Genomic DNA, 45,160 nt, shown 5'->3' with positions numbered 1-45,160 from the left:
CACCCCCCCCACGACGGCGTACCCGTCGGCGGCCAGCCGGGCGACGGTCCGGCGGCCGATGCCGCGCGAGCCGCCGGTGACGATCGCGACGCGGAGCGAGGCGGAGGGTTCGGGGGAGGGGAGGGCGGGCACGTCTGACTCCTGTCGGTAGATGCGGTCAAGGCCGCGGTCTCGCCGTGGCCCTGCTGCGTCCTCGACGATCGGCCGGTCCCGGAGCCCTTGCCAGGGTTGCCTTTACCCGGGGGGCGCCGTCCCCTGGTTACGTCCGGGAGCGCAAGCGACCATGGAGGGGTGAACCTCCCAGAACTCGGCGCCTTCCTCAGGACACGCCGTGACCGCATCCGCCCCGCCGACGTCGGTCTCGCCCCGGGCCCGCGCCGACGCGTCCCCGGGCTGCGCCGTGAGGAAGTCGCCCAGCTGGCAGGGCTGTCAGCCGATTACTACACCGAGCTGGAGCGCGCCCGTGGAAAGCACGGCGTGCAGCCCTCGGCCCAGACCCTGGCCGCCCTCGCCCGAGCCCTGCGCCTGAACGGCGACGAGCGCGACCACCTGTTCCACCTGGCCGAACGGCCGGTCCCGCCGTCAGCACACGGACCGTCGGCACATGTGCAGCCCGCGCTCCTCGGGCTGCTGGACCGGCTGTCCAACACACCGGCGCGGGTCATCACCGACCTGCACGAAACCCTGGTGGAGAACGACCTGGCCCGGAACCTGCTCGGCAGGTCCCCGGCACACCGTGGCCCGGCGGCGAGCTTCGTGTACCGCTGGTTCACCGACCCGGGGGCGCGCGAGAGGTACCCGGCCGAGGACCACCCCCACCACTCCCGGGTGTTCGCGGCCGACCTCCACGCGGCCGCCGCCCGGCGCGGCGGGGACGCGGAGGTCACGAGGATGGTCGCCGTGCTGCGCCGCCGCAGCCAGGAGTTCGCAGCTCTCTGGGACACCTACGACGTCGCGGTGCGCCGCATGGACCACAAGAAGATCGTCCACCCCACGCTCGGCGTCATCGAACTCGACTGCCACAACCTGCTCAGCGAGGACGGGCGCCAACGCCTGCTCTGGTTCACGGCGCCGCCCGGGAGCCGGGGAGCCGAGCAGCTGGAGCTGCTGTCCGTCATAGGAACCCAGGACCTGGGCGTCTCCGACGGCACGGCACCGGAGAGGGCCCCCGGGCGTGATCTGACTCCTCCGTGAGCAACCAGAGAACCTCCGGCCGCCCGGTCCCCGGTGCGTCAGGTCATCGCGTCCGGAGCGTACGTGTCCGGCGGAAGGCCGAAGGTCCATCCGATGGCGTCGCGGGGCACCGTCTGGTCGGGCGGGACCCGCAGCGCGTACCGTCGGTACGACCCGTCCGGCTCGGCAGTCGAGTTCTCCACGAGGACGAGCACGATGTCCTCCTCCGGCTCGCTGCCGTCCGGGTAGTACCAGCGGCCGTCCCCGACCGGCGGACCGTAGTCCTGCCGCAGGGTGCTCGGATCGCGTGGGTCGGGGATACGCCACAGGGAGCCGTAGTCGTCCGTGGCGAACCGCCTCGCCCCGCAGTGCTCCAGCAGCCAGTCGTAGCCCATCCGGTCGGCGATGGCCCGGCGGACTTCGCCGTTGGCCTCGTTCAGCCAGTCCTGGCCGGTCAGCTCGCCGGTGATGACGTACGGCGGGACGCGCACGCCGTGCCAGGCGTGCACGGCGGTGCCGTCGGGGTACAGCAGGGCGGGACCGTCGCTGTGGTGCAGCCGGGACGTGTTTGCCTCCGGGCCCGGTTCCAGATGTACCTCCGTGGGCCGCTCCGACACGACGCACACGTCCTCGAAGGGCCACCACGAGCCGCACGAGCGGACGGTTTCCAGCCATGCGTCCAGCCGTCGCGTCGAGCGGGACGAGTAGCACTTGATGCCGAGTCGGCGCGGGACCTCGTACAACGCCGGGCGGTAGGCGGCGCGTATCGGTGCGGTGTGCAGGCCCAGGGGGTCGGTGGGGCTGGTGCGGGAGAGGGACCGGAGCATCGGCCGCGACAGCCCGGACAGCCACCCCGCCACGGACTGCTCCTCCCGGTGGGGCACCGGCACTCGGAGTTGGCGCTTCCCGGCCGTGGGCAGCCAGGCGCCGACGGGGCCCACGGGGGACCTGCCGGGCTCGCTGCCCGTGGCCGCGCGGATCAGCGCGTCGGCCTCCTTCGGCGAGGCGACCCACGCGAACCGTGGGGCGGAGCGGCCCGCGGTCCGGTACAGCTCGCTGATCGCCGCCTCAGAGGTGGTCCGGTCGGCGGGCCCGGTGGCCTGCTCGTGTGCCTGCCACTCCGTGCGGATCCGGTCGACCTCGGCCCACTGCTCAGGGGTCAGGTAACGGGTGTCCGAGAGGGACGGGCGGCGCTCGCGGAGGCGTTCCCGACGCAGACCGGCCATCAGCCGGCGATCTCCGGGTACCGGGCCCACCGAAGTGCGTCGCCCCGCCGGTTATGAACTGCCATACCCGGGCTCCCTGCGTCATGGTCAATAACCAGCAGGATCAGACCGGTTGAACAGACCTGTCAACGGCCGGGGCAACACCTCTGGCCGTTGCCGGATGCCCGGCCGCCGAGTCGGAGCCGAGTTCCGCGCCGGTCCCCGTACGTCCGCCACCGGCCCCCGTCCCCAGAAGTCACCCTGCCCGACAGGTGTTTGTGGGCTGAACGTTTCACGGCCCCTTCAGCTCCGTTCACCTGCACTGCCCAGGATCCGCCATGGGCATGCCGTGCACCGTCCGGTATCGCCCCTTCCTCTTGCGGCACATCAGAAGGGACGGCTGCCGATGCGGCCAGGACTGGGGCGAAGACGCCCGGGCGGCAGACCACGGGGACAGCGGTTCGTGGGCGCGGCGCTCACCGCGCTGCTCCTCGTCGGCGCGAGCGTCACCAGCGCGCACGCCGAGACCACCACCGGGGAGGGCGACCGGAGGACCAGAGGGGCGGCGGCCGACACCAGCCTGCCCCTCCTCACCCCCGAGCACGGCGCCTACCTCGAAGGCACCGAGGAGGTCGCCGCCACACCCGCCTCGGCCGGTGACTCCGTCACCGGGCTCGCCGTCGACGGCGAGGAGATCCCCGCCGAGCGGACGACCGGGGTCTCCCGGCTCCACTTCGACGTCGGCTCCAACTCGACGGAGGCCCGCTACGGCAACCACATCCTGGTCAACGGGGACTACCGCGTCGCCATCGGTGACCTGGTCAACGAGCGTGCCACCGTCGAGATCCCCAACGAGCGGCTGCGCGAGGGCGAGAACGCCATCGAGATCGTCTCGGGTGCCATCGACAGCTCCTGCGGCCTGAACCACGACGACTTCGTGCTGTCCGACATCACCCTGGAACTGCTGGGCGAGGTCGCCGACGGCGAGGAGAACGAGTACACCTACTCCTTCGGCGACGGCAGCTGCGGCACCAACACCACGCTGCTGAAGAAGGCGACGCTCACCTTCTTCACCCTGTCCGACCCCCAGGGCACCACCGGCCTGCGCGCCGACCTGGACACCACGGAGCTGACCAACGGCAAGCACGCCCTCACCGCCACCACCAGCTCCGGCCGGACCGTCACCAACTCGGTCACCGTCAACAACGCCCCGCCCGGCGCCCCCCGCCTGCTGCCCGTCGACGGCACCCTCGTCAAGGGCGAGCAGCCGGTCCTCGCGAGCCTGCCCGCGGGCAGCTCCGGCGGTGTGAAGTCGCTGACCGTCGACGGCGGGCCGCCGGTCACCGACGCCCACCTCGGCAACGGCGCGGCGACGTTCTCCTTCGACGTCGGCTCCAACTCCCTCGACGACCGCTACGACAACCACCTGCTCGTCAACGGCAAGCGGATCGACCTCGGCGGCACCTGGGTCAGCCAACGCGTCGACATCGCGGTCCCGGCGCGCTTCCTGAAGCCGGGTGACAACGTCGTCACCGTCGTCACCAGCCCCTACCAGGAGAGCTGCGGCCCCAACCGCGACGACTTCGACATCTCGAACATCGCCCTCGCCCTCGACGGCGCCACCGTCACCGGCCACGACATCGCCGACTCCTACGCCATGGGCGACGGAAGCTGCGGCAGCAGCACCATCCGGCTGCGCGAGGTGGACCTGCGCTTCACCGTCGACGCCCCCGCCGTGCACGTCTCCGAGACCCTCGGCTCGGGCAACGCCAGCCTCGGCTTCACCGTCGGCAGCAATTCCATCGAGGCCCGCTACGGCAACCACCTTCTGGTCAACGGGCACAAGCACGTCCTCGACAGCGACCTCGTCAGCGAGCGCGTCGAGGTGACCTTCCCCGACGAGTGGCTGGTCCCCGGCTGGAACACCATCGACTTCGTCGCCGGGACCTTCCCCACCTCCTGCGGTGACAACCGGGACGACTTCGCGATCTCCGACATCGCCCTCACCCCGGCGGAGGGCACCGCCGAGGGCCGGATGCTCAAGGGCTCCTACAGCCTCGGCGACGGCAACTGCGGCAGCAACGTCAACCCGCTCACCGAGATCGACCTGGAGTTCTACGTCGACGGCCCGGCCCGCGGACTGCGCGCCGACCTCGACACCGCCCGGCTCGACGACGGCGGGCACACCCTCGCCGCCACCTCCACGACCGGCAGCACCGCGACCCGGCTGCTGGTCACCGACAACTCGGCGCCCCGGATCGCCACCAGCACCCCCGCACCCGGGCAGAAGCTCACCGCGTCGGTCGTCCTCGACCTGCGCCTCGCTGACCCCTCCGGAGTGGTCGACGGCCCCCACGTCGAACTCGACGGCAAACCCGTCGACCTCGGTACCCCCGTGGGCCCCGGCCTGTCCGCCGGTCCGCACACCCTGACGGTCTCCGCCACCGACGGACTCGGCAACACCGGCACCCGCGAAGTCCGGTTCACCTCCGCCGGCATCCCCGACACCCCCGCCGACCTCACCCCCAAGTCCGGCACCCGGGACGCGGACCGCAAGGTCACCCTCTCGGCGAAGGTCGCCGAACCCGACGGCGGCACCGTCACCGCCACCTTCTCCGAGGCCGAGATCCTCACCCCGAACCAGATGTACCAGGGGACGGCCCCGGCCCTGCCGACCACCCTCAGGGTGCCCGGCGAGAAGAAGGTGAAGCCGCGCGGCCTCGCCCCCGCCGACGGCACCTCGCTCACCGCGCCCGCCGCCGAGGACGTCACCTACCAGCGCTACGACATCCAGGTGAAGGGCCACGTCGACACCCCCGTGCTGCGCTGGGAGGGCGTCGCCGACCCCGAGCGGCTGGTCGCGCTGCGGGCGTGGAACACCGCCACCGGGCAGTGGGACGTGCTCACCAGCGCCCGTGGCGCCGCCGAGGGTGCGACCGTGCTCGACTCCGTGGTCGACCGACTGTACGTCGACGGACAGCAGGTCCACGTCATGCTCACCGGCGAGGACCCGTTCGCCGACGACATCGACGCCGGCGACCCCAACAGCTTCGCCGACCCCGACTCGTACGACTTCTCCCTGGTGCACTTCACCGACACCCAGTACCTCTCCGAGGGCGCGGTGGAGCAGGAGACCGCCGAGGAGCGGGCCGTGTGGGAGCGGGCGTACGGCGACACCACCCGCTGGATCGCCGCCAACAAGGACGAGCGGAAGATCGCCTACGTCGCCCACACCGGCGACATCATCGAGAACAACATCCGCAGGCCCGCCGACGAGGCCGCGCGGCGCCAGGCCGTCGGCGAGATGGAAGTGTCCTCCCGGCAGCAGCGGATCCTCGACGACGCGGGCGTGCCCAACGGGGTCATCGCGGGCAACCACGACAACCAGTCCGGCACCGAGACCGGCCCGGACGCCCTCTACAACCAGTACTACGGACCCGACCGCTACCAGGCCCTCTCCCAGGGCTGGCAGCACGCCGAGTACGGCGGACCCTGGCGCCCGGGCGACAACCAGAACCACTACGACCTGTTCTCCGCGGGCGGCGCCGACTTCGTCGTCGTAGGACTCTCGTACGGTGTCACCCGCGAGGAGGCCGAATGGGCCGACTCGGTCTTCAAGCGGTTCTCCGACCGCAACGGCATCCTGCTCTCGCACGACTACCTCGCGCCGAGCGGCAGCCCCGACGGACGCGGCGCCCCGTTCTCCGCGCCCGACGGGTCGATGCTGTACAAGACGGTGGTCCAGGACAACCCGAACGTGTTCCTGATCCTCGCCGGTCATGAACACGGCGTCGGCACCAATGTGAAGCCCAGGGTCGGCGAGATCGAGCACGACGTCGTCGAACTCCTCGCGGACTACCAGTTCTACACGGTCTCCGCGGACCGGCTCGGCCTCACCGAGATCGGCGGCTACCAGCCCGAGGACCAGCTCCGCTTCGGCGCCGGCTTCTTCCGGATGCTCCAGTTCGACGTCGACCGGGCCGAGCTGACGGTGGACACCTACTCACCGTTCCTCGACGAGTTCGGCGCCACCGAGTACGACACCGACCACCGCTACGACGGCACCGAGGACAACATGGTCCTCCCCGTCGACCTCACCACCCGCCGGACCACCTTCAGCACCGACTCGCTGGCCCTGTACGACCCGGTCCGCGTCATCGGCCGGGACAAGGTGGCCTCCGGCGAGACGGCGAAGGTCACCTGGAGGGACCTGAAGCCGGACACCGCGCACGCCTGGTTCGTCACGGCCCGTTCCCCGGGCGGCGGCGTCACCGCCTCCCCGCCGAGCGTGTTCGTGACCAAGGACGCCCACGGGCGCCCCGGCACCTGGGCGCCGGACCACCCCGTCCGCCCCTGGTTCGGCACGGTCGCCGGCCCGCGCTGACCGGCCGTCCACCCGCCCGCCGACCCGGACCCGACCGGCCCGGGGCGGCGGGCGCCGCCCTTCCCCACCCCAAGCGAACGGGACCGACACCTGATGCCCACCCTCCGCGCGCGCCGTCCGCCCGCAGCCCTCCTCGCCCTGCTCGCCGCGCTGGCGGCCGTCCTGGCGCTGCCCGCCCCCGCCGCCGCGCACGACGCCACCTCGACCGCCTACGCCGAGGTGCGGGGCACCGGGCGGCAGCTGGAGGCGACCCTCGACCTGGAGTACGACCTGCTGATGAAGTCGGCCTGGCTCTACGCCGAGGCCTACGAGGCGAAGGACCGCGCCGAACAGCTGCGCCAGCTCGGGGCCAACGCCGAAGCGGTCACCGGGTACGTCACCGAACGGTTCGCGATCACCCGCGGCGGCGCCGACTGCATCCCCCGCCGGGTCGGCGACGCCGACGTCCGCGAGCGCGGCGGCCGGCCCTTCGCCGTCCTCACCCTGACCTACGACTGCCCCGGCTCCGGCGACGGCCCGTACCGCGTCTCCAGCGCGCTGTTCCCCGACGCCGAGACGTTCGTGCACAGCACCCGGACGATCGTCCACTACGACGTGGACGGGCGGCGCGGCTCCCAGGTCCTCACCTCCGCCCAGCCGACGCTGACGACCGGCGGCGCCCAGGAGTCCCGTCAGATCACGGAGTTCTTCCTGCTCGGCGCGGAACACCTGCTGTTCGGCCCGGACCACCTGCTGTTCCTGCTGGCGCTGCTGCTCGGCGCCCACGGCCTGCGCGACGTGGTCGGCACCGCGACCGCGTTCACCGCCGCGCACAGCGTGACCTTCCTGCTGGCCGCCACCGGCACGGTGCGGGTGCCCGCGGCGGTCGTCGAGCCGGTGATCGCCGCCTCCGTCGCCGTGGTGGCGCTCGCGGCGCTGCTGCCGCGCGACCGGCACGGCGGCGGGCGCCGGCGCCTCCCGGCCGTGTTCGGGTTCGGCCTGGTCCACGGGCTGGGCTTCGCCGGAGCGCTCGGCATCGACGAGGGCGGCTCCTGGGAGCTGCTGCTGTCCCTGCTGAGCTTCAACCTCGGCATCGAGGCCATGCAGCTGGTCCTGGTCGCCGTGGCCTTCCCGCCGCTGCGGCTGCTGCGCCGCACGCCCGCCCAGCGCTGGGCGCTGCCCGCGCTGACGGTGCCCGTCGTGCTCGTCGGTCTCTACTGGTGCTGGGACCGGACGGCCGTGGCCCTGTAAAGTACGAATCACCTATTTTCTCTCATAAGGGATGAAAACCGCCGGAGTGATGGATGTTCCGCAGGCGCCCTTCCCTCGACGGCGACGAACTGCTCGCCCGACTGGGCTCACTCACCTCCCTGGCGCGTGAGCGCGCGGAGTTCCAGCGCTCCCAGGTGGAACTGGCCATCGCCCTGCAACGCGGCATGCTCCCCGCCGACCTCCCCGCCGCCCCCGGCCTCCGGCTCGCCGCCCGGTACGTGCCCGCCTGCTACGGCCTCAACGTCGGCGGCGACTGGTACGACGCCTTCCGGCTCCCCGACGGCCGTATCGGCCTGTCCATAGGCGACGTACAGGGACACAACATCGAGGCGGCCGCCTTCATGGGCCAGGTGCGGGTCGGGCTGCGGGCCCTGGCCTCCGTCACCAGCGACCCGGGCGACCTGCTCGCCGTCACCAACGACCTGCTGATGAGCCTCGGCACGGACCTCTTCGCCACCTGCACCTTCATGCGGCTCGACCCGGCCACCGGACTGCTGGAGAGCGCCCGCGCGGGCCACATCCCCTGTGTGTGGGCCACCGCCGACGGCCGGGCGGGGATCACCGAGGACGAGGGGGGACCGCCGCTGGGCCTCCAGGAGGGCATGCGGTACCCCGTCTACCGCTACCGCGTCACCATCGGCGGTGTGTTCGTGCTGGTCACGGACGGCGTCGTGGAGGGACCCTCCCTCGACCTCGACGAAGGGCTCGACCAGACCGTCCGCCTCGCCGGGGTCGCCGCGGTCGCCGGACTGGGCGCCGAGGCGCTCGCCGGAGCGGTGATCAAGGGAGCCGAGCGGGTCGGCCACGAGGACGACGCGGCCGTCCTCGTCGTCCGCCACGACGGAGCCACCGACCACGGACGGTGACCGCCTCCGACCATGGACGGCGAGCGCTCCCGAGCACGGACGGTGAAGGAGGGCCCGCCCCACCCATTGGGCGGGACGGGGCGTCCCCCACCTCGCCGGGAAGCCGCCGACGGTGTCTGATGGCAGCTGTGGTGGCAACCCAGGATCTGCGCCAGGCCCTCGTGCCCGGCCTCCAGACACTGGCCGTCGCCGTGTGCTACTACGCGGCGGGACGGCTCGGCCTCATGCGGCAGCTCGCCGTCGAAGGCGCCGTCTTCACCCCCATCTGGCCCGCCACCGGGGTCGCCCTCGCGGCGCTGCTGATCCTAGGCGTCCACGTCTGGCCCGGCATCGCCCTCGGCGCCTTCCTCGTCATCCTCTCCATCACCGGCACGTCCGTCAGCCCCGCCGCCGTGCTCACCGTGGCGGGCAACACCCTCGCCGCCGTCCTCTCCTACCTGTGGCTGCGCGGTGCGGGCTTCCGGCCCGACCTCGCCCGGTTACGCGACGGCATCACCCTCGTGCTGCTGGGAGCCCTGCTCGGCACCCTCGTCAGCGCCACCGCCGGAACCAGCAACCTCGTCCTCACCGACCGGCTCGAACCGGACGCCTTCGCGACGGTCTGGCTCGCCTGGTGGGTCGGGGACGCCATGGGCGTACTGATCGTCACCCCGCTGGTGCTCGTCGCGGCCACGGCCCGCCCACGGCTGCGGCTGCGCCGCTGGCCCGAGGCGACGGCGCTGTGCGTCGCCACCGCGCTGATCGTGCCGCTCGCCACCCGCAGCTCGGTCAGCGTGCTGTTCCTCGTCTGCCCGCTGCTGATCTGGGCCGCTCTGCGCTTCCAGGTCGCGGGCAGCATGCTGTGCGCCCTGTTCACCTCCGTCTTGGCGACGATCGCCGCAACGGACGGGGTCGGCCCCTTCCGGGGGCTCAGCCACGCGGAGGTCATGGGCAAGCTCCAGGCGTTCAACGGCACCATGGCGCTCACCGCGCTGCTGCTGTCCGCCGTGATCACCGAGCAGCGGCACACCCGGCAGTCCGTTGAACTGGCCTGCGAGGAACTCGCCGAGGTCCTCGAACACCTCACCGCAGGCCAGCCCACCGCCGCCCGCTATCGGCCCCAGGACCGCGGCGGCCCCGCGAGCCCCCCACGAAAGGAACCGTCATGACCAGTCGGCGCAAGGAGAAGAAGGCCCTCCGCAAGGGCGAGAAGGTCGCCTGGAGCACCCACGGCACCGAGACCCGGGGCAGGGTCGAGAAGAAGATCACCGAACGGATGGAGGCCGCGGGCCGCACCGTCGACGCGTCCCCCGACGAGCCGCAGTACGAGGTCCGCAGCGACAAGTCAGGCAGGACCGCGGTCCACAAGCCCTCCGCCCTGCGGAAGAAGTGACCGCCATGACCGCCGACGACCACGACACCACCTGGGACGACTTCCGGGAGCTGGTCAACATGAAGCCGTCCGAACTGGAGAAGTGGCTGAAGACCGACGACTCGCGGGCCGCCGGGCAGCACCCGGACGGCGGCGAGTCCACCGGCCACGCCTCCGGCCGCCACATCCTGACCATCCTGCGCGCCAGGAAGAGCGACCTCACCGACGACGACTACGCCCATATGCGCAAGGTTGTCGGCTATGTCCGCCGCCATCTCGCCCAACGCCCGTCGGGCGACGTACGCGACTCCCGCTGGCGGCACTCACTGATGAACTGGGGCCACGACCCGCTCGCGGACGAGTCCTGAGGGCAGTCACCGGCCGCGCTGGCGGATCAGGTCACCCAGCGTCTCCAGCAGCAGGTCGACCTCCTCCGTGCTGGTGTAGGGCGCGGGGCCGATGCGCAGGCCGCCCTCGTCGCCCAGGCCGAGGTGGCGCGATGCCTCCAGCGCGTAGAAGGAGCCCGCCGGGACGTACACTCCCCGTTCCGCCAGCCGTCGGGACAGGTCGGCGGCGCTCTGCCCGGCCACCGTGACCAGCAGGGTCGAGGTGCGCCGCGCTGCCCGGGAGCGCACGGTCACCGAGGGCAGCGCCGCCAGCCCCGCCTCCAGACGGTCACGCAGCGACCGCTCGTGTCCGGCCAGGGCCGCGAAGGAGGCCTCCAGGCGCTCCCGGCGGCTGCCGGTCGCCGCGGGGTCGAGCGCGGCGAGGAAGTCGACCGCCGCCGCGGCGCCCGCCAGCAGTTCGTAGGGGAGGGTGCCCAGCTCGAACCGCTCCGGGACCCGGTCGCTCGACGGCAGCAGCTTCTGCGGCCGCAGCGTCTCCAGGAACTCCGGACGCGCCGCCAGCACCCCGAGGTGCGGACCGAGGAACTTGTAGGGCGAGCAGACCAGGGTGTCCGCGCCGAGCGCGGCGAGGTCGACCGCCGTGTGCGCCGCGTAGTGGACGGCGTCCAGGTGCAGCAGGGCGCCCGCGCCGTGCACCAGCTCGGCGATCTTGGGAATGTCCGGGCGGGTGCCGATGAGGTTGGACGCCGCGGTCACCGCGACCAGCCTGGTGCGCGGGGAGAGCACGGCCGCCAGCTGGTCGGCCGTCAGCTCACCGGAGTCGGGGTCGAAGTCGGCCATCCGGACGGTGGCACCCACCGCCTCGGCGGCCTGTGTCCAAGGCCGGATGTTGGCGTCGTGGTCGAGCCGGGTGACGACGACCTCGTCGCCCGCCGTCCAGGTCCGGGACAGCGTGCGCGCCAGGTCGTAGGTGAGCTGGGTGGCGCTGCGGCCGAAGACGACGCCGCGCGGGTCGCCCGCGACGAAGTCGGCCAGCGCGGCGCGCGCCGCGCCGACGACGGCCTCCGCGGCACGCTCGCCCGGGCTGTGCGGGCCCCGGTTCGCCAGCGGTCCGAGGAGCGTCGCGGCGATGGCGTCGACGACGGGCCGCGGTGTCTGGGTGCCGCCCGGCGCGTCGAAGCGGGCGGAGTCCGGGAGGAGACCCGGGATCGCGGCGCGGACCGCGTGGACGTCGTAGGCCATGGCGTGCTCCAGAGGATCGGCCGGACGGGGCGGGAGGCACGGCACGGCCGTGCGGTGGACGACGCTATCCGGTGCCCTGCGCGACCCCGGCACCGGCCTGCGGCAGGGTCTCGCTAGCTGAGCCCCAGCCGTGCCACGACGCGCTTGCCCCGGCCGGTCGGCACCACCGTCACCTCCCGGCTGCACGCCTCCACCAGCCGCAGCCCGTGGCCGCCGACCCGGGTGGGGCCGGGCGGCTGGACGCGCGGCGGCTGCGGGGAGGTGTCCCACACGCCGATCGTCAGCTCCGTGCCGTCCGGGGACAGCTCCAGGTCCATGCCGCAGTCCCCGGGGGCGTGCCGGAAGGCGTTGGCGAGGAGTTCGTCGGCGACGACCTGCGCGTCGATCTCGGCGAGCGCGCTCACCGCCGCCCCGTGGGCGGTGACCGCCTCGGCCAGGAACGTCCGGACCGCCCGGCGCGCGTCGGCGGCACGTCCCCCGCCCGCGTCCGGGCTCCAGGAGGCCCGGCGGCGCGGGGCGGTGGTCGCGTTCGGTTGCTGTCCGTCTGCCGTCCGCTGTCCGGGCGGGGTGACCGTAAACCGCACCTGTTCGAATCCCTGTGTCCTCGCTTGTTCCGTCCGTACGAGTCTCCGTTACCCGGGATTCGGCCGGATACCACTCATGAGGCCGGGTCCCGCCCGCCGGACAGGGCCTCCCAGTCCAGGCGCAGCACCGCGAGGTCGTCCGTGTGGCGCTCCGCGTTCATCGTACGGACCGCGTCGAGCACCGCGTTCAGGTGTGCGCCCGGATCGGGGTCGCGGGTCTTCTCCAGGATGCGCAGCAGACCGTCCACGCCCAGCCGCGCCTCCACGGGATCCTCCGTGGGGGCGCCGGTGGCGTCCGCCCGGTAACCCTCGATCAGACCGTCGGTGTACGCGATCAGGGCCCCGCTGCGGGGCAGGGACACGGTGGTCGCGGGCCACTGGCCGAGGCCCGGCACGATCCCGAGGGCGATGCCGTGCGCCGCGGGCAGGACCTGGGCGCCGTCGGCGGTGAGCAGCACCGGCTCGTGGTGCCCCACCAGGTGCAGCGTCATGGTGGCCGCGGCCGGATCCAGCGCGATCATGGTGCAGGTGGTGAACAGGTCGCTTCCGGTGCGCTCGGCGATGTGTATCCGCTCCAGCAGATGCAGCAGCTCGTGGCCGCGGTGCCCGCCGAGGGTCAGGGTCCGCCAGGCGATCCGCAGGCAGACGCCGAGCGCCGCCGCGTCCGCCCCGTGCCCGCTGACGTCACCGATGATGGCGTGCACGACCCCGTCCTCGGTCTGCACCACATCGAGGAAGTCACCGCCGAGCAGCGCCTGCGCCCGGCCGGGGAAGTACCTGCTGGTGACGGTGACGGACGGCGACGACAGGATCGGCTCGGGCAGCAGCCCCCGCTCCAGACGGGCGTTCTCCGCGGCGCGCAGCCGGCTCACCTGGAGGGCGGCACTGGCCCGCTCGGCCCGGGTGCGCTGCACGGCGTAGCGCACGGCGCGCTGGAGCAGTTCGGGCTCCACCTTGCCCTTGACGAGGTAGTCCTGGGCCCCGGCGGCGAGCGCGTCGACCCCGGCCCTGGCCTCCGCGAGGCCGGTCAGGACGATGATCGCGGGGTCGGTGGCGGTCTCCTGGACGGCGGTGACCGTGCTCAGGCCGGAGACGTCGGGCAGGTGCAGGTCGAGCAGTACGCAGTCGAAGCGCTCGGCGACCAGCGCGAGGCGCGCCTCGGCGACGGTGCGGCGGCGGGTCAGGGAGTGCCGCAGGTCGGTGTCCCGCAGCAGTTCCTCGACCAGCAGGGCGTCACCGTCGTCGTCCTCCACCAGCAGGATGCGGAAGGGCATCTCGTAGTCGATCGCCGGTTCGCTCACGACGGGTCCTCCGCTCTGACGTCCGCGGCCGGGAAGGTGAACGCGATCCGGGTCCCCGGGCTGTGGCCGGGATCGACGGCGATCGTGCCGCCGTGGAACTCGACGACCTTCTTGCACATGGCCAGACCGATGCCGGTGCCCGGGTAGGTGTCGCGGGTGTGCAGCCGCTGGAACAGCACGAACACCTTCTCCCGGAACTCCGGCGCGATGCCGATGCCGTTGTCGGTGACGGTGAACCTCCACTCGTCCCCGTCGCGTGCCACGCCCACCCGGACGCGCGGCGGCCGGTCGGGGTGGCGGAACTTCACGGAGTTCGACAGCAGGTTCTGGAAGAGGATGCCGAGTTGGGTGGGGTCGCCGAGGACCGTGGGCAGCGGATCGTGCTCGATCTCGGCCCCGCTCTCCTCGATGACCACGCTCAACGCGTCCACGGTGCGGCGCAGCACCTCCTCCAGGTCGACGGCGGTGTGGTCGTTGTGTACCCGGCCGACGCGGGAGAAGGCCAGCAGGTCGTTGATGAGGACCTGCATGCGGTTGGCGCCGTCGACGGCGAAGTCGATGTACTGGTCGGCGCGTTCGTCGAGCTGGCCGCCGTAGCGCCGCTGGAGGAGCTGGGTGAAGCTGGACACCTTGCGCAGCGGTTCCTGGAGGTCGTGGGAGGCGACGTAGGCGAACTGCTCCAGTTCGGTGTTGCTGCGCTTCAGTTCCTCGGCCTGTTCGTCCAGCAGCCGCCGGGACTCCTCGGCGTACTCCAGCTCCTCGACCAGGCGACGGCGCATCGCCTCCACGTCGGAGGCGAGTTGGCGCAGGTCCGCGGGGCCGGTGCCGTCGATGGGCTGACCGAAGCGTCCCGCGGCCACCTCGCGGGCGGCCAGCCGGAGCCGGGTGAGCGGGGTGCTGACGCCGCGTCGCAGGCCCTCGAAGACCAGCGCCGCGACCAGCAGGATCACCGCCCCGATCACCGCCAGGCTGACATTGCGCAGCCGGGTGCTCAGACGCAGGTCGGCGAGGGCCTCGGAGCGTTCGTCGGCGAGGTGTTCCTGTTGCCGCGTCATGGCCCGGCGCAGGGCGTCGAAGGTGTCCTTGCTCTCCTCGGCGCGGGCGGTGGCCACGGCGACCGCCTGGGCGGGAGGGGCCTCGGAGACGGGCTGGGCCAGGCGCTCCTGCCAGCGGGCGGCGAGGCCGGTCACCAGGGTGAGGTCGGCGCGTGCCCGGGCGTCGTCGCTCACCAGCTCCGTCAGACGGTCCGTCGCGGCCCGCTCGTCGCTCAGGCCCCGGGTGTACGGGGTGAGGAAGGAACGCTCACCGCTGAGCCCGTAACCCCGCACCCCGGTCTCCTGGTTGACCAGCGCCGACTCCAGCCGGATGGCCTGGTTGAGTGCGGGGGAGCGGTGGTTGACGAGGTCGTCCGTCACCTGCGTGGTGCGTGCGATGGCCCACGCCCCCAACGACCCCAGCACGGTCAGCACGGTCAGCGTGATGGCGACCCCGGTCTGGAGCCAACGCCGCGTCGTCCAGCGGGACGTTCGCGGCCGTGGGCCGCTCGGACGCTCCTTGGTCACGGTCTGTGCACTCCTCGGGCTTCGGTTGCCACCGTGGTCGGTGGTGACCGGCTCACCGTAATCGATCGCCGACAACGGCTGTTGTCAGGGATCACGGTGCCCCCTAGGGTGAGGTACATGCATGCCCCCGTATCTTCTTCAAGGGGTGGAACCGCGGATGACGACTGAAGGGGAGATGACCGACCGTGTGATCGCCGCGGTCGAGGAACTGACCCGTCGGCTCGTGCACGACCTCGTCCGCCCGCCGGGCGCCTCCGACGAGGCCCCGGACGAGCGCCGGCGCGCGCTGGCCAGGCTGGCGGTGCTCGTCCAGGTGGAACAGGCCGTACACGACCTGGAGCAGGGCGCCGCCCATGCCGCCGCGGTCGCGGGCGCCGGATATCCCGAGATCGGCCGGGCGGCACGCATGACGCGTCAGGGCGCTCGCCGCCGCTGGCCCGGCCTGACCCGTGCCGTATCCCGGCACCCCTCCCCAGCCCCCCTCCGGAGTACATGACCATGACCGTGCCGCCCGCCACCGCCCGCCCCTACGACGTCCTGCTGGTCGAGGACGACATCGCCGACGCCATGCTGATCCAGGACGCCCTCACCGGCCGGGGCGCACGCAACCTGGCCCAGGTCACCGACGGCGTCGAGGCGCTGGAGTACCTGCGGGAACCCGCCAACCCCCGGCCCGACCTGATCGTGCTCGACCTGAACATGCCGCGGATGAACGGACGCGAGTTCCTGGCCGTCGTCAAGGAGGACGCCGACCTGCGCACCATCCCCGTGGTGGTGCTGACGACGTCCGCCGCGCCCGACGACGTCTCCGGCGCCTACCGGCACCACGCCAACGCGTACGTCACCAAGCCGGTCAACCTGGAGGAGTTCGAGGCGGCGGTCCGCAGCATCGACACCTTCTACCTCGACATCGCGGTGAAGCCGCCGCGGCCCTGACACACCGGGCCGGTTCCCGCAACGGGAACTGGCCCGTCCGTGCGGCGATGTCCCCCGAACGGCCCGCCCGACGCGAAGCCCGGCCGTCCGTGGGGTCCCCTGGCAGTGACTGACCGAATCGGCAGACAGGGGAGTGCCGTGTACGAAATGCGCGTAGGTCCCGGAACCGCGGACGGTGAACTGGTATGGCACCTGGTGCCACCCCACGACGCCAGAACCCTGTGCGGTGCACAGATCAGCGGCGCCCCGGGAGCCGCAGCCGACTCGACCGACCGCCACTGTGCCCCGTGCATGGTCCGGTTCCAACAGGCCATGGAGGCCGAAACCGTCAACTGACCACCCCCTGGCGCCCCCGCCCCCGACGGCGCGGGGCGCCTTGCCCTGCCCGCGTACGGCTCACGGGTGGTTCTGGTTCGTCAGGGTGAGGAGGCCGTCGGCGTGGTGGAGGCCGCTTTCTCTGGCTATCTCGTCGAGGGTCTGGGTTTGGCGTACCGGGGCGAAGCTGGGGGTGCCGGTGGGGGTGGTGGTGAAGCCGTGGACGGCTGGGCGGGGGAGGCTGTTGTAGGACCAGGGGGTGGAGAAGTAGTAGGCGCCCGTGTCGTGCAGGACGACGTAGTCGCCCTCCGTCAGGAGCGGGAGTTCCCGCGCCTCCGCGACCATGTCACCGGCGAAGCAGCAGGGCCCGGCGATGTCCTGGGCCACGGCCGGGCCGCTCCTCGGCAGGCCCCCGGCGTCGAAGGCGTCCACCCGCAGCGGCCACGCGCCCGGCATCAGCACGGTCCGGGTCGCCGTCTGGGCGCCCGCGTGGGTCACGGCGATCCGGCGCCCACCGGCCCGCTTGGCGTACTCCACGCGGGCCGCGATGAACCCGTTCTTGGCGAGCAGTGACCGGCCGAACTCGGTGACCAGGCCGTACCGCCCGTCGAAGAGCCCCGGCACGGCGGCGGTGAGCGCACGGGTGTAGTCCTCGAACGTCGGACGCACCTCGTCGTCGGCGAAGTTGACCGGCAGCCCGCCGCCGATGTCCAAACTGGTGATCTGGCGCCACCCCACGGCCTCGTTGATCTCCTCCGCGAGCCGGTACGTCTCCGCCACGCCCTCCGCGATCAGCTCCAGCGGGCAGCCCTGGGAGCCGACATGGGCGTGCAGCCGGGTCAGCCACGGGCGCCGCGCGAACGCCGCCACCACGCTCTCCCGCCCGCCCTCGTCCCGCAGCGCCACCCCGAACTTGGACGTGGCGGTCGCGGTGCTCATCGCGCCGATGGCGCCCCCGCCGACCTGCGGATTGACCCGCAGCCCGAGCACGGAGGCACAGCCGTCGGGGCGCAGCGCGTCGATCCGCTCCAGTTCGTCGAGGTTGTCGGCGTTCAGCGCGACGCCCAGCGCGAGCGCCTCGGCGATCTCCTGCCGGGTCTTGGCGGGGGAGTCGAGGACGATCCGCGAGGGCGCGAACCCGGCCTCGCGGGCCAGCCGCAGCTCACCCGGGCTGGCCACCTCGCACCCCATGCCCGCCGCGGCGAGCAGCCGCAGCACCGGCACCAGCGAGGCCGCCTTGGCGGCGAAGGTGTGCAGTACGTCGGGCACGGCACCGAACGCCGAGTGCAGGTCCGCCACCGAGGCACGGATCCCGTCGGTGTCCAGGAATCCGGCGACCGGCTCGTGCGGGCCCAGCAGGCCCAGTTCCAGCGCCCGCGGCAGCACGGTCCTGACGCGTTCCGACGCGACGGGAGCGGGGGACGGGGTCGAGAAGGGTGTCAGGGTCACGGGTCGAGCGTCGGTCCCGGAGGGCGTCCCTGTCTTCGTGGCTCAGCACGAAGCATCGGGGATTGTTTGTGCCGTGCCACCAACCCCTGACCAAAACCGGTCAATCCGCTCCCGGGCCGCCCCGCGCCAGCCGTACCGCCAGCGTCACCACCAGCCGCGTGTCCGGGTCGTCGAGGTCGATGCCGTACCGTTCCCTGACCCTCCGCAGCCGGTAGCGCAGGGTGTTGGCGTGCAGTGTCAGGCGCTCGGCGGCGCGCGGGACGTCACCGCCGGTGTCGAAGTACGCCGTCAGCGTGCGGACCAGCTCGCCGCCCCCCGTCGCCAGATCCGCCGCGATCATCTCCTCGACCGGCCCGGCGGCCTCCCGCCACAGCGGCCGTACGGCGTCCAGCACCCGCAGCACGGCCACGGTCTGCGCCACCTCCTCGGGCCCCGCGTGCCGGACGGGACGTTCCCCAGGAGCCGCCCGGGCCGCACGGTCCCGCAAGGCCCGTACGACCAGCAGCGCCCCCGCGTGGGAGTCGGCCGCGTCCAGCGGGGAGTGCACCAGTGGACCGGCGCCGATCCACACCGCCGCCGCGTCCGGCAGCCCGGCGGCCAGCGCGTCGAGTTCCCGGGCCAGCCGCACCGCGTCCCGGGCGTCGCCGTCGGGGACCGGCAGCAGCACCGTCAGCCGATGGCTCTCCCGCAGCACCCGCGCGGTGGAACGGTGGGCCAGCGCCTGCAACGACAACGCCTGGAGCGCGCGTTCGGCGGCGGGGTGAACGGCACGGTCCCGTTCGGCGACGAGCACGGCACACGGCATCCCGGGTGCCAGGCCCAGCGACCACACATGGGTGCCCCGGTCGCCGTCACCGTGCAGCAGCTCCCGTAGCGCGTGTTCCTCCCGGCCCCGGCCGACGCCCGCCCGCAGCCGGTGCTGCAACAGATAGGGCACGGCGGCCTCCGCCGCACGGCGCAGCACCCGCGGCGCGTCCGGCGACAGCCGCCGGCCGTCGGCGGCGGCCCACAGCGAGCCGAGGATCTCGCCGCCGCTGCGGACGGCGACCACCAGACGCTCCGGGTCGTCGCCGTCGGCCGGGCGGTGGATCACGTCACGGGAACTCCACAGTGCCCGCAGCAGACCGCTGCGGCGCAGCTCGGCGACCCGCCAGTCGGGGACCTTGCCCTCCAGGATGGTGGACTGCCGCAGACCGTCCGCGTCCGTGCTGGTCGCCGAGTGCGCCAGGACCCGGAACCGGGTGTCCTCCACGGTGATCGACGCCCGGCAGGACCGGGCGACCTCCGCCGCCAGCGCCGCGAGCCCGTCGCCCGGGGCGTCCCGCGCGAGCGGGTCCGCCGTACCGGCCGCCGCGAACGCCGTCGCCGCGCGCAGCAGCTCCGCTGTGGCGCCCCAGTCGGCCCACTCGGCCCGCGCCAGCAGCGCGACCCCGTGCTCCCGTGCCGCCGCCGACACCTCGGCGGGCAGCGACCGCGGGCCGTGACTGCGCAGCACGACCGCGGCGGCGCCCCGGCGGCCCGCCTCCCGGACGACCTCCGCCGCGGCCACCGCGTCCGGCCCGTGGCCGGTGGCGAGCACGATCCGCCCCTCGTGCGGCCGCGCCGCCGCCTCCTCGCCGATGATCACACCGTGGACGGCGACGTCCTGTCCGGCCGGGGCCAGCAGCAGCCCGAGGACGCCGTCCTCGTCGTGGTCGAGGATCTGCCGCAGGGTGACGTCCGGGGAGCCGGTCATGCCGGCGCGCGGCGGCTGAGGGCGGTACGCATGGTCTCAAGGATACGAAGGGCCCGGTCAGCGGCCCTTCTTGGTGGTCGGGGAAGCGTCCCGTCAGCCGGGAAACCGTCCGGTGGACCGCAGCTCCCAGCGCCGTTCCGCGTACGCCAGGTCGTCCCGCCACAGCCGCCCCGCCGCCGCCCGCACCAGGGGCCGCAGCAGCGGCGCCGCCCGGCGGGCGACGGCGAACCCCGGCCTGCCGGAGGCCGCGACCACCGCCTCGACGACCGCCGTGCGCGGGCGGCCCCGCTCGTCCGCCCCCAGCGGCGTGGCGTGCGTCTCGACGACGGAGCCGGCGCCCTCGCCCTCGACGATGCGCATGACGACCGTACGCGGCTCGGGAGCCGTGAAGACGGCCCGCACCGGCACCACCAAGCGCCCCGCCACCTTGAAGGAGACGTCCACGGTGAACCCGTCCTCCGGTGCCCGCACCGCCCCGGTCACGGTCAGGTCGACGAAGGAGTACGGGTGGTACCAGGCCCCGTGCCAGGGGTCCAGCCGGTTGGCGACCACGTCCTCGGGCTCGCAGACGCCGATGCCGACGTACACGGCGGACAGCGCCCGCCCAGCGGTGGGGCGGGGCGGCACCACCGGCGCGTCCAGCGGGGCCTCGCCGCCCGGCTCGTCGAGCCGGACCCACACCAGTACGCCGTCGTCGTGCACCGGCAGCGGCTCCCAGCCCGCGGCCGCCGCGCCGTCCAGGGCCAGCCCGTGCCAGTGGCACACCAGCGTGCCGCAGCGCACCGGACTGTCCCGCAGCGGCGCCCCCAGATGCGGGCAGATCCCCGGCCCGGCCACCAGCCGCCGGTCGGCACGCCGCCAGACGACGATCTCCTGGCCCGCGACGGTCAGCGCCAGCGGGCGTTCCGTGCCGACGTCCCGGGAGGCGCCCACGACGTACCAGTTGCCGGACGGCCGTGCCTGGGACCGCTTCAGCGCCTCGGCGATCAGGGCGGGCTTCGCCTCCCGCCACGTCGGACGCTGCCGGTCCCAGGGGACGGGCCGGCGCCGCAGCGAGAGCGGGAAGCGGCGCCTGCGGCCGGGGTCGTCGAGCCTCACGCGACCTCCTCGTGCCGCCGCAGCCGCCCCGCCGCCGGAGCGCTCAGCACGTCCGGCGGGGCGGCGGGGCGTGCGTTCCCGGCCCGCAGCCGCCCGGCGACCACCCGCACGAGCCCGTCCGCGGCGACCGCCGCACGGCGCCGCCGGGGCACCACCGCACGGCGGTGCAGCACCGGGTAGCCGTCCCGGGCGACGGCGTCCAGGATGCCGCCGTACAGCACGAACGCCGTGCGGATGCAGGGCCGCGACACCGGGTCGAGCATCGCCAGCCCCGGTGCCGCCTCCCGGTAGACGCCCCGGGTGAGCGCCTCGAACTCCTTCAGCGCGGCGGTGATGCGCCGGTCCGGGCGGCCGGTGTCCCGGCTCCAGCGCAGCAGCGGCCGGTCGACGCCGTGCGCGGCGAGCAGGTCGCCGGGCAGGTAGACACGACCGCGGTCGAGGTCCTCGCCCACGTCCCGCAGGAAGTTGCTCAGCTGGAAGGCGACGCCGAGGGCGGCCGCGTGCGGGGCGGCCACCTCGCGCGGCACCACAGTGCCCAGTACCGGCAGCATCTGGAGCCCGATCACGGCGGCCGAGCCGTGCACATAGCCGCGCAGGTCCGCGTAGGTCGGATAGTCGGTGACCACCAGGTCCGCGCGCATCGCCGCCATGAAGTCGGTGAAGTGCGCGTGGTCGATGGCGTAACGGCGGGCGGTGTCGGCGAGGGCCCGCACCACCGGTTCGCCGTCACCGTGTCCGTCGCGCAGGCCCCGCTCCAGCTGCCGGTGCAGCGCGGACAGCGCGGCCACCCGCTGGCTCGTCCGGACGCCCGGGTCCAGTGAGTCGACGATGTCGTCCGCCCAGCGCGCGAACCCGTACAGCGCGTGCACGGCGGGCCGCCGCTCGACGGGCAGCAGCCGGGTGGCGAGGAAGTACGTCCTGCCGTGCCGGGCGTTGAGGGCGCGGCAGTGCCGGTAGGCGGCGCGCAGCTCCGGGTCGGTGATGCGGGCGGCGTCGAGTTCGCGGGCGGTCATGCGGCCCTGCCCTGCCTGGCGCGCGCCGGACGCCGGACGGGGGAGCGGCCGGGCGGTCCGGTGACGCGGGCCGCGGCCAGCTTCCCCGACACCAGCACCGTCGGCACCCCGACCCCCGGCGTCGTACCGCATCCGGCGAGGACCGCGTTCTCGGTGCCCCGCACCAGGTTGCGGGGCCGGAACGGGCCCGTCTGGGCGAAGGTGTGGGCGGCCGAGAACGGCGTACCGGCGGCATGCCCGCGCGCCTGCCAGTCGGCCGGGGTGACCAGGCACTCCTCCTCGATGGCGGCGCCGATCCCGTCGAGGCCGCGCCGCTCCAGATGCCCCAGCAGCTCGTCGCGGTAGCGGGGGCCGAGGTGGGACCAGTCGGTGGCGCCGGGGCCCAGGTCGGTGTTGGGGCAGGGCGCGAGGACGTAGTGCAGGTGGCGGCCCGGGGGCGCGAGGTGCGGGTCGGTGGCGGTGGGGCGGGTGATGAGCAGGGACGGATCGCTCATCAGCCGTCCGGTGCGGGTGAGTTCACGGAACGTGCCGCGCCAGGCCGCGCCGAACGACAGGGTGTGGTGGGCGAGCTGGGGCCAGGTGCGGTCGGTGCCCGCGTGCAGGACCACCGCCGACGGTGAGTGCCGCAGCGGCAGCGGTCGCCGGGGCGGTCCGCCGAGCAGCCGGTAGGTGACGGGCAGGTCGGGGGTGAGCACCACGGCGTCGCACGCCACCCGGTCCCGGTCGGTGACGACGGCGGTGATCCGCCCGCCGGACCGCTCCAGCCGCGTCACCCGCTCCCCGAACCGCAGCTCGGCGCCCGCGTCGGCGGCGGCGTCCGCCATCGCCTGGGGCAGGGCGTGCATGCCGCCGCGCGGGAAGTACACCCCGGCGACGGTGTCCATGTAGGCGATGACGGCGTACGCCGCCAGCGCCCGCTCCGGCGGCACCCCCGCGTACAGCGCCTGGAAGGAGAACACCCGCCGCAGCCGCTCGTCCCGCAGGAAACGGCCGATCCGGACGTCCAGGCGGCCGAACCCGCCGAGCGCGGCCAGCCGGGCGAGGTCGGTGCCGACCAGGCCGAACGGGGAGTCGAAGTTGGCGTCGATGAAGCGGCGCACCTGGGCGCGGTAGAGCCGCTCCAGCCAGTCGCGCAGCCGCAGGTACCCGGCCGCCTCCGCGGGCCCGGCGAACCGCTCCACCTCCGCGGCCATCGCCTCGGCTTCGGTGTGCACGTCGAGCGCGCTGCCGTCCGCGAAGCGCGCCCGGTACGCCGGGTGCAGCCCGATCAGCTCCACCCGCCCGCGCAGACTGTCGCCGACCGCGGCGAACGCCTCCTCGGCGAGGTGCGGCATCGTCAGCACGGTCGGCCCGGTGTCGAGGCGGTAGCCACCGAGATCCAGCCGTCCCGCGCGCCCCCCGGGCAGCGCCTCCCGCTCCACGACGGTCACCCGCCGCCCGGCCCCCAGCAGATGCAACGCCGCCGCCAGCCCGGCGAGCCCGGCCCCCACGACGACCACATGATCCGTACGCCCGGAAACGGTCCGCATCACCGGGCCACCTCCTCGGGGGCGGCCGGGGCGGCTTCGCTCCGGCGGGGTGCGTGCTCGGTGGTGTCCGCCCTGGATTCGCTCCGGCGGGGCGCGTGCTCGGCGGTGCTCGGTGGTGGTTGGTTGCGGTGGTCCGTCTCCTCGGCGGCGGGTACGACGGGTTCGCTTCGGTGGTCCGTCTCCTCGGCGGCGGACGCGGCGGGTTGGGTCAGGTGGCCGATGTCCTCGGTGTCGCCCGTCACGGCTTCGCTCCGGCGGGGCGTGTGCTCGGCGGTGGTTGGGTCCGGTTCGCCCCAGCGGCCCGAGTCCTCGGCCGTGGACGCGACGGGCTCGCTCCGTCCGTGCGTGTGCTCGGCGGTGGCCGGCTCCGGTTCGCTCCGGCGGTCCACCTCCCCTGCGGTGGCCACGGGCCCGCTCCGGCCGTCGGCTCCTTCCGCGACCGGTTCGCGCCGCCGCCTCGCCCCCGCCCCCACCGCGGCCAGCAATTCCCGCAGCGCAGCCCCCGCCTCTCCCTCCAGCGACGCTCCGTCGAAGTGCCGTAGCCCCCGTGCCGTCAGCCGTTCGATCCTGGTCTCCACCGCGGCCCGCGCGCCCGTCCGTTCCAGTGCCTCGCGCACCTCCGCCAGGCCGTCCCGGGTCAGTCGCGCGTTGCCGACGTTGCGTTCCAGCGCGGTGAGGGACCGGTCGTCGCCGGTGGCCCGCGCGCGAGTCCGGGCGACCGCGAGCAGGAAGGTCGGCTTGCCGACCCGGATGTCCCCGCCGGACGGCTTGCCGGTGCGGGCCGGGTCACCGAACACGTCGTCGAGGTCGTCGCGGAGCTGGAACGCCGTCCCGATCAGACGGCCCGCCGAGCACAGCGCCCCGGTCGTCGGACCGTCGGCCCCGGCCAGCGCGGCCCCCAGCTCCAGCGGCCGCTCCACCGAGTACCGGGCGCTCTTGAGACAGGCCGCCCGCAGCGCGCCCGGCAACGACCGCGCCCCGGTGGCCTGGCCGTGGACGTCGAGGTACTGGCCCGCCACCATCTCCGTCCGCATGTCCCGCCAGATCCTCCGCACCCGGGCCTCCACCCCGGCCGGGAACACCGTCGCGGCGACCGTGTCGTCCGCCCACGCCAGCGCCAGATCGCCCGCGAGGACGGCCGCCGCCGTGCCGAACGCCTCGATCCGGCCGGGCGGCACGGCACCGGCGTAGCGTGCGCCGATGTCGCGGTGCAGCGCGGGACGACCGCGCCGCCGTACCGCGTCGTCCATCACGTCGTCGTGGACCAGCGCACAGGTCTGGAGGAGTTCCAGGGCCGCGCCCAGCCGCAGCGCCGCACCGGCCGACTCCTCGGCACCGCCGCCGCAGGCCGAGAGCGCGCCCCACAGCAGCCGGGGGCGGGTGCGTCCACCGCCCTCGCGGGTGAAGCGTGCGACGCGCTCCGCCAGGTCGGCGGCGAACAGGGGTTCCACCGCGCGGGCCTGGCCGACTCGGTCGTCGAGCAGTTCGTCGAGCACCTGTCCGACCGCCGCTCGCACATCCACGTCGACGGCGCGCGGTCCGGTCCGCTGCGGTGGGCGGGCGGTTGGGCCGTCCGGCCGCACCCGCACGGTGGACACCGGCAGGGGCACCGGGCGGGGCACGGGCGGCACGGTCGCCGCGGGGGCGGCCTTCGCCGGGGTGGGGCGCATCCGGCTTCCTCTCGTCGTACTCGCGGACGGCTCGGTCACGCCCGACATTCCGCGCCGGTGCCGCGCGCGGATGCGGCCGGGCCGGAACCACCGCACCGAGGTCTGCTTCGTCTTCTTCCTTCCATGTCCGGGGCCCGGCGCGGCTCCGCCGTACGGGCGACGCACATGCGGGTGACCCGCATCCGATCGGGCACCCGGCCAGGAATGCTCACGGTGGGCACGCCGGACCGGCCGGGAGGAGGGTGCCGTGCGCGACGTGGACGTCGCCGTCGTGGGCGCGGGTGCCGCCGGGCTGTCCCTGGCGCACCGCCTGGCGGCACCCGCCGCCCCCGGCACCCGGCGGCTGTCGGTGGCGTTGCTGGACGCCCCGCCCGGCCCGCTGCGCCCGCCGCCGCGCACCTGGTGCTTCTGGGAACCCGGCCGGGGCCGCTTCGACGCCGCGGTCAGCGCCTCCTGGCGGCACCTGCGGGTGCGCCCGGCCGCCGGCCCGCCGATCGTGGGCGACATCGCACCCCTGCGCTACAAGATGATCAGGTCCGACGACTTCGAGTACCTCGTCGGCCACGACCTGGCTCGCAGCACCGCCGTACACCGTGTCGAGGCGGCGGTGGAGACCGTCGAGGACGTGCGCGGAGGCGCCCAAGTCCACTGGCGCGACGGCCGGGGGCGGCCGTACGCGCTGCGCGCCCGCTGGGTGTTCGACTCCCGCCCGCCGGGCAGTCTCCCGGCCGCCCGCACCACGCTGCTCCAGCACTTCCACGGCTGGTTCGTCCGCACCGCGCGCCCCGCCTTCACCCCCGGCACCGCCGACCTGATGGACTTCCGCACCCCACAGCCCGCCCACGGCCTGTCCTTTGGCTACGTCCTGCCGCGCGGACGCCACGAGGCGCTGGTGGAGTACACCGAGTTCTCCGCGCGGCCCCTGACGGCGGACGCCTACCGGGCCGCCGTACGCCACTACGCCCAGGACGTGCTGCGCCTCGGCGACCTGGAGGTGCTCGCCACCGAGACGGGCGTCATCCCCATGACGGACGCGCCGCTGCCCCGGCAGACCGGCGCGTCCGTCTTCCGCATCGGGGCCGCGGGCGGCGCCACCAGGCCCTCGACGGGCTACACCTTCGCCGGACTGCAACGCCAGACGCGTGCCGTGGCGGATGCCCTGCGCCGGGGCCGCCACCCGCTGCCGCCCCCGGCCCACTCCGCACGCTCCCGCGCCATGGACGCCGTCCTGCTGCACGCCCTGGACGGCGGCCACGTCGACGGACCCGCGCTCTTCACGCGGCTGTTCACACGGGTGCCGATGAAGCGGCTGCTGCTCTTCCTGGACGGCCGCACCGCCCTCCACGAGGACCTCGCCATCGGTCTGCGCACCCCCGTGCGGCCCATGCTCCGCGCGGCGACGGAACTGCCCCGGCTGCCCCGCCGCCCCTTCGACGGCCCCTGACCGCCCACCCCCTGGAGACCCCATGACCGTGCTGCGCGACGAGCCGCTGGCCGCCGCCTTCGACCACGCGGCCCGCGGCTACGACCTGCTCACCGCCGCCAACCCCGGCTACCACGCCCAGCTGCGCCGCTCGGTGCGACGGCTCGGCCTGCCCCGCTACGGCGAGGGGCTGCGCGTGCTCGACCTCGGCTGCGGCACCGGCGCCTCGACCGCCGCGCTCGCCGAGATCCTGCCCGGCGCCCGGATCACCGCCGTGGACGCCTCAGCGGGCATGCTGGAACGGGCCGCGGCCAAACCCTGGCCGGACGGTGTGACCTTCGTGCACACCCCCGCCGAGAGCCTCGCCGAGGCGGGCGTCAACGGGCCGTTCGACGCGGTGTTCGCCGCCTACCTGTTCCGCAACGTCGCCGACCCCGACGCCGTCCTCACCGCCGTGCACGACCTGCTCGCCCCGCACGGCCGGCTCGGCGTGCACGAGTACACCCTCAGCGGACGCCGCGCCGACCGCGCCGTGTGGACCCTGGTCTGCCGGGGCATCGTCCAGCCCGCCGCCACCGCCCTCGGCGACGGCCCCCTCTACCGCCACCTGTGGCGCAGCGTCGTCGACTTCGACACCGCGGAACGCTTCGCCGACCGGCTGCGCGCCGTCGGTTTCGACCGCGTCCGGACGCTGCCGCTGCCCGGCTGGCAGACCGGCATCACCCACACCTTCGTCGCCCGCCGCGCCCAGCCGGAGCCCGCCGAATGAGCCCGCAGCGCCGACCCCGCCCCGAGACGCCCCCGTCCCCGAAGCCCGCCCGCCGCGGCCGGGACCGCCGCGCCCGGGTCCTGCCCGCGCCGCCCGGCGCCCCCAGGCTCTCCGCCGCTCGGCCCCGTACCGTGGCGGTCGTCGGCGGCGGGATCGCCGGGCTCGCCGCCGCGACCGCGCTCGCCGAACGCGGTGTCGCGGTGACGCTGTACGAGCGTGAGCCCCAGCTCGGCGGCCGGGTCGCGGGCTGGCCGACCGTCCTCGCGGACGGCAGCGAGGCGACCATGAGCCGCGGCTTCCACGCCTTCTTCCGCCAGTACTACAACCTGCGCGGTCTGCTGCGCCGCACCGATCCCGGACTGCACCGGCTCACCGCGCTGCCGGACTACCCGCTGCACCACAGCAGCGGCCTGTACGACAGCTTCCGCCGGGTGCCGCGCACCCCGCCGCTGAGCGCGCTCGGCTTCGTCGCCCTCAGCCCCTCCTTCGGCCCCCGCGACCTGCCCGGCATCCACCCGCTCGCCGCCCTGCCGCTGCTCGACGTCCGCGTCCCCGACGTCTACGACCGCCTCGACGGCATCAGCGCCCATGACTTCCTGGACGCCGTGGGCTTCCCGCCCCGGGCCCGTCATCTGGCGTTCGAGGTGTTCTCCCGCAGCTTCTTCGCCGACCCGAGGGAACTGTCGGCGGCCGAGATGGCGCTCATGTTCCACATCTATTTCCTCGGCTCCTCCGAGGGCCTCCTCTTCGACGTGCCCAACGCCCCCTACCCGACGGCCCTGTGGGACCCCCTCGCCCGCTACCTGTGGGGCCACGGCTCCGACCTGCGCACCGGGACCGCCGTGGAGGCCGTCACCCCCACGCCCGACGGCGGCCACACCGTCGCCGACGCGCACGACGAGGAGCGGTACGACGCCGTCGTGCTCGCCCTGGACACAGGGGGTCTGCGCGACCTCGTCGCCCGCTCCGAGCGGCTCGCCGACGGCGCCTGGCGCGAGCGGATCGCCCGGCTGCGCACCGCACCGCCGTTCCTGGTCAGCCGCCTGTGGCTGGACCGGCCCGTGGCACCGCAGCGCCCCGGATTCCTCGGCACCAGCGGCTACGACGGCCTCGACAACGTCAGCGTCCTCGAACGCTGGGAGGACGAGGCGGCCCGCTGGTCGCGGCGCACCGGCGGATCCGTCGTCGAACTGCACGCCTACGCCGTACCGGCGGACCGCTCCCGCGCGGTCGTGCAGAAGGAACTGCTGGACCGGCTGCACCGCATCTGGCCGGAGACCCGCGCGGCCTCCGTCGTCGACGCCCGCCACGAATGGCGCGCCGACTGCCCGCTGTTCCCCGTCGGCGGCCACCCGGACCGCCCCACCGTCCGCACCCCGCACCCGGGTCTGGTCCTCGCGGGTGACCTGGTCCGCGCGGACCTGCCCGTGGCGCTGATGGAACGCGCGGCGACCACCGGTTTCCTCGCCGCCAACCGGCTGCTGCGCCGCTGGGGCGTGCGCGGGCAGACCCTGTGGACCGTGCCGGACCGCGGCCGTCACGCCCCGCTGTGCGCGCTGGCGGGCTGGGCGGCCCGCCGTGGCTGAGCGGGGGCCGGTCAGCCGTTCGGCACGATCACCGCGCGGCCCTGGACCTTCCCGGCGTGCAGCCGCTCGTAGGCGAGCGGGGCGTCGTCGAGCGGGTACGTCTCGGTGTCCACCGACACCGCGCCCGACCGCGCCAGCGCCAGCACCTCGATCAGCTCGCCGCGGGTTCCCCAGTAGGGGGAGTTCACCGACACCTCGAAGGGCAGGACGCCGAAGCCGACGGGCAGCGCCGCGCCGCCGATGCCGACGATGCTGATGTCCGCCTCGACCGCCGCGACGGCGCCCGCGGTGGTCACGGTGGGCTCCACGCCGACGAAGTCGAAGACCGCCTCCGCGCCCAGACCGCCGGTCAGCTCCCGCACCGCGTCCGCCGCCCGCTCGTCCGACACCACGGTCTCGTGCGCGCCCACCGTGCGGGCCAGCCGCAGCTTCTCCTCGGAGACGTCGAGGGCGACGACCCGGGCCGAGGTCAGTGCCCGCAGCAGCTGGATCGCCACATGGCCGAGACCGCCGGTGCCGATGACGACGGCTGTGGAGCCCGGCACCAGCTTGGGCAGGGACCGCTTGATCGCGTGGTACGGGGTGAGTCCCGCGTCGGTGAGCGGGACGGCGGCGACCGGGTCGAGGCCGTCCAGCGGCACCAGGTGCCGGGCGTCGTCGACGAGCAGGTACTCGGCCATCGAGCCCGGGCGGCCGAGTCCGGGCGGGAAGATTCCGAGGGTCGCGGCGCGCAGGCAGTAGTTCTCCTTGCCCTCGGCGCACTTGGCGCAGGTGCCGCAGCCCCAGGGCCCGTACACCGCCACCGCGTCGCCCTCGGCGACGCCGCTCACCCCTTCGCCCAGGGCGGCGACGGTGCCGACGCCCTCATGGCCGAGGGTGAGGGGCAGCCGGTAGGGGAAGCCCTCCGCGGGCCAGCTCATCACCGCGATGTCGGAGTGGCACACACCGGCGGCGGTGACCTTCAGCAGGACCTGCCCCGGGCCCGGCTCCGGGTCGGGCACGGTCACGACCTCCGGGGCGGCGCCGATGGTGCGGTACTGCAATGCCTTCATGTCCGGACTCCTTCGTCCGTGAGGTGGGGGCACACCCAAGTGTGGTGGGAATCCGGGGTCGCGGCCTCTCGAGCCGACGGCGCACGGACGCCCGCGATCATGGCCCGCTATCCTCCTTGGCATGTCATCGCCAACATCACCCATACCGCCCGTACCGCCCGTTCCCGGCACCCGGCCCGCCCCCGCCGCGGCGCCCCGCAGGCCCTGGCCCGCCCTGGCCGCGGCCCTCGTCGTGGGGCTGGTCGTGGGCGGCGGCGCGGTCGGTGCCGCCTGGGCGCTCGACGGTGACGACGGCTCCCCCGGAGCGGCGGACGACGCCCGGGCCGCCTGCCGGGCGCTGGACGGCTTCGAGGAGGCCGACTACACCAAGGACGGACCCGCGGGCGAGATCGCCATGAACCGCTTCGCCGCCGCGATCGTCCTGTCCGCCTCGGCGGCCGCCGCCGACACGGAGCACAAACCGCTCGCGGAGGCCCTGCGCGAGGCGCAGAACCAGCACGCCCGCACCTTCGACCTGGCCGACCCCAAAGTGCACAAGCCGCTGACGACGGCCCGGGACATCTGCGCCGACCTGTGACCGGCGCTACCGCCCGAGAGCGATCCGCGCGGCGACCGGCAGATGGTCGCTGCCGGTGCGGGGCAGCGTACGAATCTGCTCCACGGCCGCCGAACGGGCCATCACCTGGTCGATCCGGGCCACCGGGAAGGACGCCGGGAAACTGAAGGCGAAACCCCGCTCCGCCGTGTTCAGCCGGGAGGTGAGCGGGGCCAGGCCGCGGTCCTCGACCGTGCCGTTGAGGTCACCCAGCACCAGCACCCGGGGCACCGGCTCGGCGGCGACGGCCCGGCCCAGCAGGCCCGCGCTCTCGTCGCGCCACTCGGAGGCGAGGCCGCTCGCCCGGACCCGGACCGACGGCAGATGCGCGACGTACGCCGCCACGTCGCCGTACGGGGTGTCGGCCACGGCCCGCAGACCGCGGTTCCACGACTCGGTGATCCCCGCGGGCTTGATGTCCAGCGGGCGTGCCCCGCTGAGCGGATACCTCGACCAGAGACCGACCGTGCCCCGCACCACGTGGTGCGGGTAGCGGGCGGCGAGCGTCTCCTCGTAGACCGGCAGGGCCGCGGGCACCAGTTCCTGGAGCGCGATCAGGTCAGGGTCGGCGGCGGCCAGGGCGCGGGCCGTGCCCGCCGGGTCGGGGTTCACGTCGCTGACGTTGTGCTGCACCACGACCAGCTGGCGCGGACCGGCCCCCGGCGCCGCCAGGAGCAGCCCGCCGAAGTGGTCCGTCCAGGCCGCGACCGGCAGCAGCAGGGCGAGCAGCGCCACCGCCGACCGGTACAGCAGCGCCAGCCCGAACAGCACGGCGACCACCAGGCCGAGCCAGGGCAGGAAGACCTCCAGCAGACTGCCCAGTCGCCCGACCCGGTTGGGCACCAGCCGGTGCCCCGCCAGCAGCAGTGCCGTGAGCGCCGCGAGCCCGCAGAGCACCACCGCGGGCCGGGTCCGCTCCGCCATCCGTCCTGTCGCTGTCATGGGTTCCACGGCCCAAGGACGATCAAGGAAGGGGAGATGGTTCCCGCGACCCGTGGCCGGTCGGCGTGGAGCCGCTCCCGGCACCGTCCTTCGCGGTGCCGTCGCGCAGCGCGCGGAAGTGCGCGCCCGGCCACCAGAACCAGCGGTCCAGGTCCAGCGCGAGGGCCGGTACCAGGACCGTACGGACCAGGAAGGTGTCCAGCAGCACGCCGATGCCGACCAGGACGCCCAGCTGCGCCAGGGTCACCAGGGGCAGCCCGGCGAAGACGGCGAACGTGGCGGCCAGCACCACCCCGGCGGAGGTGATCACGCCCCCGGTGCTGGTCAGGCCCTCCAGCACCCCGCGGGCGTGCCCGATGCGGGCGGTCTCCTCCCGGACGCGGTGCATGAGGAAGATGTTGTAGTCGATGCCGAGTGCGACCAGGAACACGAAGCCCATCAGCGGCAACGCCCAGTCCACCCCGGCGAAGCCCAGCACGTGTTCGAAGAGCAGGTTGGCGGCGCCGAGCGCGGCGACGTACGACAGCACCACCGTGGCGAGCAGCAACAGCGGCCCGACCAGGGCCCGCAGTAGCAGGATCAGCACGCCGAGCACCACCAGGAGCACGATCGGGACGACCGTGCGCAGATCGCGGTCGGCGGCCCGCTGGGTGTCCAGGCTCTCCGCGGTGCTGCCGCCGACCAGGGCGTCCGCGCCGTCGACCGCGTGCACGGCGTCCCGGAGCCCGTCGACGGTGTCTTTGGCGGCGTCGCTGTCCGGGGCGTCCGCCAGTACCACGGACACGGTGGTGAGCCGCCCGTCCGGGGTCCGGTCGCCGTCCGGCTCGACGCGTGCCACCCCGTCGACCTTGGCTGCCGCCCGCCGGACCTCGGCGGCCCGGTCGGTACGGGTGACGACCGTCGCCGGGTCGGAGGCTCCGGACGGGTAGTGCGCCGAGATCCTGTCCTGCGCGACGACCGACTCGGGTCGGCCGTCGAACAGCTCCGCCTGCGTCAGGCCCATCGAGATCCCGGCCGTGCTGAGCGCCAGTACGCCGGTGACGGCCACCGACACCAGCCACGACCGACGCGGATGCCGGGCCACCGCGGCGCCGACGCGCGACCAGACCGTGCGCGGCCCCCGGCCGGGGGTGCCGTAGCGCGGGACGAACGGCCAGAACACGCCGCGGCCGGTGACGACCAGCAGCGCGGGCAGCACCGTCACCATGGCGAGGAAGGCGCACACCACGCCCACGGCGCCCACCAGCCCCAGCGAGCGCGAGGAGTTGATGTCGGCGAAGGCCAGACAGCACAGGCCCACGGCGATGGTGGCGGCCGAGGCCAGGATCGCCGGGCCGGAGCGGCGAAGCGCGATCCGCATCGCCTGGTGCCGGTCGGTGTGCCGGTGCAGCTCCTCCCGGTAGCGGGCGATCAGCAGCAGGGCGTAGTCCGTGCCCACGCCGAAGACCAGCACCATCAGCACGCCCGCGCTCTGCGGATCGACCGGCAGTCCGGCGTACCGCGCCAGCAGGTAGGTGCAGACCTGGGTGAGGACGGCCGCGAAACCGACCGACAGCAGCGGCAGCAGCCACAACAGCGGGCTGCGGTAGGTGATCAGCAGCAGGGCGGCCACGACCAGGCCGGTGGCGAGCATCAGGGTGGTGTCGAGACTGTCGAAGACGGCGACCTGGTCGGTGAGGGACCCGGCCGGGCCGCCGACGTCGACGGTCACCCCGGGCGGCGCGTTGGCACCGGCGATCTCCCGCAGCTCGTCGATCTTGTCGGTGACGTCCTCGTCCTCGGTGTCCAGTGGCACCACGGTCATCAGGGCCCTGCCGTCGTCGGACGGGACGGGCCCTGAGATCTCCTGACCGTCGGCCACGAACCGGGCCAGGGCGGCGCGCTCGGCCGCCGCGGTGCTCCCCGCGCCCTCGCCGGTGTACACGACGACGGCGGGCATCACGGTGTCGGTCCGGAACTTCTCCAGCTCCGTGTTGACCCGCGCGGACTCGGCGCCGTGCGGGAGGAAGGCGTTGGGGCCGGTGTCCTCGACGTCACCGAGCTTTCCGGCCAGCGGGCCGAGGGCGACCGCCAGCACCAGCCAGGCCGCCAGCACAAGCCATTTGCCGCGCCTGCCCCCGGGTGCCCGGGCGACGCGCTTCAACAGCGCAGACATGAGTAGTCTCCTTGGGTGGGAAGGGCGCCACCGCGGCCGGTGATGCACCGGTCGCAGGGCGCACGGGATCCGCACCACGGCGTGAGAGATGTGACGACCTGCCGTGGCGCGCGGTTGGACGGGTCCGAGGCGCGTTCTTCCCCGGTACGGCCGGGAGCTGCAACTCCCGGCCGTACGCACGAAGAGGCGCGGTGCGGTCTACTCGATCTCGCGCATCATCTTCTCCATCGAGCCGACCGCGAGCCTCGTCTGCGTCAGTTCGTCCAGGAGCTGCCGCTGCTCGTCGACCGTGCGGCGCTGCAACTCCACGGTGTCCTCCAGCAGTTGCGCGTACTTCACGGCCAGCTCCTGGTACTGGCGCTCGCGGGCGGCGAGCATCCGGGCACGCCAAGTCGCCGCCGCCTGCCAGACGATCACGATCAGCAGGCTGAAGAGCCCGGCCGCGCCGACGGCGCCCACCAGCACGCCCAGTTCCTCGGCTCCGGCGGCGACGGTCACCGCTTCCTCGTTCACTTCGCTTCCTCTTTCTCGGGCTGGGGGAGGGTCGCGGCCGCCCTCGCGACGAGGCCGGGCGTCAACTCGTACAGGAACGGCGTGACGTCGAAGTACTTCATCGCCTTGCCGTCCTCCGCGACCTCGAGCGTGCCGACGATCAGTCCGGCCGCCTCCAGCCGCTGCAGGTGCATGTGCAGCAGCGGGCGGCTCACGCCGATCTCGCGCGCCAGGGCGCTGACGTAGTTCCGGCGCTCCAGCAGCGCTGCGACGATCCGCATGCGGTGCGGGTTGCCGAGCGCGGAGAGCACCTTGAGCAGTTCTTCGCCGGTCGGTGCCGGAGGCGGGGCCCCGGGCATCACGGCCCCTTTCCGTTGACCTGTAAGAAAACTCTGACGGCAGCCGAGGAGACCTGTCAAAGATTTCTGACACATCTCAGGGGTGGATGGGGGACCTCTCAGGGTCGCCTCGGGGATGGGTCCGGGATGGGTCCGGGATGGGTCCGGGACGCACCTGTGTCCGGCGCCTCATACGGAATCCCGACCGCCAGTTTCCGTTTCCGGTCGTCGTGGCTCCCGGCGGCGATTACAGTGCGAAAAAAGGGAGGATTGGGGCCTCCGGGAGGATTGAGGCACCCTAGTCGCCGGGCGAGTGCCCGTTTCGGGCCAACAGGCTGGCGCGATCTTGGTCTGTCGGGACGGTCATACTTCAGGGCATTACGTTGGGCGCTGTGTCCAACACTTCGTCGGCAGGAGGGCCAGGCGTGCACGCGCGGGTGCCGGGACGCGACCGGGAATGCGAGCAACTCGAGGAACTGCTCGAGGCCGTGCGTGGCGGCGAGAGCCGGGCACTGGTGCTGCGGGGCGAACCGGGCGTGGGAAAGACCACGTTGCTCGAATACCTGGTCGAGCAGGCGCGGGGATTCCATGTCGCCCGCGTCACCGGCGTCCAGTCGGAGATGGAACTGGCCTTCGCCGGACTGCACCAGCTGTGCACGCCCTTCCTGGACCGGCTCTCCCGCCTCCCCGCCGTACAACGTGACGCGGTCAGTGGCGCCCTGGGACTGGGCTCCGAGCGCGCGCCCGACGGCTTCCTCGTCGCCCTGGGCGTCCTCGGCCTGCTGGCCGAGGAGGCCAGCGAGCGGCCCCTGCTGTGCGTCGTCGACGACGCACAGTGGCTCGACCGGGCCTCCATGCAGACCCTCGCCTTCGCCGCCCGCCGCCTGCTCGCCGAATCGGTGGCCGTCGTCTTCGCCGTCCGGACCGAGGGCGACCCGCCCCCCGCCGGGGCGGAGCCCGTCGGCCTGCCCGAACTGCTCGTCGAAGGGCTGCCCGAGCCCGAGGCGCGCACCCTGCTGCGCTCCGTGCTCCCCGGCCCCTGGGACGAGCACGTGGTCGGCCGGATCGTCGCCGAGACCCGGGGCAACCCGCTGGCCCTGCTGGAACTGCCCAGGGCCTCGACCCTGGTCGAACTGGCCGGTGGCTTCGGCCTGCCCGCGACCCGGCCCGTGCTGGACCGGATCCAGGAGGCCTACCTGCAACGGATCGCCGGACTGCCGTCGCACGCCCGGCGCCTGCTGCTCGTGGCGGCGGCCGACCCGACCGGCGAACCGGCGCTGCTCTGGCTGGCGGCCGAGCGGCTGGGCATCGAGCTGGAGGCCGCCGCCCCCGCGATAGCTACCGGGCTGATGACGATCGGCGACCGCGTCAGGCTCTTCCACCCGATGGTCCGCTCCGCCGTCTACTGGTCGGCCATGCCCGAGGAGCGCCGTCGCACGCACCGCGCCCTCGCGGACGTCACGGACCCGGCCACGGATCCCGACCGCCACGCCTGGCACGCGGCGCACGGCGCTTCCGGACCCGACGAACCCATCGCGACGGAACTCGAACACTCCGCCGGACGCGCCCGCACCCGCGGCGGGGTCGCCGCGGCGGCCGCGTTCATGGCGCGGGCGGTGGAGCTGACCCCGGACCCGGCCCGCCGCCAGGAGCGCGCCCTGGCCGCCGCCCGGCTGACGCACCAGGCGGGGAACCCCGACACAGCCCTGAGACTGCTGTCCATCGTCGAGGCGGGCCACCTCGACGGCCGACGCCGCGGCGAGGTCGACCTGGTGCGGGCCCGGATCGCCTTCACCACCAACCGCGGCAGCGAGGCCCCCGTCCTGCTGCTCAAGGCCGCGGCCCAGCTCGCCTCCCACGATGTGCCCCTCGCCCGCGAGACCTGTCTGGAGGTCATCGACGCGGCGGTCTTCGCGGGCCCGCACGCCTACGTCAGCGGGCAGTTCGCGGCCGCCACCGCGGCCCGCGCCCTGCCCACCCCTGCCACCCCCCGCCCCACCGACCTCCTGCTCGACGGGCTGTCGGCACGGATCATCGACGGTCACGTACAGGCCGTGCCCGCCCTGCGGGCGGCCCTGCGCGCCTTCCGCGAGCCGGTCAGCGCCCCGGAGGAGGGGCTGCGCTGGCTCTGGATGATCTGTGTGACCGCGGTGGGGCTGTGGGACCACGAGACCCTGTCCGTCCTCGCCGACCGCTATCTGCGCCTCACCAGGGACGCCGGGCAGGCCATGGGGCTCCCGCTGGCCCTGACCATGCGCTGTGTCGTGCATGTCCTCGACGGCGAGCTGACGGAGGCCGCGGCCCTCGCGGACGAGGTGGAGACGGTGTCCGAGGCGGTCGGCGTGGCCGCCCCGCTTTACGCGGCACTCTTCGTCGCCGCCTGGCGGGGCCGGGAAGCGGAGTGCCTGGACCTCGGCAGGCGCGCCGACGAAGGCGCGGCCCGCCGCGGCGAGGGCGTCGGCCCGGTAGTCAGCGGCTGGGCCAGAGCCGTCCTCTACAACGGCCTCGGCCGGTACGCCGAGGCAGCGGAGGCGGCCCACGCAGCCTTCCGGGACTACCGCCTGCTGGAGATGGGCATCCCGGTCTGGTCCCTGGTCGAGTACATCGAGGCGGCCGCCCACGGCGGCGCCCCCGCCGACGCCCGTGACGCCCTGCGCCGCCTCACCGAGGTGACCGCCCCGAGCGGCACCGACTGGGCCCTCGGCATCGAGGCCCGCTGCCGTGCCCTCGTCGGCGACGACGCCGAGGCCGAGAGCTGCTACCAGGAGGCTCTGCAACGGCTGGGCCGCACAGGCCTGCGAGGAGAACTGGCCCGCGCCCACCTCCTGTACGGAGAGTGGCTGCGCCGCGCCCGACGCCGCCAGGCCGCCCGCGAGCACCTGCGTGCCGCCCAGGACCTCTTCCTCGCCATGGGCATGGACAGCTTCGCGCACCGCGCCACCCGGGAACTGGCCGCCACCGGAGAGAACGTCCGGAAGAACGTCACGCACACCCGAAGTGACCTCACCCCGCAGGAACTCCATATCGTCCGACTGGTACGGGATGGCCTGACCAACCCCGAAATCGGTGCCCGGCTCTTCATCAGCCCGCGTACCGTCGAATGGCATCTGCGCAAGATATTCGCCAAGCTCGGAATCACCTCCCGCAGACAGCTCCACACCCCCGCTCCCCAGGAATAGCAAGACCCCACCGCATACGACGGCCCGCCGGTACACCCGGCGGGCCGTCGCCTTTCGGCCGCCGCACACCACCAGGTCAGAGACGCGCCGAGGCATCGCCCACCAGCCCCCCCCAGGGACCCGACCAGTGACTCACCCGGGTGTGACCGGCATCTCACCAGGGGGATAGTCGGTACGGCTGACGCCCCGCGCAATCCGCAAGTCCCCCTCTTTCCCGAAGCTCTCGCAGTGCGTACCCCGCCATCGCCCGAACCAAGAATCGAGGCGCCATGAAGCAGGCAGAAACCGAGACCCGCCTGTCCGCCGGGTCACCCCCGGCGCTGCCGCACGTGGACATCACGCTCAACGTCAACGGCAGCTCCCATTCCCTCCAGGTCGACGCACGGGTCACGCTGCTCGACGCGCTGCGCGACCACCTCGGACTCACCGGTGCCAAGAAGGGGTGCGACCAGGGCGCCTGCGGTGCCTGCACGGTGATGGTCGACGGCAAGCGCGTGGTGTCGTGTCTCGCGCTCGCCGCCCAGTACGAGGGCCGCGAGATCACCACCGTGGAGGGTCTGTCCACCGACGGTGAACTCCACCCCATGCAGGAGGCGTTCGCCAAGCACGACGCCTTCCAGTGCGGCTACTGCACGCCCGGACAGATCATGTCCGCCGTCTGCCTCGTCCAGGAGGGCCGGGCGGACACCGAGGAGGACATCCGCGAGTACATGAGCGGCAACCTCTGCCGCTGTGGCGCCTACCCGAACATCCGCGCGGCCATCCGCGAATTGACATCGGAGCGTTGACCATGCAGCCCTTCGCATACTCCCGCGCCACCGAGGCCGACCAGGCCGTGGCCGTGGTGACCGCCGACCCCCGGACGTCATTCCTCGCGGGCGGCACCACCCAGCTCGACCTCATGAAGGACGGCGTGCTCCGCCCCGAGCGACTCGTCGACATCACCGGCCTCCCGCTCGGCGGCATCACCCACACCGACTCCACGGTCCGGGTCGGCGCCCTGACCACCATGGAGGAACTGGCGGCGGACGAACTGCTCCGCGAGCGGCTCCCGTTCATCCGGGAGGCCCTGCTGCTGGGTGCCTCGACACAGCTGCGGAACATGGCCACCATCGGCGGCAACCTGCTCCAGCGGGCCCGCTGCCGCTACTTCCGCGACCCCACCGTCGCCGCGTGCAACAAGCGCGAGCCCGGCTCCGGCTGCGCCGCCATCAACGGCATCCACCGCATGCACGCCATCCTGGGCACCAGCGACCACTGCATCGCCCTGCACGCCTCGGACGTCGCCGTGCCCTTCGCGGCCCTCGACGTGACGGTGCACACCCAGGGCGTGGACGGCACCCGGGCCATCCCGCTGACCCAGTTCTACCTCCCGCCGGGAGACACCCCCGACGTGGAGAACGTACTGCGGCACGGCGAGCTGATCACCGCGGTCGAGATCCCGCTCCTCCCGGAGGGCACCAGGTCGCACTACATCAAGGTCCGCGACCGCGTCTCCTACGAGTTCGCCCTCACCTCCGCCGGAGTCGCCCTGACACTGGACAACGGTGTCATCCAGGAGGCCCGCGTCGCCCTCGGCGGCGTCGGCACCCTGCCCTGGCGGTGCTGGGGCGCGGAGGACGTACTGCGCGGAGCCGAGGCGGGCCCCGACGTCTTCCGCGCGGCCGCGGAGGCGGCCCTGGAGGGTGCCAGGCCGCTGCCGGGGACCGCGTTCAAGGTGGAGCTGGCCAAGCGCACGCTGGTGCGCACCCTCGAGACCGTCGCAGGAGCCCAGTCATGACCACTCTCGAAACCGGCAGGGTCGTCGGCGCGGGCATCGACCGTGTCGACGCCCCGCTGAAGGTCACGGGATCGGCCCACTACCCCAACGACTTCGCCGTCCCCGGCATGCTCCACGCCGCCCTGATCGGCAGCACCGTCGCCGCCGGACGCATCCGGAGCATCGACGCCACCGAGGCTCTCGCCGCGCCGGGAGTGGTGGACGTCATCACCCATCTGACCGCCCCGAAGCTGGAGCGCGGCCCGATGACCCTCCTCGGCGGCTCCCCGCCCGCCCCGATGCAGGACGACCGGATCCTGCACTACGGGCAGCACATCGGGATCGTCGTGGCCGACAGCGCCGAACAGGCACGGCACGCCGCCCGGCTGGTCCGGGTCGAGTACGACACGGAGAAACCCGTGCTCGACGTGGACGATCCGCGGGCGCAGATCGTGGAGAACCCCTGGGGACTGGACACCCAGCGCGGGGATGTCGCGGCGGGGTTCGCGCGGGCGGACGTGGTCGTGGAGGGGACGTACACGACCCCTGACAACACCAACAACCCGCTCGGCCTGATGGCGACGATCGCCTCGTGGCACGGTGACGCGCTGACGGTGCATGACTCCACGCAGTGGCCGCACAACGTACGCACCACCCTCGCGATGGTCTTCCAGGTGCCGGAGAGCGGCGTCCGGGTCCTCGCCCCGTTCGTGGGCGGCGGCTTCGGCGCTGGCCTCCGTGTCTGGTCCCATGTCATCCTGACCGCGCTCGCGGCCCGTGAGGTCAAGCACCCCGTGAAGCTGGTGCTGACCCGGCCGCAGATGTTCACCTCGGTCGGCCATCGGCCGAACAGTGTGCAGCAGATCAAGATCGGTGCGACGCGGGACGGTGATCTGGTCGCGATCGAGCACTACGGGATGTCGTCGGTGGCGATGGAGGACGACGACTACGAGCCGGTGTCGTTCGGTTCGGCGGTGGCCTACGCCTGTCCGAACGTGCTGACGCAGGATCGTCAGGCCCGGCTGAACATTCCGTGTCCGGGTTCGATGCGGGCTCCGGCGGAGGGGCAGGGGAACTTCGCGTTGGAGTGTGCGATCGACGAGGCGGCGTACGCGATCGGGATGGATCCGTTGGAGTTCCGGCTGCGCAACTACGCGGAGGAGCATCCGCTGCTGGGTCTGCCGTGGTCGAGCAAGGCGCTGCGGGAGTGTTACAGCGAGGGTGCGGAGCGGTTCGGCTGGTCGCGGCGGAACCCGGAGGTCGGGTCGATGCGGGAGGGGCGCTGGCTGGTCGGCTATGGGATGGCCGGGGTGTCGTATCCGTTCTACCAGGTGCCGTGTCAGGCGCGGGCGTCGCTGCGGCGGGACGGTTCGGCGTATGTGCGCAGTGCGGCGACGGACATCGGTACGGGCACGTACACGGTGATGACGCAGTTGGCGGCGGAGTTGCTGGGTCTTGATGTGGGCCGGGTGCGGTTCGATCTGGGTGACTCGGACATGCCGTACTCGCCGCAGGCCGGTGGGTCGGGGCTGACGGGCGCGCTGGCCAACGCCGTCCATACCGCCTGTCGGCGACTGGTGCAGGAATTCCTCGACGTGGTGGCCGGTGACGACCTGTCTCCGTTGCGCGGCGCCCTGCTCGACGATGTGACGGTCACCGACGGACGCATCCACCGCGTCGGCGCCCCCGAGCAGGGGGAGTCGTACGCGGAGATCCTGGCCCGGCATGGTCTGGAGGAGCTGAGTGCCGACGGTCGTAGTACGCCGCCGCAGTCCGAGGAGATCGGGATGGCGACGTCGGGTGCGTTCGGGGCGAAGTTCGTGGAGGTCCGCATCGATCCTGAGCTGGGGTTGTTGCGGGTGGCGCGTGTGGTGTCGGCGATCGACGGTGGCCGGATTCTGAACGAGAAGACGGCCACGAGTCAGATCATCGGTGGCACGGTCGGTGGGATCAGTCAGGCGATGTTCGAGGAGACGGCGACGGACGCGGGGACCGGGCGGATCGCGAACGCGACGTTCGGTGACTATCTGATGCCGGTCAACGCGGATGTCCCGGACATGGAGGTCATCTTCTGCGGCGGGCCGGACCGGGCGACCGCGGTCGGCACCAAGGGAGTCGGCGAGGTGGGCCTCGTCGGTGTCGCGGCGGCCATCGGCAACGCCGTCCACCACGCCACCGGACGGCGGCTACGCTCGCTGCCGTTCACCATCGACCAGCTGCTGCTCTGACCGAACGCACTGTCCGGTCCGGGGGAGCGACCGGTGGAAGGGAGCGGGCCGCCCCTTCAGGACACCCCCGGACCGGGCAGCGCGTCGGCGCACACCCCCACCCAAGGCCCGCTCCGACCGGAGGCTCGGAAAAGTGAGTACACGCGACATCACCGTCGTGCTGACCGGTGCGACCAGCGGAATCGGGGAGGCCACCGCGCGGTCGCTGGCGCCCCGCCTGACCCGGCTGATCGTGCACGGTCCCGAACGGCCGCAGGACGTCACCGGGCAGCTGGCGGAACTCCGGGCCGCCAGCCCCGGCGAGGTGCACTACGTGCAGGCCGACTACGACAGGCTGACCGCGGTGCACCGACTCGCCGACGCCGTCGCCGACCTCACCGACCGGGTCGACGTCCTGATCAACAACGCGGGCCGCCCGGGAGCACCGCGACGGCGCCTCAGCGAGGACGGCAATGAAGCCACCCTGCAGACGAACTACCTCGCGGCCGTGCTGCTCACCGAGCGCCTCACCCCGCTGGTCCCGGCCGCCACCGGTCGAGTCGTCCACGTCGCCTCCGCGACACATCTGTCCGTGTCGCTCGACCCGGACGACCTCAACTACGAGCGCTCCGCCTACAGCGCCACGACCGCCTACGCACGCTCCAAGCTGGCCCTGGTGGCACACGCCCGCTGGCTGGCCGAGCAGGCACCGGTGCCGCCCCCCGACACCGTCAGCCTGCACCCGGGAGTCATCCGGACCACGCTGCTGCACGCCATGTTCGACATCGGCGGCGACTCCGTGACCCACGGCGCGCAGAACGTGATGAACGCGGCCCTCGCCGACGGCCGATGGGACGGACGGTACCTGGACGAGCTCACACCGGCACGGCCGAACCCCGCGGCCCTCGACCCCGGCTTCCGCGACCGACTCATCCACCGCACCGCCGAACTGCTGCGCGGCAGCGCACCGGTTCAGGAGGAGAGCCATGCTGGACATCGCTGAACAGTTGCACCGGTGGGTCGAGCAGGGCGAGGACTTCGCCGTCGCCACGGTGGTCCGCACCACCGGCAGCGCTCCCCGGCAACCCGGCGCGGCCCTCGCCGTCGACAGCACCGGGACGGCCGTCGGCTCGGTGTCCGGCGGCTGTGTGGAAGGCGCGGTGTATGAGCTGTGCCAACAGGCGCTGGAGGACGGGCGGCCCGTCGTGGAGCGCTTCGGCTACAGCGACGACGACGCCTTCGCCGTCGGCCTGACCTGCGGCGGCGTGATCGACATCCTGGTCACACCGGTGCGGGCCGGTGAGGCGGCACGGGACATGCTCGCCGCCGCGCTGTCCGCCGCGCACCGCGGTGACACCGTCGCGCTCGCCCGTATCGTCGAAGGCCCCGCCGAACTGCTCGGCCGCGGACTGGTGGTCACCCCGGACGGCGCGTTCCACGGAACGCTCGGCGGCGACGAGGACGGACCCGCCCCCACCGTCGCCGCCGAGGCGCGGGCCATGCTGGCGGCGGGACGCACCGGAACCGTTCTCGTCGGCGCGGACGGCTCCCGCTGCGGTGAACCGCTGACCCTGCTGGTCGAGTCCAGCGCGCCGCCGCCGCGGCTGATCGTCTTCGGCGCGATCGACTTCGCGGCGGCCCTGGTACGGCTGGGCAAGTTCCTCGGCTACCACGTCACCGTCTGTGACGCGCGGCCCGTGTTCGCCACCGCCGCCCGCTTCCCGGACGCGGACGAGGTGATCGTCGACTGGCCGCACCGCTACCTGGAGACGGCCCGCGTCGACCACCGCACCGTGCTGTGCGTCCTCACCCACGACGCCAAGTTCGACGTCCCCCTGCTCCAGGCAGCGCTGCGGCTGCCGGTCGCGTACGTGGGGGCGATGGGTTCCCGGCGTACGCACGAGGACCGGGTGCGCAGGCTGCGCGCGGTCGGGGTCACCCAGCGGGAACTGGACCGGCTGCGCTCCCCGATCGGCCTGGACCTCGGCGCCCGCACCCCCGAGGAGACCGCGCTGTCGATCGCCGCCGAGTTCGTCGCCGACCGGTACGGCGGGTCGGGCCTGCCGCTGACGATGACGCGTACCCCCATCCACCGCGACCCGGCACCCGCCGCCGGGCCGCACCCGCGGGATGCCGTGACCATCGGGGCCCTTGGCTGAGACGGAGATTGTCGTACAGGTCTGGTTCATCACCGGGGCGTCCCGTGGCTTCGGTCTGGAGATCGCCCCCCGGGCGCTGGCGGGCGGGGACGCGGTCGTCGCGACCGCCCGCGACCCCGAGGCGGTGCGCAAGGCGCTGTCCGACGCGGGCGAGCGGCTGCTCGCGGCCGGTGTCGACGTGACCGACGAGGCGCAGGCGCAGGCGGCGGTCGCGGCCGCCGTGGCACGCTTCGACCGCATCGACGCGCTGGTCAACAACGCGGGCCGGGGTCTGCTCGGCGCGGTGGAGGAGGCCGACGCCGACGAGGTCCGCGCCGTGTTCGACACCAATGTCTTCGGGATGCTCGCCGTCACCCGTGCCGTACTGCCGGTGCTGCGTCGGCAGCGCGCCGGACGCGTGATCAATATCAGCTCCGTGGGCGGGTTCGCCGCCGGGACCGGCTGGGGCATCTACGCCGGGACCAAGTTCGCGGTGGAGGGCATCAGCGAGGCGATGCGGGCGGAGCTGCTGCCGCTGGGCATCCATACGACCGTGGTGGAGCCCGGTGTCTTCCGCACCGATTCCTCGACGGCAGCTCCCTGCACCACACCCGACGGTCGATCGAGGACTACGCCGCGTCGGCGGGCCGCACCCGTGACTGGGTCGAGCAGACGAACCACACGCAGCCCGGCGACCCGGTCAAGGCCGCCGCGGCCATCGTCGAACTGGCGCGGTCCGAACGGCCCCCGTTCCGGCTCCAACTGGGCGCGGACTGTGTCGCGCGGGTGGAGGCCAAGCTGGCGGTGGTGGCCGACGAACTCGCCCAGTGGCGCGCACTGTCACTGTCCACGGCGTACGACGCGGACACCCCTGAAGCCGCCGGAGCGGAGCACCCTTCATGACCGTCATCACCGGCCCGCTGCCGGACGCCGACCGGGAAGTCGTCGCTGATGCCCTCCAGGGCGCGTTGGTGGACCTGCTGGACCTCTCCCTCACCGCCAAACAGGCGCACTGGACCCTGTACGGGCCCCGCTTCTGCTCCCTCCACCTCCAGCTGGACGAGGTCGTGGGCAGCGCCCGGACCTTCTCCGACGCGGTCGCCGAGCGGGCGGCCGCGCTGGGGATCGCCCCGGACGGCCGGGCGGCGACGATCGCCGCGGGCAGCAGCGTGCCCGGCTACGCGGCGGGCTGGGTGCGCGACGGTGACGCGGTGGCCGCACTGGTGGAGGCGCTGGCCCGGGTCATCGCACGGATGCGGAACGGGTGACCGGCACCGCGGGGGCGGATCCCGTCACCCAGGCCTGCTGATCGCGATCACCGCGGACCTGGAGAAGCAGCACTAGATGTTCCAGGCGGAGAACGGCTGACGGGAGACGGAGGCCCCAGGTGCTCATCGACACCTACGGCCGGGTGGCCACCGACCTGAGGGTCTCGCTGACCGACCGGTGCAACCTGCGCTGCACGTACTGCATGCCGGAGGAAGGCCTTCAGTGGCTGGCCAAGCCGGATCTCC

At 73.5% G+C, this 45,160-nt stretch carries 36 protein-coding genes and 3 pseudogenes; 22 read left to right on the top strand and 17 right to left on the bottom strand.

Annotated elements, in window-relative coordinates; all coding sequences use genetic code 11:
* Window positions 1-132 (bottom strand): annotated as a pseudogene (locus tag KBY47_RS36815) (3-ketoacyl-ACP reductase); the annotation flags it as partial.
* 159 nt (window positions 133-291) lie between these two features.
* On the opposite strand from KBY47_RS36815, the gene KBY47_RS31565 reads away from it, so the two are divergent.
* A complete protein-coding gene (locus tag KBY47_RS31565) occupies window positions 292-1,194 on the top strand; it encodes a helix-turn-helix transcriptional regulator (protein WP_210927219.1) in 903 nt (300 codons plus the stop codon).
* 38 nt (window positions 1,195-1,232) lie between these two features.
* On the opposite strand, the gene KBY47_RS31560 is transcribed toward KBY47_RS31565, so the two are convergent.
* Complete coding sequence (locus KBY47_RS31560) at window positions 1,233-2,399, bottom strand: DUF6745 domain-containing protein (protein WP_210927217.1); 1,167 nt, start codon at window positions 2,397-2,399, stop codon at window positions 1,233-1,235.
* 442 nt (window positions 2,400-2,841) lie between these two features.
* Between KBY47_RS31560 and KBY47_RS37285 the strand changes: the two genes are divergently transcribed.
* The 6 genes from KBY47_RS37285 (at window position 2,842) to KBY47_RS31530 (ending at window position 10,598) form a co-directional block, all read left to right on the top strand.
* A complete protein-coding gene (locus tag KBY47_RS37285) occupies window positions 2,842-6,762 on the top strand; it encodes a metallophosphoesterase (protein WP_210927215.1) in 3,921 nt (1,306 codons plus the stop codon).
* Window positions 6,763-6,855: 93 nt separating this feature from the next.
* Window positions 6,856-7,992: a HupE/UreJ family protein gene (locus KBY47_RS31550; RefSeq protein WP_210927213.1), complete on the top strand. Its 1,137-nt coding sequence runs from the start codon at window positions 6,856-6,858 to the stop codon at window positions 7,990-7,992.
* Between the two features lie 53 nt (window positions 7,993-8,045).
* Entirely contained in the window at window positions 8,046-8,879 is an 834-nt protein-coding gene (locus KBY47_RS31545) for a PP2C family protein-serine/threonine phosphatase (RefSeq protein ID WP_210927211.1), read from the top strand.
* 119 nt (window positions 8,880-8,998) lie between these two features.
* Complete coding sequence (locus KBY47_RS31540; RefSeq protein ID WP_210927209.1) at window positions 8,999-10,027, top strand: MASE1 domain-containing protein; 1,029 nt, start codon at window positions 8,999-9,001, stop codon at window positions 10,025-10,027.
* A complete protein-coding gene (locus KBY47_RS31535; RefSeq protein WP_210927207.1) occupies window positions 10,024-10,251 on the top strand; it encodes a DUF2945 domain-containing protein in 228 nt (75 codons plus the stop codon). Before KBY47_RS31540 ends, KBY47_RS31535 begins: the two co-directional genes overlap by 4 nt.
* 5 nt (window positions 10,252-10,256) lie before the next feature.
* Window positions 10,257-10,598, top strand: coding sequence for a DUF3140 domain-containing protein (locus tag KBY47_RS31530; protein WP_210927205.1), 342 nt, complete (start codon window positions 10,257-10,259; stop codon window positions 10,596-10,598).
* 6 nt (window positions 10,599-10,604) lie between these two features.
* Here the strand turns inward: KBY47_RS31530 and KBY47_RS31525 are convergent, their stop codons facing one another.
* The 4 genes from KBY47_RS31525 to KBY47_RS31510 all read right to left on the bottom strand — a co-directional run bounded on the left by KBY47_RS31525 (window position 10,605) and on the right by KBY47_RS31510 (window position 15,266).
* The gene (locus tag KBY47_RS31525) at window positions 10,605-11,819 is read right to left on the bottom strand and encodes a cysteine desulfurase-like protein (RefSeq protein ID WP_210927203.1); all 1,215 of its coding nucleotides are present in this window, start codon (window positions 11,817-11,819) and stop codon (window positions 10,605-10,607) included.
* Between the two features lie 113 nt (window positions 11,820-11,932).
* Complete coding sequence (locus KBY47_RS31520) at window positions 11,933-12,403, bottom strand: ATP-binding protein (RefSeq protein ID WP_210927201.1); 471 nt, start codon at window positions 12,401-12,403, stop codon at window positions 11,933-11,935.
* A gap of 74 nt (window positions 12,404-12,477) precedes the next feature.
* Window positions 12,478-13,677 carry a PP2C family protein-serine/threonine phosphatase gene (locus KBY47_RS31515; protein ID WP_210927229.1) on the bottom strand — a complete coding sequence of 400 codons (1,200 nt, stop codon included), beginning with the start codon at window positions 13,675-13,677 and terminating at the stop codon, window positions 12,478-12,480.
* Window positions 13,678-13,700: 23 nt separating this feature from the next.
* On the bottom strand, window positions 13,701-15,266 hold the full coding sequence (locus tag KBY47_RS31510) for an ATP-binding protein (protein WP_210927199.1): 1,566 nt from the start codon (window positions 15,264-15,266) through the stop codon (window positions 13,701-13,703).
* Window positions 15,267-15,423: 157 nt separating this feature from the next.
* Between KBY47_RS31510 and KBY47_RS31505 the strand changes: the two genes are divergently transcribed.
* Window positions 15,424-15,762 carry a hypothetical protein gene (locus KBY47_RS31505; RefSeq protein WP_210927197.1) on the top strand — a complete coding sequence of 113 codons (339 nt, stop codon included), beginning with the start codon at window positions 15,424-15,426 and terminating at the stop codon, window positions 15,760-15,762.
* A gap of 2 nt (window positions 15,763-15,764) precedes the next feature.
* Window positions 15,765-16,202, top strand: a complete 438-nt coding sequence (locus tag KBY47_RS31500) for a response regulator (protein WP_210927195.1) — start codon at window positions 15,765-15,767, stop codon at window positions 16,200-16,202.
* Window positions 16,203-16,598: 396 nt separating this feature from the next.
* On the opposite strand, the gene KBY47_RS31495 is transcribed toward KBY47_RS31500, so the two are convergent.
* From KBY47_RS31495 to KBY47_RS31470, 6 genes are all read right to left on the bottom strand, one after another.
* Complete coding sequence (locus KBY47_RS31495; RefSeq protein WP_210927193.1) at window positions 16,599-17,966, bottom strand: diaminopimelate decarboxylase; 1,368 nt, start codon at window positions 17,964-17,966, stop codon at window positions 16,599-16,601.
* Between the two features lie 100 nt (window positions 17,967-18,066).
* Window positions 18,067-19,701 carry a CdaR family transcriptional regulator gene (locus tag KBY47_RS31490; protein ID WP_210927191.1) on the bottom strand — a complete coding sequence of 545 codons (1,635 nt, stop codon included), beginning with the start codon at window positions 19,699-19,701 and terminating at the stop codon, window positions 18,067-18,069.
* 93 nt (window positions 19,702-19,794) lie between these two features.
* Window positions 19,795-20,799, bottom strand: coding sequence for a DUF5914 domain-containing protein (locus KBY47_RS31485; RefSeq protein WP_210927189.1), 1,005 nt, complete (start codon window positions 20,797-20,799; stop codon window positions 19,795-19,797).
* Entirely contained in the window at window positions 20,796-21,812 is a 1,017-nt protein-coding gene (locus KBY47_RS31480) for a phytoene/squalene synthase family protein (protein ID WP_210927187.1), read from the bottom strand. The genes KBY47_RS31485 and KBY47_RS31480 overlap by 4 nt, the downstream gene beginning before the upstream one ends.
* Window positions 21,809-23,341: a phytoene desaturase family protein gene (crtI, locus tag KBY47_RS31475; protein ID WP_247695531.1), complete on the bottom strand. Its 1,533-nt coding sequence runs from the start codon at window positions 23,339-23,341 to the stop codon at window positions 21,809-21,811. The genes KBY47_RS31480 and crtI overlap by 4 nt, the downstream gene beginning before the upstream one ends.
* Window positions 23,341-25,011 (bottom strand): polyprenyl synthetase family protein, encoded by a 1,671-nt coding sequence (locus KBY47_RS31470; RefSeq protein ID WP_210927183.1) that lies wholly within the window; start codon window positions 25,009-25,011, stop codon window positions 23,341-23,343. The genes crtI and KBY47_RS31470 overlap by 1 nt, the downstream gene beginning before the upstream one ends.
* A 247-nt stretch (window positions 25,012-25,258) precedes the next feature.
* Here KBY47_RS31470 and KBY47_RS31465 point away from each other — a divergent pair, with 247 nt between their 5' ends.
* Genes KBY47_RS31465 through KBY47_RS31455 form a run of 3 tightly spaced genes read left to right on the top strand, consistent with a single transcriptional unit; the run spans window position 25,259 to window position 28,789 of the window.
* Entirely contained in the window at window positions 25,259-26,455 is a 1,197-nt protein-coding gene (locus KBY47_RS31465; protein ID WP_210927181.1) for a lycopene cyclase family protein, read from the top strand.
* A 22-nt stretch (window positions 26,456-26,477) separates the two neighbouring features.
* A complete protein-coding gene (locus tag KBY47_RS31460) occupies window positions 26,478-27,203 on the top strand; it encodes a methyltransferase domain-containing protein (protein WP_210927179.1) in 726 nt (241 codons plus the stop codon).
* Window positions 27,200-28,789: an FAD-dependent oxidoreductase gene (locus KBY47_RS31455; RefSeq protein ID WP_210927177.1), complete on the top strand. Its 1,590-nt coding sequence runs from the start codon at window positions 27,200-27,202 to the stop codon at window positions 28,787-28,789. Before KBY47_RS31460 ends, KBY47_RS31455 begins: the two co-directional genes overlap by 4 nt.
* Before the next feature lie 11 nt (window positions 28,790-28,800).
* Here the strand turns inward: KBY47_RS31455 and KBY47_RS31450 are convergent, their stop codons facing one another.
* Window positions 28,801-29,841: an NAD(P)-dependent alcohol dehydrogenase gene (locus KBY47_RS31450; RefSeq protein ID WP_210927175.1), complete on the bottom strand. Its 1,041-nt coding sequence runs from the start codon at window positions 29,839-29,841 to the stop codon at window positions 28,801-28,803.
* Window positions 29,842-29,962: 121 nt separating this feature from the next.
* Between KBY47_RS31450 and KBY47_RS31445 the strand changes: the two genes are divergently transcribed.
* Window positions 29,963-30,418, top strand: a complete 456-nt coding sequence (locus KBY47_RS31445; RefSeq protein WP_247695530.1) for a hypothetical protein — start codon at window positions 29,963-29,965, stop codon at window positions 30,416-30,418.
* 6 nt (window positions 30,419-30,424) lie between these two features.
* On the opposite strand, the gene KBY47_RS31440 is transcribed toward KBY47_RS31445, so the two are convergent.
* The 4 genes from KBY47_RS31440 to KBY47_RS31425 form a co-directional block, all read right to left on the bottom strand.
* Complete coding sequence (locus KBY47_RS31440) at window positions 30,425-31,378, bottom strand: endonuclease/exonuclease/phosphatase family protein (RefSeq protein ID WP_247695529.1); 954 nt, start codon at window positions 31,376-31,378, stop codon at window positions 30,425-30,427.
* A 22-nt stretch (window positions 31,379-31,400) separates the two neighbouring features.
* Window positions 31,401-33,533: an MMPL family transporter gene (locus KBY47_RS31435; RefSeq protein WP_210927173.1), complete on the bottom strand. Its 2,133-nt coding sequence runs from the start codon at window positions 33,531-33,533 to the stop codon at window positions 31,401-31,403.
* 198 nt (window positions 33,534-33,731) lie between these two features.
* Entirely contained in the window at window positions 33,732-34,046 is a 315-nt protein-coding gene (locus tag KBY47_RS31430) for a hypothetical protein (protein WP_210927172.1), read from the bottom strand.
* On the bottom strand, window positions 34,043-34,384 hold the full coding sequence (locus tag KBY47_RS31425; protein WP_210927223.1) for a winged helix-turn-helix domain-containing protein: 342 nt from the start codon (window positions 34,382-34,384) through the stop codon (window positions 34,043-34,045). The genes KBY47_RS31430 and KBY47_RS31425 overlap by 4 nt, the downstream gene beginning before the upstream one ends.
* A 404-nt stretch (window positions 34,385-34,788) precedes the next feature.
* On the opposite strand from KBY47_RS31425, the gene KBY47_RS31420 reads away from it, so the two are divergent.
* The 9 genes and pseudogenes from KBY47_RS31420 to KBY47_RS31380 form a co-directional block, all read left to right on the top strand.
* A complete protein-coding gene (locus KBY47_RS31420; RefSeq protein ID WP_308405363.1) occupies window positions 34,789-37,542 on the top strand; it encodes an AAA family ATPase in 2,754 nt (917 codons plus the stop codon).
* A 269-nt stretch (window positions 37,543-37,811) separates the two neighbouring features.
* Entirely contained in the window at window positions 37,812-38,330 is a 519-nt protein-coding gene (locus KBY47_RS31415; protein ID WP_210927170.1) for a (2Fe-2S)-binding protein, read from the top strand.
* Window positions 38,331-38,332: 2 nt separating this feature from the next.
* The gene (locus KBY47_RS31410) at window positions 38,333-39,322 is read left to right on the top strand and encodes a xanthine dehydrogenase family protein subunit M (RefSeq protein ID WP_210927168.1); all 990 of its coding nucleotides are present in this window, start codon (window positions 38,333-38,335) and stop codon (window positions 39,320-39,322) included.
* Window positions 39,319-41,529, top strand: a complete 2,211-nt coding sequence (locus KBY47_RS31405) for a xanthine dehydrogenase family protein molybdopterin-binding subunit (RefSeq protein ID WP_210927166.1) — start codon at window positions 39,319-39,321, stop codon at window positions 41,527-41,529. Before KBY47_RS31410 ends, KBY47_RS31405 begins: the two co-directional genes overlap by 4 nt.
* A 133-nt stretch (window positions 41,530-41,662) precedes the next feature.
* Window positions 41,663-42,511: an SDR family NAD(P)-dependent oxidoreductase gene (locus tag KBY47_RS31400; RefSeq protein WP_210927164.1), complete on the top strand. Its 849-nt coding sequence runs from the start codon at window positions 41,663-41,665 to the stop codon at window positions 42,509-42,511.
* Complete coding sequence (locus KBY47_RS31395; RefSeq protein ID WP_210927162.1) at window positions 42,495-43,667, top strand: XdhC family protein; 1,173 nt, start codon at window positions 42,495-42,497, stop codon at window positions 43,665-43,667. Before KBY47_RS31400 ends, KBY47_RS31395 begins: the two co-directional genes overlap by 17 nt.
* Entirely contained in the window at window positions 43,660-44,598 is a 939-nt protein-coding gene (locus tag KBY47_RS31390) for an SDR family NAD(P)-dependent oxidoreductase (RefSeq protein WP_308405361.1), read from the top strand. The genes KBY47_RS31395 and KBY47_RS31390 overlap by 8 nt, the downstream gene beginning before the upstream one ends.
* Window positions 44,546-44,990 (top strand): annotated as a pseudogene (locus KBY47_RS31385) (Dps family protein). Before KBY47_RS31390 ends, KBY47_RS31385 begins: the two are co-directional and overlap by 53 nt.
* A 43-nt stretch (window positions 44,991-45,033) precedes the next feature.
* Window positions 45,034-45,160, top strand: a pseudogene (locus KBY47_RS31380) (GTP 3',8-cyclase MoaA); the annotation flags it as partial.

It is taken from the genome of Streptomyces sp. B93, assembly GCF_018070565.1.
Lineage (GTDB): Bacteria > Actinomycetota > Actinomycetes > Streptomycetales > Streptomycetaceae > Streptomyces.
This window is presented reverse-complemented; position numbering and strand designations above follow the sequence as displayed.

Coding starts and splice junctions, on each gene's coding strand:
- KBY47_RS31445 (WP_247695530.1), top strand. CDS start 29,963: ATGTCATCGCCAACATCACCCATACCGCCCGTACCGCCCGTTCCCGGC.
- KBY47_RS31425 (WP_210927223.1), bottom strand. CDS start 34,384: ATGCCCGGGGCCCCGCCTCCGGCACCGACCGGCGAAGAACTGCTCAAG.
- KBY47_RS31440 (WP_247695529.1), bottom strand. CDS start 31,378: ATGACAGCGACAGGACGGATGGCGGAGCGGACCCGGCCCGCGGTGGTG.
- KBY47_RS31505 (WP_210927197.1), top strand. CDS start 15,424: ATGACGACTGAAGGGGAGATGACCGACCGTGTGATCGCCGCGGTCGAG.
- KBY47_RS31435 (WP_210927173.1), bottom strand. CDS start 33,533: ATGTCTGCGCTGTTGAAGCGCGTCGCCCGGGCACCCGGGGGCAGGCGC.
- KBY47_RS31470 (WP_210927183.1), bottom strand. CDS start 25,011: ATGCGCCCCACCCCGGCGAAGGCCGCCCCCGCGGCGACCGTGCCGCCC.
- KBY47_RS31530 (WP_210927205.1), top strand. CDS start 10,257: ATGACCGCCGACGACCACGACACCACCTGGGACGACTTCCGGGAGCTG.
- KBY47_RS31415 (WP_210927170.1), top strand. CDS start 37,812: ATGAAGCAGGCAGAAACCGAGACCCGCCTGTCCGCCGGGTCACCCCCG.
- KBY47_RS31460 (WP_210927179.1), top strand. CDS start 26,478: ATGACCGTGCTGCGCGACGAGCCGCTGGCCGCCGCCTTCGACCACGCG.
- KBY47_RS31540 (WP_210927209.1), top strand. CDS start 8,999: ATGGCAGCTGTGGTGGCAACCCAGGATCTGCGCCAGGCCCTCGTGCCC.
- crtI (WP_247695531.1), bottom strand. CDS start 23,341: ATGCGGACCGTTTCCGGGCGTACGGATCATGTGGTCGTCGTGGGGGCC.
- KBY47_RS31560 (WP_210927217.1), bottom strand. CDS start 2,399: ATGGCCGGTCTGCGTCGGGAACGCCTCCGCGAGCGCCGCCCGTCCCTC.
- KBY47_RS31405 (WP_210927166.1), top strand. CDS start 39,319: ATGACCACTCTCGAAACCGGCAGGGTCGTCGGCGCGGGCATCGACCGT.
- KBY47_RS31395 (WP_210927162.1), top strand. CDS start 42,495: ATGCTGGACATCGCTGAACAGTTGCACCGGTGGGTCGAGCAGGGCGAG.
- KBY47_RS31500 (WP_210927195.1), top strand. CDS start 15,765: ATGACCGTGCCGCCCGCCACCGCCCGCCCCTACGACGTCCTGCTGGTC.
- KBY47_RS31535 (WP_210927207.1), top strand. CDS start 10,024: ATGACCAGTCGGCGCAAGGAGAAGAAGGCCCTCCGCAAGGGCGAGAAG.
- KBY47_RS31455 (WP_210927177.1), top strand. CDS start 27,200: ATGAGCCCGCAGCGCCGACCCCGCCCCGAGACGCCCCCGTCCCCGAAG.
- KBY47_RS31450 (WP_210927175.1), bottom strand. CDS start 29,841: ATGAAGGCATTGCAGTACCGCACCATCGGCGCCGCCCCGGAGGTCGTG.
- KBY47_RS31545 (WP_210927211.1), top strand. CDS start 8,046: ATGTTCCGCAGGCGCCCTTCCCTCGACGGCGACGAACTGCTCGCCCGA.
- KBY47_RS31525 (WP_210927203.1), bottom strand. CDS start 11,819: ATGGCCTACGACGTCCACGCGGTCCGCGCCGCGATCCCGGGTCTCCTC.
- KBY47_RS31490 (WP_210927191.1), bottom strand. CDS start 19,701: ATGACCGGCTCCCCGGACGTCACCCTGCGGCAGATCCTCGACCACGAC.
- KBY47_RS31480 (WP_210927187.1), bottom strand. CDS start 21,812: ATGACCGCCCGCGAACTCGACGCCGCCCGCATCACCGACCCGGAGCTG.
- KBY47_RS31550 (WP_210927213.1), top strand. CDS start 6,856: ATGCCCACCCTCCGCGCGCGCCGTCCGCCCGCAGCCCTCCTCGCCCTG.
- KBY47_RS31515 (WP_210927229.1), bottom strand. CDS start 13,677: ATGCCCTTCCGCATCCTGCTGGTGGAGGACGACGACGGTGACGCCCTG.
- KBY47_RS31410 (WP_210927168.1), top strand. CDS start 38,333: ATGCAGCCCTTCGCATACTCCCGCGCCACCGAGGCCGACCAGGCCGTG.